The 56,018-nt window shown below is 63.5% G+C and carries 60 protein-coding genes and 1 tRNA gene (1 of these 61 running past the window's edge); 52 read left to right on the top strand and 9 right to left on the bottom strand.

Going from position 1 to position 56,018, the window contains the following annotated elements; genetic code table 11:
- The 45 genes from DK366_RS17830 to DK366_RS17610 form a co-directional block, all read left to right on the top strand.
- Positions 1-9: transfer RNA gene (locus DK366_RS17830), tRNA-Trp, on the top strand; it begins 67 nt to the left of the window's first position.
- Positions 10-90: 81 nt separating this feature from the next.
- Positions 91-486 (top strand): preprotein translocase subunit SecE, encoded by a 396-nt coding sequence (secE, locus tag DK366_RS17825; protein ID WP_109126906.1) that lies wholly within the window; start codon positions 91-93, stop codon positions 484-486.
- Between the two features lie 9 nt (positions 487-495).
- Complete coding sequence (gene nusG / locus DK366_RS17820) at positions 496-1,056, top strand: transcription termination/antitermination protein NusG (protein WP_109126905.1); 561 nt, start codon at positions 496-498, stop codon at positions 1,054-1,056.
- 325 nt (positions 1,057-1,381) lie between these two features.
- Positions 1,382-1,810: a 50S ribosomal protein L11 gene (gene rplK / locus DK366_RS17815; RefSeq protein ID WP_109126904.1), complete on the top strand. Its 429-nt coding sequence runs from the start codon at positions 1,382-1,384 to the stop codon at positions 1,808-1,810.
- Between the two features lie 3 nt (positions 1,811-1,813).
- Positions 1,814-2,521: a 50S ribosomal protein L1 gene (rplA, locus tag DK366_RS17810; RefSeq protein ID WP_109126903.1), complete on the top strand. Its 708-nt coding sequence runs from the start codon at positions 1,814-1,816 to the stop codon at positions 2,519-2,521.
- Positions 2,522-2,858: 337 nt separating this feature from the next.
- The gene (gene rplJ, locus DK366_RS17805) at positions 2,859-3,392 is read left to right on the top strand and encodes a 50S ribosomal protein L10 (RefSeq protein WP_109126902.1); all 534 of its coding nucleotides are present in this window, start codon (positions 2,859-2,861) and stop codon (positions 3,390-3,392) included.
- A 46-nt stretch (positions 3,393-3,438) separates the two neighbouring features.
- Complete coding sequence (gene rplL, locus DK366_RS17800) at positions 3,439-3,810, top strand: 50S ribosomal protein L7/L12 (protein WP_109126901.1); 372 nt, start codon at positions 3,439-3,441, stop codon at positions 3,808-3,810.
- Positions 3,811-4,017: 207 nt separating this feature from the next.
- Entirely contained in the window at positions 4,018-8,175 is a 4,158-nt protein-coding gene (gene rpoB, locus DK366_RS17795) for a DNA-directed RNA polymerase subunit beta (protein ID WP_109126900.1), read from the top strand.
- Positions 8,176-8,264: 89 nt separating this feature from the next.
- On the top strand, positions 8,265-12,479 hold the full coding sequence (gene rpoC / locus DK366_RS17790) for a DNA-directed RNA polymerase subunit beta' (protein WP_109126899.1): 4,215 nt from the start codon (positions 8,265-8,267) through the stop codon (positions 12,477-12,479).
- A gap of 178 nt (positions 12,480-12,657) precedes the next feature.
- Complete coding sequence (rpsL, locus tag DK366_RS17785) at positions 12,658-13,032, top strand: 30S ribosomal protein S12 (RefSeq protein WP_019464011.1); 375 nt, start codon at positions 12,658-12,660, stop codon at positions 13,030-13,032.
- Positions 13,033-13,048: 16 nt separating this feature from the next.
- Positions 13,049-13,516 carry a 30S ribosomal protein S7 gene (gene rpsG, locus DK366_RS17780; RefSeq protein ID WP_109126898.1) on the top strand — a complete coding sequence of 156 codons (468 nt, stop codon included), beginning with the start codon at positions 13,049-13,051 and terminating at the stop codon, positions 13,514-13,516.
- A 33-nt stretch (positions 13,517-13,549) separates the two neighbouring features.
- Positions 13,550-15,667 carry an elongation factor G gene (fusA, locus tag DK366_RS17775; protein WP_109126897.1) on the top strand — a complete coding sequence of 706 codons (2,118 nt, stop codon included), beginning with the start codon at positions 13,550-13,552 and terminating at the stop codon, positions 15,665-15,667.
- Between the two features lie 47 nt (positions 15,668-15,714).
- Positions 15,715-16,905, top strand: a complete 1,191-nt coding sequence (gene tuf / locus DK366_RS17770; RefSeq protein ID WP_109126896.1) for an elongation factor Tu — start codon at positions 15,715-15,717, stop codon at positions 16,903-16,905.
- A 568-nt stretch (positions 16,906-17,473) separates the two neighbouring features.
- Positions 17,474-17,785, top strand: coding sequence for a 30S ribosomal protein S10 (rpsJ, locus tag DK366_RS17765; protein WP_014402136.1), 312 nt, complete (start codon positions 17,474-17,476; stop codon positions 17,783-17,785).
- Positions 17,786-17,805: 20 nt separating this feature from the next.
- Positions 17,806-18,447, top strand: a complete 642-nt coding sequence (gene rplC, locus DK366_RS17760; protein WP_109126895.1) for a 50S ribosomal protein L3 — start codon at positions 17,806-17,808, stop codon at positions 18,445-18,447.
- A gap of 11 nt (positions 18,448-18,458) precedes the next feature.
- Entirely contained in the window at positions 18,459-19,061 is a 603-nt protein-coding gene (gene rplD, locus DK366_RS17755; protein WP_109126894.1) for a 50S ribosomal protein L4, read from the top strand.
- The gene (gene rplW, locus DK366_RS17750) at positions 19,058-19,351 is read left to right on the top strand and encodes a 50S ribosomal protein L23 (protein WP_109126893.1); all 294 of its coding nucleotides are present in this window, start codon (positions 19,058-19,060) and stop codon (positions 19,349-19,351) included. The genes rplD and rplW overlap by 4 nt, the downstream gene beginning before the upstream one ends.
- Before the next feature lie 18 nt (positions 19,352-19,369).
- On the top strand, positions 19,370-20,191 hold the full coding sequence (rplB, locus tag DK366_RS17745; RefSeq protein ID WP_109126892.1) for a 50S ribosomal protein L2: 822 nt from the start codon (positions 19,370-19,372) through the stop codon (positions 20,189-20,191).
- A gap of 12 nt (positions 20,192-20,203) precedes the next feature.
- Positions 20,204-20,476, top strand: a complete 273-nt coding sequence (gene rpsS, locus DK366_RS17740) for a 30S ribosomal protein S19 (protein ID WP_046972909.1) — start codon at positions 20,204-20,206, stop codon at positions 20,474-20,476.
- A complete protein-coding gene (gene rplV, locus DK366_RS17735; RefSeq protein ID WP_109126891.1) occupies positions 20,476-20,811 on the top strand; it encodes a 50S ribosomal protein L22 in 336 nt (111 codons plus the stop codon). Before rpsS ends, rplV begins: the two co-directional genes overlap by 1 nt.
- A gap of 14 nt (positions 20,812-20,825) precedes the next feature.
- Complete coding sequence (gene rpsC / locus DK366_RS17730) at positions 20,826-21,575, top strand: 30S ribosomal protein S3 (protein WP_109126890.1); 750 nt, start codon at positions 20,826-20,828, stop codon at positions 21,573-21,575.
- A 12-nt stretch (positions 21,576-21,587) separates the two neighbouring features.
- Positions 21,588-22,001 carry a 50S ribosomal protein L16 gene (rplP, locus tag DK366_RS17725; RefSeq protein ID WP_019464892.1) on the top strand — a complete coding sequence of 138 codons (414 nt, stop codon included), beginning with the start codon at positions 21,588-21,590 and terminating at the stop codon, positions 21,999-22,001.
- 1 nt (position 22,002) lies between these two features.
- Positions 22,003-22,188: a 50S ribosomal protein L29 gene (gene rpmC, locus DK366_RS17720; protein ID WP_019464891.1), complete on the top strand. Its 186-nt coding sequence runs from the start codon at positions 22,003-22,005 to the stop codon at positions 22,186-22,188.
- A 12-nt stretch (positions 22,189-22,200) separates the two neighbouring features.
- Positions 22,201-22,461 (top strand): 30S ribosomal protein S17, encoded by a 261-nt coding sequence (gene rpsQ, locus DK366_RS17715; protein WP_102303879.1) that lies wholly within the window; start codon positions 22,201-22,203, stop codon positions 22,459-22,461.
- A gap of 14 nt (positions 22,462-22,475) precedes the next feature.
- On the top strand, positions 22,476-22,844 hold the full coding sequence (gene rplN / locus DK366_RS17710; protein WP_038620422.1) for a 50S ribosomal protein L14: 369 nt from the start codon (positions 22,476-22,478) through the stop codon (positions 22,842-22,844).
- A gap of 14 nt (positions 22,845-22,858) precedes the next feature.
- A complete protein-coding gene (rplX, locus tag DK366_RS17705; protein WP_019464889.1) occupies positions 22,859-23,173 on the top strand; it encodes a 50S ribosomal protein L24 in 315 nt (104 codons plus the stop codon).
- 10 nt (positions 23,174-23,183) lie between these two features.
- Positions 23,184-23,726: a 50S ribosomal protein L5 gene (gene rplE, locus DK366_RS17700; protein WP_038620419.1), complete on the top strand. Its 543-nt coding sequence runs from the start codon at positions 23,184-23,186 to the stop codon at positions 23,724-23,726.
- 17 nt (positions 23,727-23,743) lie between these two features.
- Positions 23,744-24,049, top strand: a complete 306-nt coding sequence (gene rpsN, locus DK366_RS17695) for a 30S ribosomal protein S14 (RefSeq protein ID WP_026033858.1) — start codon at positions 23,744-23,746, stop codon at positions 24,047-24,049.
- Between the two features lie 227 nt (positions 24,050-24,276).
- Positions 24,277-24,672, top strand: coding sequence for a 30S ribosomal protein S8 (gene rpsH / locus DK366_RS17690; protein ID WP_109126889.1), 396 nt, complete (start codon positions 24,277-24,279; stop codon positions 24,670-24,672).
- Positions 24,673-24,682: 10 nt separating this feature from the next.
- Positions 24,683-25,210 (top strand): 50S ribosomal protein L6, encoded by a 528-nt coding sequence (gene rplF / locus DK366_RS17685; protein WP_109126888.1) that lies wholly within the window; start codon positions 24,683-24,685, stop codon positions 25,208-25,210.
- 29 nt (positions 25,211-25,239) lie between these two features.
- On the top strand, positions 25,240-25,593 hold the full coding sequence (gene rplR / locus DK366_RS17680) for a 50S ribosomal protein L18 (RefSeq protein WP_109126887.1): 354 nt from the start codon (positions 25,240-25,242) through the stop codon (positions 25,591-25,593).
- A gap of 119 nt (positions 25,594-25,712) precedes the next feature.
- Complete coding sequence (rpsE, locus tag DK366_RS17675; RefSeq protein ID WP_019464883.1) at positions 25,713-26,222, top strand: 30S ribosomal protein S5; 510 nt, start codon at positions 25,713-25,715, stop codon at positions 26,220-26,222.
- Entirely contained in the window at positions 26,215-26,409 is a 195-nt protein-coding gene (gene rpmD, locus DK366_RS17670) for a 50S ribosomal protein L30 (RefSeq protein WP_019464882.1), read from the top strand. Before rpsE ends, rpmD begins: the two co-directional genes overlap by 8 nt.
- A gap of 5 nt (positions 26,410-26,414) precedes the next feature.
- Positions 26,415-26,846 carry a 50S ribosomal protein L15 gene (gene rplO, locus DK366_RS17665; protein ID WP_109126886.1) on the top strand — a complete coding sequence of 144 codons (432 nt, stop codon included), beginning with the start codon at positions 26,415-26,417 and terminating at the stop codon, positions 26,844-26,846.
- A gap of 4 nt (positions 26,847-26,850) precedes the next feature.
- Entirely contained in the window at positions 26,851-28,176 is a 1,326-nt protein-coding gene (gene secY / locus DK366_RS17660; RefSeq protein WP_109126885.1) for a preprotein translocase subunit SecY, read from the top strand.
- Positions 28,177-28,312: 136 nt separating this feature from the next.
- Complete coding sequence (gene rpsM / locus DK366_RS17655) at positions 28,313-28,669, top strand: 30S ribosomal protein S13 (protein ID WP_109126884.1); 357 nt, start codon at positions 28,313-28,315, stop codon at positions 28,667-28,669.
- A 12-nt stretch (positions 28,670-28,681) separates the two neighbouring features.
- The gene (gene rpsK / locus DK366_RS17650; protein ID WP_007513384.1) at positions 28,682-29,068 is read left to right on the top strand and encodes a 30S ribosomal protein S11; all 387 of its coding nucleotides are present in this window, start codon (positions 28,682-28,684) and stop codon (positions 29,066-29,068) included.
- A gap of 11 nt (positions 29,069-29,079) precedes the next feature.
- Positions 29,080-29,706 (top strand): 30S ribosomal protein S4, encoded by a 627-nt coding sequence (gene rpsD / locus DK366_RS17645; RefSeq protein WP_109126883.1) that lies wholly within the window; start codon positions 29,080-29,082, stop codon positions 29,704-29,706.
- Positions 29,707-29,722: 16 nt separating this feature from the next.
- Complete coding sequence (gene rpoA / locus DK366_RS17640; RefSeq protein WP_026033857.1) at positions 29,723-30,721, top strand: DNA-directed RNA polymerase subunit alpha; 999 nt, start codon at positions 29,723-29,725, stop codon at positions 30,719-30,721.
- A gap of 303 nt (positions 30,722-31,024) precedes the next feature.
- Positions 31,025-31,405 (top strand): 50S ribosomal protein L17, encoded by a 381-nt coding sequence (gene rplQ / locus DK366_RS17635; RefSeq protein WP_109126882.1) that lies wholly within the window; start codon positions 31,025-31,027, stop codon positions 31,403-31,405.
- 235 nt (positions 31,406-31,640) lie between these two features.
- A complete protein-coding gene (locus tag DK366_RS17630; protein WP_109126881.1) occupies positions 31,641-32,138 on the top strand; it encodes a disulfide bond formation protein B in 498 nt (165 codons plus the stop codon).
- A 13-nt stretch (positions 32,139-32,151) separates the two neighbouring features.
- The gene (locus DK366_RS17625; RefSeq protein ID WP_198651616.1) at positions 32,152-33,537 is read left to right on the top strand and encodes a 3-deoxy-7-phosphoheptulonate synthase class II; all 1,386 of its coding nucleotides are present in this window, start codon (positions 32,152-32,154) and stop codon (positions 33,535-33,537) included.
- A 204-nt stretch (positions 33,538-33,741) separates the two neighbouring features.
- Positions 33,742-35,424, top strand: coding sequence for an MASE1 domain-containing protein (locus DK366_RS17620; protein WP_109126879.1), 1,683 nt, complete (start codon positions 33,742-33,744; stop codon positions 35,422-35,424).
- 227 nt (positions 35,425-35,651) lie between these two features.
- Complete coding sequence (locus DK366_RS17615) at positions 35,652-36,347, top strand: c-type cytochrome (RefSeq protein WP_232821104.1); 696 nt, start codon at positions 35,652-35,654, stop codon at positions 36,345-36,347.
- A complete protein-coding gene (locus DK366_RS17610; protein WP_109126877.1) occupies positions 36,344-37,627 on the top strand; it encodes a cytochrome c in 1,284 nt (427 codons plus the stop codon). The genes DK366_RS17615 and DK366_RS17610 overlap by 4 nt, the downstream gene beginning before the upstream one ends.
- Before the next feature lie 46 nt (positions 37,628-37,673).
- On the opposite strand, the gene DK366_RS17605 is transcribed toward DK366_RS17610, so the two are convergent.
- Positions 37,674-38,660 carry an NAD-dependent epimerase/dehydratase family protein gene (locus tag DK366_RS17605; RefSeq protein ID WP_109126927.1) on the bottom strand — a complete coding sequence of 329 codons (987 nt, stop codon included), beginning with the start codon at positions 38,658-38,660 and terminating at the stop codon, positions 37,674-37,676.
- Positions 38,661-38,752: 92 nt separating this feature from the next.
- Here DK366_RS17605 and DK366_RS17600 point away from each other — a divergent pair, with 92 nt between their 5' ends.
- Positions 38,753-39,646: a LysR family transcriptional regulator gene (locus DK366_RS17600; RefSeq protein WP_109126876.1), complete on the top strand. Its 894-nt coding sequence runs from the start codon at positions 38,753-38,755 to the stop codon at positions 39,644-39,646.
- Here DK366_RS17600 and DK366_RS17595 read toward each other — a convergent pair.
- Positions 39,643-40,170, bottom strand: a complete 528-nt coding sequence (locus DK366_RS17595; RefSeq protein WP_232821101.1) for a mismatch-specific DNA-glycosylase — start codon at positions 40,168-40,170, stop codon at positions 39,643-39,645. The genes DK366_RS17600 and DK366_RS17595 overlap by 4 nt on opposite strands.
- Positions 40,171-40,322: 152 nt before the next feature.
- On the opposite strand from DK366_RS17595, the gene rng reads away from it, so the two are divergent.
- Together rng and DK366_RS17585 are read left to right on the top strand one after the other, a co-directional pair.
- The gene (rng, locus tag DK366_RS17590) at positions 40,323-41,813 is read left to right on the top strand and encodes a ribonuclease G (RefSeq protein WP_109126874.1); all 1,491 of its coding nucleotides are present in this window, start codon (positions 40,323-40,325) and stop codon (positions 41,811-41,813) included.
- A gap of 35 nt (positions 41,814-41,848) precedes the next feature.
- Positions 41,849-45,754 carry a YhdP family protein gene (locus DK366_RS17585; protein ID WP_109126873.1) on the top strand — a complete coding sequence of 1,302 codons (3,906 nt, stop codon included), beginning with the start codon at positions 41,849-41,851 and terminating at the stop codon, positions 45,752-45,754.
- A 45-nt stretch (positions 45,755-45,799) separates the two neighbouring features.
- Here the strand turns inward: DK366_RS17585 and DK366_RS17580 are convergent, their stop codons facing one another.
- Entirely contained in the window at positions 45,800-47,005 is a 1,206-nt protein-coding gene (locus tag DK366_RS17580) for a sterol desaturase family protein (protein ID WP_109126872.1), read from the bottom strand.
- A 139-nt stretch (positions 47,006-47,144) separates the two neighbouring features.
- On the opposite strand from DK366_RS17580, the gene tldD reads away from it, so the two are divergent.
- Positions 47,145-48,584 (top strand): metalloprotease TldD, encoded by a 1,440-nt coding sequence (tldD, locus tag DK366_RS17575; protein WP_109126871.1) that lies wholly within the window; start codon positions 47,145-47,147, stop codon positions 48,582-48,584.
- Between the two features lie 204 nt (positions 48,585-48,788).
- Entirely contained in the window at positions 48,789-50,210 is a 1,422-nt protein-coding gene (locus DK366_RS17570; protein WP_109126870.1) for a putative sulfate exporter family transporter, read from the top strand.
- Positions 50,211-50,493: 283 nt separating this feature from the next.
- Here DK366_RS17570 and yjgA read toward each other — a convergent pair whose 3' ends face one another.
- Complete coding sequence (gene yjgA / locus DK366_RS17560) at positions 50,494-51,078, bottom strand: ribosome biogenesis factor YjgA (RefSeq protein WP_232821100.1); 585 nt, start codon at positions 51,076-51,078, stop codon at positions 50,494-50,496.
- A gap of 28 nt (positions 51,079-51,106) precedes the next feature.
- Positions 51,107-51,355, bottom strand: coding sequence for a DUF1653 domain-containing protein (locus DK366_RS17555; protein ID WP_109126867.1), 249 nt, complete (start codon positions 51,353-51,355; stop codon positions 51,107-51,109).
- A gap of 113 nt (positions 51,356-51,468) precedes the next feature.
- Between DK366_RS17555 and pmbA the strand changes: the two genes are divergently transcribed.
- Positions 51,469-52,821 (top strand): metalloprotease PmbA, encoded by a 1,353-nt coding sequence (gene pmbA / locus DK366_RS17550; RefSeq protein WP_109126866.1) that lies wholly within the window; start codon positions 51,469-51,471, stop codon positions 52,819-52,821.
- Between the two features lie 119 nt (positions 52,822-52,940).
- Complete coding sequence (locus tag DK366_RS17545; protein WP_109126865.1) at positions 52,941-53,381, top strand: DUF4870 domain-containing protein; 441 nt, start codon at positions 52,941-52,943, stop codon at positions 53,379-53,381.
- A gap of 49 nt (positions 53,382-53,430) precedes the next feature.
- Here DK366_RS17545 and DK366_RS21460 read toward each other — a convergent pair whose 3' ends face one another.
- The 4 genes from DK366_RS21460 to tilS all read right to left on the bottom strand — a co-directional run.
- Entirely contained in the window at positions 53,431-54,201 is a 771-nt protein-coding gene (locus DK366_RS21460) for a hypothetical protein (protein ID WP_198651615.1), read from the bottom strand.
- A 102-nt stretch (positions 54,202-54,303) separates the two neighbouring features.
- On the bottom strand, positions 54,304-55,227 hold the full coding sequence (locus DK366_RS17530; RefSeq protein ID WP_109126863.1) for a farnesyl diphosphate synthase: 924 nt from the start codon (positions 55,225-55,227) through the stop codon (positions 54,304-54,306).
- Complete coding sequence (locus DK366_RS17525) at positions 55,187-55,438, bottom strand: exodeoxyribonuclease VII small subunit (RefSeq protein ID WP_109126862.1); 252 nt, start codon at positions 55,436-55,438, stop codon at positions 55,187-55,189. Before DK366_RS17525 ends, DK366_RS17530 begins: the two co-directional genes overlap by 41 nt.
- A gap of 48 nt (positions 55,439-55,486) precedes the next feature.
- Positions 55,487-56,018 (bottom strand): tRNA lysidine(34) synthetase TilS (tilS, locus tag DK366_RS17520; RefSeq protein ID WP_157956604.1); only part of this gene is annotated, 532 nt, incomplete at its 5' end.

Genomic DNA, 56,018 nt, shown 5'->3' with positions numbered 1-56,018 from the left:
GGCGTGCCATCTTCCCGAGGATCCACGACGGATGGTGGATGGCATACAGACCGTAACCCGGTCGATGCCTCTCTCATCCGATCATGTCGCATGAATACGAAGGCAGAACCGACCAAGGGCGCCAATGGCGCCGACATCGCCAAGCTGGTGCTGGCCTTTATTGTGCTGGCAGCCGGCATTTTTGCGTATTCGTGGTTTGGCAGTGACGGCTCGATCCCGCAGTCGGTCCGACTGCTGGGCGTGCTGGCTGCTCTGGTCGTGGCGCTGGCCATTGGTGCGTTCACCGCGCCGGGTCGCCGCGTACGTGCCTTCCTCGGCGAATCGCAGTTCGAACTGCGCAAGGTGGTCTGGCCCACCAAGGACGAGACGCTCAAGACCACCGGCATCATCATTGTCGTGGTCATCGTGCTGTCGTTGCTCCTGGGCCTGATCGATCTGATCCTGAAGTCGGTCGTGCTCGACTGGCTGCTCAAGCTCGGTACGTGAGGTGATGGCATGAGCAAGCGTTGGTATGTGGTGCACGCCTATTCGGGCTTCGAAAACCAGGTCAAGCGTTCGCTTGACGAGCGTATTCGTCGCGCCGAGATGGAAGAGAAGTTCGGCGAAGTGCTGGTGCCGACTGAAGAAGTCATCGAGATGCGCAGCGGCCAGAAGCGTCGCAGCGAGCGCAAGTTCTTCCCGGGTTACGTTCTCGTGCAGATCGAGACGGACACCGAGGGCAAGGCGCCGCGCATCGATGACGAGTGCTGGCATCTCGTGAAGGAAACCCCGAAGGTCATGGGTTTCATCGGTGGCACGGCGGATCGCCCGCTGCCCATCCGTGATTCCGAGGCCGACGCCATTCTCAGTCGCGTCCGCGAAGGCGTGGAAAAGCCCAAGCCCAAGGTGCTGTTCGAGCCGGGCGAGATGGTTCGCGTCACCGACGGTCCGTTCAACGACTTCAACGGCGTGGTCGAGGAAGTCAATTACGAAAAGAGCCGCCTGCGCGTCGCGGTGCTCATTTTCGGCCGCTCGACCCCGGTCGAGCTGGAGTTTGGGCAGGTCGAAAAGGCTTGATAGCGGGCAAGTCGCCCACGTTGTGGGCTGCAAGTGGTGAGTGGTAAAGGGTAAAGGCCGAGCCTTCGGAGGCTGAGTCTGTCCCACTTACCCCTCGCAGGCAGCGGAGCTGCCGACTGGCAGCTCGCGCCGCGAGCGACTTACTGCCCCATGGGCACGGGGCTTGCTTAAAAACTAATCAATCTCTATAGTATGCGGTTCACGCTGGGATTTTAGCCCCGGCGTGTCCGTGTTTCTGAGGCTCGCGGGAAGGCGGGCCGTCCTCTTTCATGGACGACAACACTGCGAGGAGCCGCAAGGCGTTTGAACTCGCGAGGAAAATCCAATGGCAAAGAAAGTAACTGGTTATATCAAGCTGCAGGTCAAGGCCGGTCAGGCCAACCCGTCGCCGCCGGTGGGTCCCGCCCTCGGTCAGCGCGGCCTGAACATCATGGAATTCTGCAAGGCGTTCAATGCCGCCACGCAGAAGATGGAACCGGGCATGCCGATTCCCGTGATCATCACGGCTTATTCGGACCGTAGCTTCACCTTTATCACCAAGACCCCGCCGGCCACGATCCTGATCAAGAAGGTCACGGGCGTCGCCAAGGGCTCGTCCAAGCCGAATACCGACAAGGTCGGCAAGATCACCCGCAAGCAGCTGGAAGACGTTGCGAAGCAGAAGGAGCCGGATCTCACGGCTGCTGATCTGGACGCTGCCGTGCGCACCATCGCTGGTAGCGCGCGCAGCATGGGCTTGGTGGTGGAGGGCTAAGACATGGCAAAGATCACGAAGCGTATGAAGGCGGCCCAGGCCGCAGTGCAGCCGGGCAAGCTCTATGGCCTGGAAGAAGCCCTGAACATCGTCAAGAACAACGCCAAGGCGAAGTTCGCTGAGTCCGTGGACGTGTCCGTCCGCCTCGGCATCGACGCCAAGAAGTCCGACCAGGGCGTGCGTGGCTCGTCGCTGCTGCCGCACGGCACCGGCAAGACCGTCAAGGTCGCCGTGTTCGTGCCGGCTGGCGAGAAGGCCGAGGCCGCCAAGGCCGCCGGTGCCGACGCCGTCGGTATGGACGACCTGGCCGAGCGCATGCAGGCTGGCGATCTCGACTTCGGTCGCGTCATCGCCACGCCGGACGCCATGCGCGTTGTCGGTAAGCTCGGTCAGCTGCTCGGTCCCCGTGGCCTGATGCCGAACCCGAAGGACGGCTCGGTCACTGCCGACGTCGCCACGGCCGTCAAGAACGCCAAGGCCGGCCAGGTGAAGTTCCGTAACGACAAGGCGGGCATCATCCACGCCACCATCGGCAAGGCCAGCTTCGACGCTGCCCAGCTCGCGGACAACCTGAACGCGCTGGTCAACGACCTGCTGAAGGCCAAGCCGTCGACCGCCAAGGGTCAGTACCTGCAGAAGGTTGCGCTGTCGTCCACCATGGGCGTTGGCGTGCCGGTCGAAGTGTCGACCCTGACGGTGTCGACGAAGTAAGAAGTTCAAGCCCCGCATCGGCCATGCCGATGCGGGCACGTTTTTGAGGGCAGCCGAGGCTTTGAAGCCAACGCCGCCGTCAAAGACCGCAGGCGCGATCAGCGCGCCACGACGACGAGCAGGGAGCTCGTGTTGGCAAGGAAACGCCGTCGTGGTCAGCGGGTTCGCTTAATCGGGTTCTCACGAATCTGGCCTGCGTAGATGGTGCTGCCCCTTCTGGAATGCTGTTCTGGAAAGGCCACCACCCGGGATCGTCTGATCCCCGACGTCACGGAGGGCGTCGCTCAGGACCGCAAGCGGCAGGAGCCGTAAGCGGAATTCATAAGAGGAGTGAAAAATGGCTCTGAATCTCTCTCAGAAGCAAGAAGTAGTCGCCGAACTGGCAGAAGTTGCCGCGAAGGCTCACTCCTTGATCGCTGTCGAGTACGCGGGCACCACGGTCGAACAGATGACCGCGATGCGCAAGAAGGCCCGTGAATCGGGCGTGTTCCTGAAGGTTGTCAAGAACACGCTGGCTTCGCGCGCTGTTGCCGGTACCGAGTTCGAGGTCGTCAAGGACGCCCTGACCGGTCCGCTGCTGTACGCGTTCTCGCTTGAGGAGCCCGGCGCAGCCGGTCGCCTGATCAAGGAATTCGCCAAGGGCAACGACAAGCTGAAGGCACGCCTCGTCTCCGTGGAAGGCAAGCTTTTGCCGGCCACGCACGTCGAAGTGCTGGCGTCGCTGCCGACCCGCGAGCAGGCCCTGGCCATGCTGGCACGTGTGCTGGCCGAACCGGCCACCATGTTCGCCCGCGTCGTCAAGGCTGTGGCCGATCAGCAGGGTGGTGGCGAAGGTGCCGCCGACGCCCCGGCTGCAGCCGAGCCCGCCTAAGTTCGCTGACTATTCAATTCGAATCAATTTCCAGAGGTAAATGAAAATGTCCCTGACCAACGAACAGATCGTTGAAGCCGGCGCCGCCAAGTCGCTGATGGAAGTGATGGACCTGGGGAAGGCCATGGAAGAGAAGTGTGGCGTGACCGCCGCCGCTCCGGTGATGGTTGCCGCCGGCCCGGCCGCTGCTGGCCCGGCTGCTGAAGAGCAGACCGAGTTCGACGTGATCCTGAAGTCCGCCGGCGACAAGAAGGTCGACGTGATCAAGGCCGTCCGCGCCATCACGGGCCTGGGCCTGAAGGAAGCGAAGGACCTGACCGAGGCCGGTGGCGTCGTGAAGGAAGCCGCTTCGAAGGAAGACGCCGCGAAGTTCAAGAAGGACCTCGAGGCTGCCGGCGCCACGGTCGAACTGAAGTAATCGGCGCTCTTGCGCGCCGTCAGTTTGATCTAGCGTCAAGCCGAGCCTGGGGGCGTAAGCCCCCGGGCTTTGCCTGTTGTTAACAGGGAATGGGGAATAGGGAATTAGGGAGCAGCCCTTGAAGGTGGGTAGCTTTCGATTCTCTATTCCCGATTCTCTTATCCCGACTCCCGATTCATCGAATATACAACCGAGGCGGTACCCACCATGACCTACTCGTTTACCGAGAAGAAGCGCATCCGCAAGGATTTCGGCAAGCGTCCCCCTGTATTGGGCGTGCCGAACCTGCTGACCATCCAGACCGATTCCTATCGCGAGTTCCTGCAGGAGCACATCGCTCCCAAGGCCCGTGATGACAAGGGTCTCCACGCCGCGCTGAAGTCAGTGTTCCCGATCGTCAGTTATTCGGGCAATGCCGCGCTTGAATATGTCGACTATCGCCTGGGCGAGCCGCCGTTCGACGAGCGCGAGTGCCGCAACCGTGGCATGACCTTCGGTGCGCCGCTGCGCGTCACCGTGCGCCTGGTCATCTACGACAAGGACAGCCCGGCTTCCAAGAAGGCCGTGAAGTACGTGAAGGAGCAGGAAGTCTACATGGGCGAAATTCCGCTCATGACCGACACCGGCACCTTCATCATCAACGGCACCGAGCGCGTCATCGTCTCGCAGCTGCACCGTTCGCCGGGCGTGTTCTTCGATCACGACCGCGGCAAGACGCACAGCTCGGGCAAGCTGCTGTTCTCCGCGCGCGTCATTCCTTACCGCGGTTCGTGGCTCGACTTCGAGTTCGACCCGAAGGATGCGCTGTTCACGCGTATCGACCGTCGCCGCAAGCTGCCGGTGACCGTGCTGCTGCGCGCGCTCGGCTACAACAACCAGGAGATGCTGGGCATCTTCTTCGAGCACAACGTGTTCCACCTGGGCAAGAAGGGTGGCACCACGCTTGAGCTCGTCGCCGAGCGCCTGCGCGGTGAAACGCTGACCTTCGACCTGGCCATTGGCGACAAGGTGCTGGTGGAAGCCGGCAAGCGCATCACGGCGCGTCACGTGCGTCAGCTGGCGGCGGAAAACATCACCGCGCTGGAAGTGCCGGACGACTACCCGGTCGGCCGCATCCTGGCCATCGACATCATCGATCCGAAGACCGGCGAACTGCTGGCCCAGGCCAACGATGAAATCTCGGCCGAGCAGCTGGAAAACTTCCGCAAGGCCGGCATCGAAGTCGTGCCGACGCTGTACGTCAACGACCTGGATCGCGGTGCGTACATCTCGCACACGCTGCGCATCGACAACACCAAGACGCCGCTCGAGGCGCTGGTGGAAATCTATCGCATGATGCGTCCGGGCGAGCCGCCGACCAAGGACGCTGCGCAGAACCTGTTCTACAACCTGTTCTTCACCTTCGATCGCTACGACCTCTCGGCCGTGGGTCGCATGAAGTTCAACCGTCGCGTGGGCCGTCAGGAGATCGTCGGTCCGGGCGTGCTGTACGACAAGAAGTACTTCCAGGACCGCAAGGAAGAGGAAGCACAGTCGCTCGTGGCTTCGCAGGGTGATCGCTCCGACATCCTCGACGTGCTCAAGGTGCTCATCGACATCAAGAACGGTCATGGCACCGTCGACGATATCGATCACCTGGGCAACCGTCGCGTGCGTTCGGTCGGCGAAATGGCGGAGAACACCTTCCGCATCGGCCTGGTGCGCGTCGAGCGCGCCGTGCGTGAGCGCCTGTCGCTTGCCGAGTCCGAAGGCCTGACCCCGCAGGAACTGATCAACGCCAAGCCGGTCGCGGCGGCGGTGAAGGAGTTCTTCGGTTCGTCGCAGCTGTCGCAGTTCATGGACCAGAACAACCCGCTGTCCGAAGTGACGCACAAGCGTCGCGTCTCGGCACTGGGTCCAGGCGGCCTGACGCGCGAGCGCGCGGGCTTCGAAGTGCGCGACGTGCACCCGACCCATTACGGCCGCGTCTGCACCATCGAAACGCCGGAAGGTCCGAACATCGGCCTGATCAACTCGCTCGCCGTGTATGCGCGCACCAACCAGTACGGCTTCCTCGAGACGCCTTACCGCAAGGTCGTGGGCGGCAAGGTCACCGACCAGGTGGATTACCTGTCGGCCATCGAGGAAGGCGACCACGTCATTGCGCAGGCGAACTCGCCGCTCAAGGATGGCGCGTTCATCGAAGACTTCGTGTCCTGCCGTTTCCGCGGCGAGTCCGAGCTGCGTCCGTCCGCCGAAGTCGACTACATGGACGTTTCGCCCATGCAGACCGTGTCGGTGGCAGCCGCACTCGTGCCGTTCCTGGAGCACGATGACGCGAACCGCGCACTCATGGGCGCGAACATGCAGCGTCAGGCCGTGCCGACCCTGCGTTCGCAGACCCCGCTGGTGGGTACCGGCATCGAGCGCGCCGTGGCGCGTGACTCGGGCGTCATCGTCACCGCCAAGCGCGGCGGCGTGATCGACCAGGTCGATGCGGCCCGTATCGTGGTGCGCGTGAACGAAGAAGAAGTCGGCGACAACGATGCCGGCGTCGATATCTACACGCTGACCAAGTACACCCGCTCCAACCAGAACACCAACCTCAACCAGCGTCCGCTGGTGAACGTGGGTGACGTGGTGGCGAAGGGCGACACGCTGGCCGACGGTTCGTCGACCGACCTGGGCGAGCTCGCGCTCGGCCAGAACATGCTGATCGCCTTCATGCCGTGGAACGGCTACAACTTCGAAGACTCGATCCTGCTCTCCGAGCGCGTCGTGCAGGAAGACCGCTACACCTCGATCCACATCGAGGAGCTGTCGTGCATCGCGCGTGACACCAAGCTGGGCGCCGAGGAAATCACCGCCGACATCCCGAACGTGGGTGAGCAGGCGCTGGCTCGCCTCGACGAATCCGGCATCGTGTACATCGGTGCGGAAGTGAAGGCCGGCGACATCATGGTCGGCAAGGTCACGCCGAAGGGCGAGAGCCAGCTGACGCCGGAAGAGAAGCTGCTGCGCGCGATCTTCGGTGAGAAGGCTTCGGACGTGAAGGACAGCTCGCTGCGCGTGCCGCCGGGCATGGACGGCACCGTCATCGACGTGCAGGTCTTCACCCGCGACGGTATCGAGAAGGACAAGCGCGCTCGTCAGATCGAGGAAATGGAAATCAAGCGTATCCGCAAGGACCTTGATGACCAGTTCCGCATCCTCGAGGGCGCGATCTACAACCGTATGCGCACCCAGCTCGTCGGCAAGACCGCGATGAGCGGCCCGGGTGGCCTGAAGCGTGGCGCCGAAATCACCGACGCCTACCTCGACGGCCTCAAGCGCGACGACTGGTTCAAGATCAACGTCAAGGAAGAGGACGTCACCGAATTCCTCGAGCGCGCGGCCGACCAGGTCAAGCGTCACAAGGAAGAGTTCGACAAGCGCTTCAAGGAGAAGCAGGGCAAGATCACCCAGGGTGACGACCTTGCTCCGGGCGTGCTCAAGATGGTCAAGGTGTTCCTGGCCGTGAAGCGCCGCATCCAGCCGGGCGACAAGATGGCTGGTCGCCACGGTAACAAGGGTGTGGTGTCCAACGTGGTGCCGGTGGAGGACATGCCGTTCTCCGAAGACGGTACCTCGGTCGACATCGTGCTGAACCCGCTGGGCGTGCCGTCGCGTATGAACATCGGCCAGATTCTGGAAGTGCACCTTGGCTGGGCCGCAAAGGGCCTGGGCAAGAAGATCCAGAAGATGCTCGAAGCGCAGGCCAAGGTGGCGCAGATCCGCGAGTTCCTCGACCAGGTGTACAACCACCATGTCGCCGGTGCCGTGCAGCATGTCGACCTGAAGTCGTTGACCGACGAAGAAATCTTCGCGCTGGCCAACAACCTGCAGGAAGGCGTGCCGATGGCCACCCCGGTGTTCGACGGTGCCGAGGAAACCGAGATCAAGGCGATGCTGAAGCTCGCCGATCTGCCGGAATCGGGCCAGACCACGCTGTACGACGGCCGCACCGGCGAGGCGTTCGATCGCCCGGTCACCGTGGGCTACATGCACTACCTGAAGCTCAACCACCTGGTCGACGACAAGATGCACGCGCGTTCGACCGGTCCGTACTCGCTCGTCACGCAGCAGCCGCTGGGTGGCAAGGCGCAGTTCGGTGGTCAGCGCTTCGGTGAAATGGAAGTCTGGGCGCTGGAAGCCTACGGCGCGGCCTACACCCTGCAGGAAATGCTGACGGTGAAGTCCGACGACGTGCAGGGCCGCAACCAGATGTACAAGAACATTGTCGACGGCAACCACGAGATGGCGGCGGGCATGCCGGAATCCTTCAACGTGTTGGTGAAGGAAATCCGCTCGCTCGGTATCGATATTGATCTGGAAGAAGTGAAGTGAGTTGAGGCGGAGACGAGGCGCGAACCATCGCTCCTCGTTCTCCCGACGACCGATTCTCCATTCCCCATTCCCGATCTTCGGAGACATCCATGAAAGACTTGCTCAATCTGTTCAACCAGCAGCGCACGGCGCCTGACTTCGATGCGATCAAGATCGCCCTGGCTTCGCCAGAGCTGATCCGCTCGTGGTCGTACGGCGAAGTGAAGAAGCCGGAAACGATCAACTACCGCACCTTCAAGCCCGAGCGTGACGGCCTGTTCTGCGCCGCCATCTTCGGTCCGGTGAAGGACTACGAGTGCCTGTGCGGCAAGTACAAGCGCATGAAGCACCGCGGCGTGGTCTGCGAAAAGTGCGGCACGGAAGTGACGCTGGCCAAGGTGCGCCGCGAGCGCATGGGCCACATCGAACTGGCCAGCCCCACCGCGCACATCTGGTTCCTCAAGTCGCTGCCCTCGCGCATCGGCCTGATGCTGGACATGACCCTGCGTGACATCGAGCGCATCCTGTACTTCGAAGCCTTCGTGGTGATCGATCCAGGTCTGACCGCGCTCGAACGCGGCCAGCTGCTCAGCGAAGACCAGTACCTGGAAGCCGTGGAAGAGCACGGTGACGAATTCGACGCCCGCATGGGTGCCGAGGCCGTCTACGAACTGCTCAAGTCCCTGGACCTTCCGGGCGAAGTCGTGCGCCTCAAGGAAGAGATTGGCTCGACCAATTCCGAGACCAAGCTCAAGCGCCTCACCAAGCGCGTCAAGCTGATCGAAGCCTTCCTCGAATCCGGCAACAAGCCGGAGTGGATGGTGCTGACCGTGCTGCCGGTGCTGCCGCCGGACCTGCGCCCGCTGGTGCCGCTGGACGGTGGCCGTTTCGCCACGTCCGATCTGAATGATCTGTACCGTCGCGTCATCAACCGCAACAACCGCCTGCGCCGCCTGCTCGAACTCAATGCGCCCGACATCATCGTGCGCAATGAAAAGCGCATGCTGCAGGAATCGGTCGATGCGCTGCTGGACAACGGCCGTCGCGGTCGTGCCATCACCGGCACGAACAAGCGCGCGCTGAAGTCGCTCGCCGACATGATCAAGGGCAAGCAGGGCCGCTTCCGTCAGAACCTGCTCGGCAAGCGCGTGGACTACTCCGGTCGTTCCGTGATCGTGGTGGGCCCGACCCTGCGTCTGCACCAGTGCGGTCTGCCGAAGAAGATGGCGCTTGAGCTGTTCAAGCCCTTCATCTTCGCCAAGCTGCAGGCTCGCGGCGAAGCCACCACCATCAAGGCTGCCAAGAAGCTCGTCGAGCGCGAAGAAGGCCAGGTGTGGGACATCCTCGAAGAGGTGATCCGCGAACATCCCGTCATGCTCAACCGTGCGCCGACGCTGCACCGTCTGGGCATCCAGGCGTTCGAGCCGAAGCTCATCGAAGGCAAGGCGATCCAGCTGCATCCGCTCGTGTGTACGGCGTTCAACGCCGACTTCGACGGTGACCAGATGGCCGTGCACGTGCCGCTGTCCATCGAAGCGCAGCTCGAAGCCCGCGCCCTGATGATGGCGACCAACAACATCCTGTCGCCCGCCAACGGCGAGCCGATCATCGTGCCGACCCAGGACGTCGTCCTTGGCCTGTACTACATGACCCGCGAGCTGGTGAACGCGAAGGGCAACGGCATGGTGTTCTCGGGCATCGGCGAAGTCCGCCGCGCCTACGACAACCGCGCCGTGCAGCTGCACGCCAAGGTCAAGGTCCGCATCAACCAGGTGCAGATCGATGAAGACGGCAACCGCACCGAAACCACCCAGATCGTCGACACGACCGTGGGTCGCGCGCTGCTGCTCGAAATCATGCCGGAAGGCCTGCCGTTCGCGCTGGCCAACACCGAGCTGACCAAGAAGAACATCTCGCGCCTGATCAACCAGTGCTATCGCCGCCTGGGCCTGAAGGACACCGTGATCTTCGGCGACCAGCTGATGTACACCGGTTTCCGTTTCGCCACGCGCGCCGGTATCTCCATCGGCATCGACGACATGATCATCCCGGATCAGAAGAAGCCGATCCTGGAAGAAGCCGAAAAGGAAGTGGTCGAGATCCAGGAGCAGTACCAGTCGGGTCTCGTCACCGCCGGCGAACGCTACAACAAGGTCGTCGACATCTGGTCGCGCACCAACGAACTCGTCGCCAAGGCGATGATCGACGGTATCGGTACCGAAAAGGTGACCGATGCCGAAGGCAAGACGGTCAACCAGAAGTCCATGAACTCGCTGTACATCATGGCTGACTCGGGCGCTCGTGGTTCGGTCGCCCAGATTCGTCAGCTGGCCGGTATGCGCGGCCTGATGGCTCGCCCGGACGGCTCGATCATCGAGACGCCCATCAAGGCGAACTTCCGCGAAGGCCTGAACGTTCTGCAGTACTTCAACTCCACCCACGGTGCTCGTAAGGGTCTCGCGGATACGGCGCTGAAGACGGCGAACTCCGGTTACCTCACGCGTCGTCTCGTCGACGTGGCGCAGGACGTGGTCATCACTTCGTACGATTGCGGCACCGACGAAGGCGTCACCATGCAGCCGATCGTGGAAGGCGGCGACGTGGTCGAGCCGTTGCGCGATCGCGTGCTTGGTCGTGTGGCGCTGGAAGACGTCTACGGTCCGGGTGAAGACAACGAGCCGATCGTCACGCGCGACACGCTGCTGGACGAAGCCCTGGTCGAGAAGCTCGACAAGGCCGGCGTGCAGCTGGTCAAGGTGCGTTCGCCCATCACGTGCGCAGCCGATCATGGCGTGTGCGCACTGTGCTATGGCCGCGACCTGGCCCGCGGTCACCTGGTGAACATGGGTGAGGCCGTCGGCGTCGTCGCCGCACAGTCCATCGGTGAGCCGGGTACGCAGCTCACCATGCGTACGTTCCACATTGGTGGTGCGGCGTCTCGTGCTGCTGCCGTGGACAACGTGACGGTGAAGACCACCGGCACGCTGAAGTTCAACAACCTCAAGACCGTGCATCACAACCAGGGTCACCTGGTGGCGGTGTCGCGTTCGGGCGAAGTGAGCGTCATCGACGTGAACGGCCGCGAGCGTGAGCGCTACAAGGTGCCTTACGGCGCCACCATCGCCGTCAAGGACGGCGATTCGGTGAAGGCCGGCCAGGCCGTGGCCAACTGGGATCCGCATACCCACCCGATCGTGTCGGAAGTGGCCGGTACCGTGCGCTTCATCGACTTCATCGATGGCGTCACCGTGCAGAGCCAGACCGACGAACTGACCGGCCTGGAGTCGGCGGTGGTGACCGATCCGAAGCGCCGTGGTACGGCCGCCAAGGATCTGCGCCCGATCGTGCGTCTGGAAGACGCCAAGGGTCGCGAGCTGAAGCTGCCGGGCACCGACGTGCCGGCGCAGTACATGCTCCCGGCCGGCGCCATCGTGTCGATCCAGAACGGTGCGCAGGTGGGCGTGGGTGACGTGGTGGCACGTATCCCGCAGGAAACCTCCAAGACCCGCGACATCACGGGTGGTCTGCCCCGCGTGGCCGACTTGTTCGAAGCACGCAAGCCGAAGGAACCGGCGATTCTCGCCGAGCGTTCGGGCGTCATCAGCTTCGGCAAGGACACCAAGGGCAAGCAGCGCCTGATCATCAAGGACGTGGACGGCAACGAGCACGAAGAGCTGATTCCCAAGTGGCGTCAGGTCATCGTGTTCGAAGGCGAACACGTGGAGAAGGGCGAAACCGTGGTGGACGGCGAGCCCAGCCCGCACGACATCCTGCGCCTGCTGGGTGTCGAGCCGCTGGCCGCCTACCTGGTCAAGGAAATCCAGGACGTCTACCGCCTGCAGGGCGTGAAGATCAACGACAAGCACATCGAAGCGATCATTCGCCAGATGCTGCGCAAGGTTGAGATTTCCGACCCGGGCGAGAGCCACTACCTGCGTGGTGAGCAGGTCGAGCGCGTGCGCATCAATGGCGAGAACGAGCGTGCCGTCAAGCGCGGCGAGCGTCCGGCGGAATTCCAGTCGGTGCTGCTCGGTATCACCAAGGCCTCGCTGGCCACGGAATCCTTCATCTCGGCCGCTTCCTTCCAGGAAACGACGCGAGTGCTGACGGAAGCCGCGGTCCGCGGAACGCGTGACACCTTGCGTGGCCTGAAGGAAAATGTTATTGTCGGCCGTCTCATTCCGGCAGGTACGGGTCTGGCGTATCACGCATCGCGTCATCGCCAGGGTGGTCTGACCGCCTCGGAACTCGAAACCCTTTCTGGTTCCGCAACGCCGGCTTCCTTCGCCGAAGCCACCACCGGTAGCGACATTGGTGTGGAGTAAGCCCCTCACGGGTTCTACTCGCTGACATACGAAAAGAGGCGCAAGGAGTGCGCCTCGTGTTCGGGCCATGGCCGGCAGGGCGTCAGCTTGTCTGTGACAGGCTGCCCATGTTAAATTCCCGCTTCTTGGCAGACCGAGCCGGTTCGGTCTGCCTTTATGTTTCTCAGGAACTGCTTCAATGACGACAGTCAACCAGTTGGTTCGCAAATCCCGTAGCCCGAAGACGTACAAGAGTGCTTCGCCGGCTTTGCAGAACAGCCCGCAGCGTCGCGGCGTATGCACGCGCGTTTACACCACCACCCCGAAGAAGCCGAACTCGGCCCTTCGTAAGGTCGCCAAGGTGCGCCTGACGAACGGTTACGAAGTGATCAGCTACATCGGTGGCGAAGGTCACAACCTGCAGGAGCACTCCGTGGTCCTGATCCGTGGTGGCCGCGTCAAGGATCTTCCGGGCGTGCGTTACCACACCGTGCGCGGCAGTCTCGACTGCGCCGGCGTCACCAAGCGCCGTCAGTCGCGCTCCAAGTACGGCGCCAAGCGCCCGAAGTCCTGATCTTTAGGAATTAATTATGTCGCGTAAAGGTTCCCATCCCGCCCGTGTGATCCTGCCGGATCCCAAGCACGGCAGCCAGCTGATCGCCCGTTTCATCAACATGGTGATGAAGAGCGGCAAGAAGTCGGTCGCAGAAAGCATCGTCTACGGTGCGCTGGCCCACCTCGGCGAAAAGAATGCCGAGCCGGTGCAGCTCGTCGAGAAGGCACTGAACAACATCGCTCCGGCGGTCGAAGTGAAGTCCCGTCGTGTCGGCGGCGCCACCTACCAGGTGCCGGTCGAAGTGCGTCCGGGTCGCCGTATGGCGCTCGCCATGCGCTGGGCCATCGATTCCGCCCGCAAGCGCGGCGAGACCTCGATGCCGCGCAAGCTGGCCGCCGAGCTGCTCGAGGCTTCGGAAAATCGCGGTGGCGCGATCAAGAAGCGCGAAGAAACGCATCGCATGGCAGAGGCCAACAAGGCCTTCTCGCATTACCGCTGGTAAGCAGTACAGCTAGAACTTTCAGAGGTTAAGACCGTGGCACGCACCACTCCTATCGAGCGCTACCGCAACTTCGGCATCATGGCCCACATCGATGCCGGCAAGACCACCACCACGGAGCGCATCCTGTTCTACACCGGCGTCAGTCACAAGATTGGCGAGGTGCACGACGGTGCAGCAACGATGGACTGGATGGAGCAGGAGCAGGAGCGCGGCATCACCATTACGTCGGCGGCAACGACGGCGTTCTGGAAGGGCATGGATCGTTCCTTGCCCGAGCACCGCTTCAACATCATCGACACCCCGGGACACGTGGACTTCACCATCGAAGTGGAGCGTTCGCTCCGCGTGCTCGACGGTGCAGTGTTCGTGCTCTGTGCCGTGGGTGGTGTGCAGCCGCAGTCTGAAACCGTCTGGCGTCAGGCCAACAAGTACAAGGTGCCGCGCCTCGCGTTCGTCAACAAGATGGACCGCACTGGCGCGAACTTCTACAAGGTGGTCGACCAGCTGAAGGCTCGCCTGGGTGCCAACCCCGTCCCGATGCAGGTGCCGATCGGCGCCGAAGACAACTTCGAGGGCGTGGTCGACCTGCTCAAGATGAAGGCCATCGTGTGGGACATGGAGTCCCAGGGCATGAAGTTCGAGTACGCCGACATCCCGGCTAACCTGGCGGACAAGGCTGCTGAAGCCCGTTCGTACATGGTCGAGTCGGCTGCCGAAGCGTCCGAAGAGCTGATGAACAAGTACCTGGAAGAGGGCGACCTCACCGAGGAAGAGATCATCGGTGGTCTGCGTGCGCGCACGCTGTCCAGCGAAATCATCCCGGTCTTCTGCGGTACGGCCTTCAAGAACAAGGGCGTGCAGGCCATGCTCGACGCGGTGGTGAACCTGCTGCCGTCGCCGATCGATCGTCCGCCGGTGCAGGGCGTGGACGAAGACGAGAAGGAAGCGAGCCGCAAGGCTGACGACGCAGCTCCGTTCTCGGCGCTGGCGTTCAAGATCATGACCGACCCGTTCGTGGGTTCGCTCACGTTCTTCCGCGTCTACTCGGGCACGCTCAACGCGGGCGACCAGGTGTACAACCCGGTCAAGTCCAAGAAGGAACGCATCGGCCGCATCCTGCAGATGCACGCGAACGAGCGTCAGGAACTGAAGGAAGTCCGCGCTGGCGATATCGCTGCGGCGGTCGGCCTGAAGGACGTGACGACCGGTGACACGCTGTGCGCGCAGGATCACATCATCACTCTGGAGCGCATGACGTTCCCGGAGCCGGTGATCTCGATGGCGGTCGAGCCGAAGACCAAGTCGGACCAGGAAAAGATGGGTATCGCCCTCGGCCGTCTGGCTGCGGAAGATCCGTCGTTCCGCGTTCGTACGGACGAAGAATCGGGCCAGACGATCATCTCGGGCATGGGCGAGCTTCACCTGGACATCCTGGTGGACCGCATGAAGCGCGAGTTCAACGTCGAAGCCAACGTCGGCAAGCCGCAGGTGGCCTACCGCGAAACGATCCGTACGTCGGACGTGAAGTCGGACTACAAGCACGCCAAGCAGTCGGGTGGTAAGGGTCAGTACGGTCACGTGGTGATCGAGCTGTCGCCGATGACCGAAGAAGATCGCAAGCTCCCGACCGTCAAGGATGACTTCCTGTTCATCAATGACATCACGGGCGGCGTGATTCCGAAGGAATTCATCCCGTCGGTCGAAAAGGGCCTGCGCGAAACCATCACCAGCGGTCCGCTCGCGGGCTTCCCGGTGGTGAACGTCAAGGTCAAGCTGGTGTTCGGTTCGTACCACGACGTCGACTCGTCCGAAATGGCGTTCAAGCTCGCCGCATCGATGGCGTTCAAGCAGGGCTTCGCCAAGGCGTCGCCGGTGCTGCTCGAGCCGATCATGAAGGTCGAAGTCGTGACGCCGGAAGACTACGTCGGTGACGTCATGGGCGACCTGAGCCGTCGTCGCGGCCTGCTTCAGGGCCAGGACGACACGCCGTCGGGCAAGACCATCAATGCGATGGTTCCGCTGGGTGAGATGTTCGGTTATGCGACGACCATTCGTTCGCTGACCCAGGGTCGCGCCACCTTTACGATGGAGTTCGACCACTACGCTGAAGCGCCGAACAACATCGCTGAGCAGGTCATGAAGAAGGCCTGATAAGGCTTTCTTCCTCCAACTACCGTTCTTTTTTTGAGGTTTAAGTCATGGCAAAGGGTAAATTCGAACGCACCAAGCCGCACGTCAACGTCGGCACGATTGGTCACGTGGACCACGGCAAGACGACGCTGACGGCTGCGCTGACCAAGGTGGGTGCAGAGCGTTTCGGTGGCGAATTCAAGGCGTATGACGCGATCGACGCGGCGCCGGAAGAAAAGGCGCGTGGTATCACGATTTCGACCGCACACGTCGAATACGAATCGCCGACCCGCCACTACGCTCACGTGGACTGCCCGGGCCACGCCGACTACGTGAAGAACATGATCACGGGTGCGGCGCAGATGGACGGCGCGATCCTGGTGTGCTCGGCCGCTGACGGCCCGATGCCGCAGACGCGCGAACACATCCTGCTGTCGCGCCAGGTGGGCGTGCCGTACATCGTCGTGTTCCTGAACAAGGCCGACATGGTGGACGACGCCGAGCTGCTCGAGCTGGTCGAAATGGAAGTGCGTGAACTGCTCTCCAAGTACGACTTCCCGGGCGACGACACCCCGATCATCAAGGGTTCGGCACTGAAGGCGCTGGAAGGCGACCAGTCGGAAATCGGCGTGCCGGCGATCATCGCCCTCGTCGACGCGCTGGACAGCTACATTCCGGAGCCGATCCGTGCGATCGACAAGCCGTTCCTGATGCCGGTGGAAGACGTGTTCTCGATCTCGGGCCGCGGCACCGTGGTGACCGGTCGTATCGAGCGCGGCATCATCAAGGTCGGTGACGAAGTCGAAGTGGTCGGCATCCGCCCGACCCAGAAGACCACCGTCACGGGCGTGGAAATGTTCCGCAAGCTGCTCGACCAGGGTCAGGCAGGCGACAACGCCGGTCTGCTGCTGCGCGGCCTGAAGCGTGATGACGTGGAGCGTGGCCAGGTGCTGGCCAAGCCGGGCACGATCACCCCGCACACCGAGTTCGAAGCCGAAGTGTACGTGCTGTCGAAGGATGAAGGTGGTCGTCACACCCCGTTCTTCAAGGGCTACCGCCCGCAGTTCTACTTCCGCACGACCGACGTGACCGGCGCTTGCGAGCTGCCGGAAGGCGTGGAAATGGTCATGCCGGGCGACAACATCAAGATGGTTGTCACCCTGATCCACCCGATCGCCATGGACGAAGGTCTGCGCTTCGCGATTCGCGAAGGCGGCCGTACCGTCGGCGCCGGCGTGGTGGCCAAGGTCATCAAGTAAGTCGTAAGTGGTGAATCGCTCGCTGCTGGCGAGCTGGAAGTGGTAAAGAGCGAAGGGAAAAGGCGTCAAGCCAGCTCCCTTTACTCTTGACAGGCAGCACGGCTGCCGACTTGCAGCAAGCAAAGCGAGCGGCTTTACGAGAAAAACCGGCCTCAGTGGCCGGTTTTTTTTGGGCAATTCTTACAAAAAGAAGTATTTAGGGCTTTTCTTCTGCCCGATTCTCAGCTATAGTCGCCGTCTTGCCTGTCGCAGGACTTCGGTTCGGGCGACCTTACAGCGAAATGAGGCACAGGAAGTGCTTCGAGTTCGCTGGCCTGGATGGCCAATACGCAAGAGAGGGCTTGGACGACGAAGCGTTACGCTTTGTTGACCTGGCCATTTCGCGCGTTTTATACTTTTCCGTCTAGGTGGGCCCGTTTTGGGCCTGCCTAGACTTTTAAGGTCGATTTGGAAACGGGTTCAGGCCCTTCGAAAGCGACTGGTAGTACTGCAGTAAATGGGTTGTGCGGATGGGTGAGAAGCCCATCCGGTTCACAGAATTTGTTCTTTCGATAACAGGACACGGTTTATGGCGAACCAAAAGATTCGCATCCGGCTCAAGGCGTTCGATCATCGTCTGATCGACCGTTCGGCCAGCGAAATCGTCGAGACGGCCAAGCGCACTGGCGCTACGGTTCTCGGCCCGATTCCGCTCCCGACCAAGATCGAGCGTTACACCATTCTGGTGTCGCCGCACGTCGACAAAGATGCCCGCGACCAGTACGAGACCCGTACGCACAAGCGCGTGCTTGACATCGTCGACCCCAACGACAAAACCGTGGACGCGCTCATGAAGCTGGACCTCGCCGCTGGCGTGGACGTTCAGATCAAGCTGGGTTGAGCGAGAGACAGGATACGAAGATGAGTATCGGACTAGTTGGCCGCAAGTGCGGCATGAGCCGACTCTTCACTGAAGATGGCCGTTCGATTCCGGTGACCCTCATTGAGGCCACCCCGAATCGCGTCACGCAGCTGAAGACGGAAGATAACGATGGTTACAGCGCTGTGCAGGTCGCAGCCGGCGTCAAGCGCGCCAGCCTGCTGACGCAGCCGCTGAAGGGCCATTACGCCAAGGCGAAGGTTGAGCCGGGTCGTGGTCTCTGGGAATTCCGCGTGTCTGCCGATGACCTCGGCAAGTACAGCGTGGGCGCCGAGATCAAGGCCGACGACGTGTTCCAGGTGGGTCAGATTGTTGACGTCGCCGGCGTGTCGAAGGGCAAGGGCTTCCAGGGCACCATCAAGCGCCACAACTTCACCATGGGTGACGCTACCCACGGTAACTCGCTGTCGCATCGTGCGCCGGGTTCTATCGGTCAGCGTCAGACCCCGGGTCGCGTGTTCCCGGGCAAGAAGATGTCGGGCCACATGGGTGCGGTGAACCGCACGCAGCAGGGCCTGGAAGTGGTCAAGGTCGACGCCGAGCGCCATCTGATCGCGGTGAAGGGCGCGGTGCCGGGTGCTACCGGTGGCGACGTCGTCATCCGTCCGACGACCAAGGGCTGAGGAGAGACGCCATGGAACTCAATGTTATTGGCGCCAAGCCGCTCAACGTGTCGGACGAAGTGTTCGGCGGTGAGCTCAAGCAGGCCCTGATCCACCAGGTCGTCGTCGCCTACCAGGCCGGCGGTCGTGCAGGTACCCAGTCGCAGCTCACCCGCGGTGAACTGTCCGGTACCACCAAGAAGTTCAAGAAGCAGAAGGGCGGCGGCGCCCGTCACGGTGACTACCGTGCACCGATCTTTGTCGGTGGTGGCCGCGCTTTCGCTGCCAAGCCGCGCAGCTACGAGCAGAAGGTCAACCGCAAGGCTTATCGCGTTGCCATCCGCTCGATTCTTTCGGAACTGGTTCGCCAGGACCGTCTGAAGGTTGTCGAGAGCTTCGGCATCGATACCCCCAAGACCAAGACGATGGTTGCCAAGCTGGCCGAACTGCAGGTGTCCGGTCGCGTGCTGCTGGTGTCGGAAGACGCCAACGAAGCCACCTTCCTGGCCGCGCGCAACATCCCGTACATCCACGTGGTGGACGTGCTGGCGCTGAACCCGGTCAGCCTGGTCGGTTCGGACCACATCGTCATGACCGTCGATGCGGTGAAGAAGATCGAGGAGTGGCTGGCATGAGCAACGAACGCATTCTGAATACGCTGCGTGCGCCGCACATCTCGGAAAAGGCCGCGCGCCTCGCCGAGAAGAACCAGTACGTATTCGTGGTCGCCCCTGAGGCAACCAAGGCCGATGTCCGCGCAGCGGTGGAACAGATGTTCGACGTCAAGGTCGAGCAGGTGAACCTCGTCAATGCCAAGGGCAAGGTCAAGTCCTTCCGTTTCCGCGCTGGCAGCCGCCAGGGCAAGCGCAAGGCTTATGTCCGCCTCGCCGATGGTCAGACCATCGACGTGTCGGCCAAGGCCTGAGCCAGGAGTTGAATTGAGATGGCACTGATCACTCATAAGCCGACCTCCCCCGGACGCCGCGACGCAGTCAGCGTTCGCACCGAGGGTCTTCACAAGGGCGCGCCGTACGCGGCGTTGACCGAAGCGAAGTCCAAGAATGGCGGTCGCAATAACTACGGTCGTATCACTGTTCGCCACCAGGGTGGTGGTCACAAGCAGCGTTACCGCATCATCGACTTCAAGCGCGACAAGGAAGGCATCGCTGCCACCGTCGAGCGCATTGAATACGATCCCAACCGTACCGCGCATATCGCACTGCTGTGCTATGCCGACGGCGAGCGTCGTTACATCATCGCGCCGAAGGGCGTGCAGGCGGGCGACCGTCTGGTCTCGGGCAGCGATGCTCCGATCAAGACCGGCAACAGCCTCCCGCTGCGTGCGATTCCGGTCGGTTCGACCATCCACTGCATCGAGATGCGTCCGGGCAAGGGTGCGCAGATTGCGCGTTCCGCCGGTGCCTCGGTCCAGCTGGTCGCTCGTGAATCGGGTTACGCCACGCTGCGTCTTCGCTCCGGCGAAATGCGCCGCGTGCCGGTCGATTGCCGCGCCACCATCGGTGAAGTGGGCAACGGCGAGCACAGCCTGAAGAAGCTCGGCAAGGCTGGCGCGAAGCGCTGGCTGGGTATTCGTCCCACCGTTCGCGGTGTGGTGATGAACCCGGTCGACCATCCGCACGGCGGTGGTGAGGGCAAGACCTCTGGCGGTCGTCACCCGGTTTCTCCGTGGGGTACGCCGGCCAAGGGCTACAAGACGCGCTCGAACAAGCGCACCCAGCAGTTCATCGTGCGTCGTCGCAAGTAATAGGAAACGATCATGCCGCGCTCTCTAAAGAAAGGTCCGTTTGTCGACCTGCACCTCGTAAAGAAGGTGGAAGCCGCCGTTTCCGCCAATAACAAGCGTCCGATCAAGACCTGGTCGCGTCGCTCGATGATCCTGCCGGAGATGGTCGGTCTGACCATCGCCATCCACAACGGCCGTCAGCATGTCCCTGTGCTGGTCAACGAGAACATGGTCGGGCACAAGCTCGGCGAGTTCGCGACGACCCGCACCTTCAAGGGCCATGGCGGCGACAAGAAGGGCAAGTGATGAGCACTGAAGCCAAAGCGATCCTGCGCAGCGCCCGCATTTCGGCGCAGAAGGCACGCCTGGTAGCTGACCTGGTCCGCGGTATGCCCGTGGGCCGTGCCAGTGACGTGCTCAATTTCACCAACAAGAAGGCCGCGCACATTGTTCGCAAGGTGCTGCTGTCGGCCGTCGCCAACGCCGAGAACAACCTCGGTGCTGACGTCGACGAGCTGAAGGTCGCGCGCATCTTTGTCGACGAAGGTCCGGCAATGAAGCGCATGTATGCCCGCGCCAAGGGTCGCGGTTCCCGCATCCTGAAGCGCACGAGCCACATCACTGTGGTCGTTGGCAACTAAAGAGGACGTAGACGATGGGTCATAAAGTTCATCCCACCGGTATCCGCCTCGGCATTGCCAAGGACTGGAACTCGAAGTGGTACGCCAACAAGGGCGAATACGCCCAGTACCTCGCTGCCGACCTTAAGGTTCGCGAGATGCTGCGCAAGAAGCTGGCCCAGGCCGGTATCTCCAAGATCCTCATCGAGCGTCCGGCCAAGACCGCACGCGTGACGATCCACACCGCCCGTCCGGGCGTGGTGATCGGCAAGAAGGGCGAGGATATCGAGAAGCTGCGCAAGGAAGTCAGCGACATGATGGGCGTTCCGGCGCACATCAACGTCAGCGAAGTGCGCAAGCCCGAGCTGGACGCACAGCTGGTTGCCGAGTCGATCGCGCAGCAGCTGGAGCGTCGCATCATGTTCCGCCGCGCCATGAAGCGCTCGGTCGGCAACGCGATGCGCCTCGGCGCCCTGGGTATCAAGATCAATGTCTCTGGCCGTCTGAACGGCGCTGAGATTGCTCGTTCCGAATGGAGCCGCGAAGGTCGCGTGCCGCTGCATACGCTGCGCGCCGACATCGACTACGGCACCGCCGAAGCTCATACGACCTACGGCGTCATCGGCATCAAGGTGTGGATCTACAAGGGCGAGATCTTCGATCTGTCCCAGATCAACCAGGAGTCGAAGGAAGAGCAGTCCCAGCCGCGCCGTGAGGGTGGTGAGGGTCGTCGTGAATCGCGTCGCGAGGGCGGTGAAGGCCGTCGCGAGCGGACGGCGAAGTAAGGGAGAGTTGCCATGCTGCAACCTAAGCGAACCAAATACCGTAAGCAGTTCAAGGGCCGCAACGACGGTCTGGCTTTCTCCTCGAACCTCGTCAGCTTTGGCGAATTCGGTCTGAAGGCCACCACGTTCGGCGCGCTGACCGCACGACAGATCGAAGCCGGTCGTCGTTGCATCACCCGCTTCGTCAAGCGCGGCGGCAAGCTGTGGATCCGCGTGTACCCGGACAAGCCCATCACCAAGAAGCCCATCGAAGTTCGAATGGGTGCCGGTAAGGGTGGCGTCGAATACTGGGTCGCTCCGATCCAGCCGGGCCGCATGCTCTATGAAATCGAGGGTATCGACGAGGCTACGGCACGCGAGGCGTTCCGCCTGGCCGCTGCCAAGCTCTCGGTCCAGACCCAATTCGTGACCAGGGCGGTGATGTGATATGGCCATCAAAGATCTGACCAACAAGACGGCCGAAGAGCTGAACAAGCATTTGCTGGATCTGCGTAAAGAGCAGTTCAACCTGCGTATGCAGAAAGGCACCGGCCAGCTCAACCAGCCGCACCAGCTGCGCCGCGTTCGGCGCGACATCGCCCGCACGAAGTTCGTGCTCGGCGGCAAGAAGTAAGGGACGGCCGATATGAGCGACAACAAAAAGCAGACGCGCACCCTCGAGGGCCGCGTCATCAGCAACAAGATGGACAAGACCGTGACGGTCCTGATCGAGCGCCAGGAACAGCATCCGCTGATCGGCAAGATCATCCGCCGCTCCACGAAGCTGCATGCGCAGGACGATCTGGGTGCCAACGAGGGTGACCTCGTGCGCATCGCCGAATGCCGTCCTCTGTCCAAGACCAAGCATCACCGCGTGGTCGAAATCGTCACGCGCGCTAACGTCTAAGGGAGGGTGCAGACATGATCCAGATGCAAAGCACGCTTTCCGCGGCCGATAACAGCGGTGCCCGTGAACTGATGTGCATCAAGGTGCTCGGCGGCTCCAAGCGCCGTTACGCCGCGATCGGTGACGTTATCAAGGTCACCGTGAAAGATGCCATCCCCCGCGGCAAGGTGAAGAAGGGTGAGGTGTACAACGCCGTGGTGGTTCGTACCGCCAAGGGTGTGCGTCGTCCCGATGGCTCGCTGATCCGTTTCGACGGCAACGCAGCGGTCCTCCTCAACAACAAGCTCGAGCCGATCGGCACCCGTATCTTCGGACCGGTCACTCGCGAGCTGCGCAGCGAGAAGTTCATGAAGATCGTCTCCCTCGCGCCCGAAGTGCTCTGAGCGGAGACTAGACCATGAACCGTATCCGCAAGGGTGATCAGGTCCTCGTGATCACCGGCAAAAACAAGGGTCAGCGCGGCGACGTGCTGCGCGTTGATGGCGACCGCGTGTTCGTCTCCAACGTGAACCTGGTCAAGCGTCACACCAAGCCGAACCCCCAGGCCAACCAGGCTGGCGGCATCGTCGAGCGTGAAGCTTCGATCCATATCTCCAACGTCCAGCTGTTCAACTCCGCCACGGGCAAGGGTGAACGCGTTGGCGCCAAGACGCTCTCTGATGGGCGTAAGGTGCGCGTGTTCAAGTCCAACGGCGAAGTTGTGGACGCGTAAGGAATAAATCATGACGACGCGTCTCGAAACGTTTTACAAAGACCAGGTCATCAAGAAGCTCACCGAGCGTTTTGGTTACCAGAACGTGATGCAGGTTCCCCGCATCACCAAGATCACGCTGAACATGGGCGTGGGCGAAGCGGCGGGCAACAAGAAGGTGCTCGAGAACGCTGTGGCCGACATGGCGAAGATCTCCGGCCAGAAGCCGATCCAGACCAAGGCCCGCGTGTCGGTTGCCTCGTTCAAGATCCGCGACGGCTGGCCGATCGGTTGCAAGGTCACCCTGCGCCGTGCCCAGATGTGGGAATTCCTCGATCGCCTGATCAACATCTCGCTGCCGCGTACGCGCGACTTCCGTGGTGTCTCGGGTCGTGCCTTCGATGGCCGTGGTAACTACAACTTCGGCATCAAGGAACAGATCATCTTCCCGGAAATCGACTTCGACGCCGTCGACGCGATGCGTGGCATGGATATCTCCATCACCACCACCGCCAAGACCGACGAAGAAGCCAAGGCGCTGCTGGAAGCCTTCAGCTTCCCGTTCCGCAACTAAGAGCCGCGAGAGAAATCATGGCAAAGACCTCGATGATCAACCGCGATCTCAAGCGGACCAAGCTCGCCAAGAAGTACGCCGCCAAGCGCGCCGAACTGAAGGCGATCGTGCTGAGCCCCACCGCCTCCTACGAGGAGAAGATGGAAGCCCAGGCCAAGCTGCAGAAGCAGCCGCGTGATGCCAGCCCGGCTCGTCAGCGTACGCGCTGCGCCCTGACTGGTCGTCCGCGCGCCGTGTACCAGAAGTTCGGCCTCGGCCGTAACAAGCTGCGCGAAGCCACCATGCGTGGCGACGTTCCGGGCCTGCGCAAGGCCAGCTGGTAAGACCCCAAACTGGGCGGGGCAGGGCGCGAGCCTTGCCCTGTTCCACATGCGGCGGCAGACCCCCGGGTTTGCCGCCGTTGGTGCGATTACGCGCCGTTGTTCGCAAAGTCGGAAAAATGCTGCTATAGTCGTCGGTCTGCGTACCCGCAGGCTGGCCCTGTGCCGGCATACAACTCAAAACAGATTTCCGGTTTTTCGGATATCGGTGCACTCTGAAGGATGTTTTCATGAGCATGACTGATCCCATCGCCGATCTGTTTACGCGCATCCGCAATGCCCAGCTCACGGGCAAGCAGGCCGTAAACATGCCGTCGTCGAAGCTGAAGGTGGCCATTGCCAACCTTCTCAAGAATGAGGGCTACATCCTCGACGCCAAGGCCTCCTCCGTGGAAGGCAAGCCGGTGCTCGAGATCAAGCTCAAGTATTTCGAAGGCCGTCCGGCCATCGAGACCATCACCCGCGTCAGCCGTTCGGGTCTCCGCGTGTACCGCGGCAAGGACGAGTTGCCGAAGGTCCTGGGTGGTCTGGGTATTTCGATCATCTCGACTTCCGCCGGTTTGCTGACCGACGCGCAGGCCCGTGCTAAGGGTCTGGGCGGCGAAGTCATCGGCCAGGTCGCATAAGGAGTCGACGATGTCCCGCGTTGCCAAACAGCCGATTACCCTGCCCAAGGGCGTTGAGATCAAGACCGACGCCGCCGGCATTTCCGTCAAGGGCCCGAAGGGCACCCTGGCGATCCATAACCTCCCGGGTGCTTCCATCAACATCGACAACGGTGTTGCGAACATCGTGGTCGCCGAAGGCGCCGACGACAAGTTCGGTGGCACGCTTCGCGCGCTGCTGGCCAACATGGTCAAGGGCGTGTCCGACGGCTACGAGCGCAAGCTTGAGCTGGTCGGCGTGGGCTACCGTGCCTCCATGGCCGGCAAGTCGTTGAACATTGCCCTCGGCTTCTCGCATCCGGTCGTGTTCGATGCGCCGGAAGGCATCACCATCGAAACCCCGACGCAGACCGAAATCCTCATCAAGGGTTCGGACAAGCAGCGCGTGGGTGAAGTGGCCGCCAAGATCCGCGCGTTCCGTCCGCCGGAGCCCTACAAGGGCAAGGGCGTGCGCTACTCCGGCGAGAAGATCACCCTGAAGGAAGCCAAGAAGGCTTAATCGCCTATCCGCTTCCTGGAGAGAACACGATGAACAAGAACGAATCCCGCCTGCGTCGCGCCAAGGCCACTCGCGCCCACATCCGCAAGCTCGCTGTCGCCCGTCTGTCGGTGCATCGCACCGGTCAGCACCTGTACGCACAGGTGTTCGCGGCCGACGGTCAGACGGTGGTGGCTGCTGCTTCTACGGTGCAGAAGTCGGTTGCCGAAGGCCTGAAGGGCACGAAGAACCTGACCGCCGCCGCCGCTGTGGGCAAGGCTGTCGCTGAGCGTGCCAAGGCTGCCGGTATCGAGTCCGTGGCGTTCGATCGCTCGGGCTTCCGCTACCACGGTCGCATCAAGGCGCTGGCCGACGCGGCCCGCGAAGCTGGCCTGAAGTTCTAAGCCAGTCCGGATTCAAGTGTCGGATTCGTCCGGCACTTGAACCCGACCAGAAGTACCTACAACTCCAAGCGGCTTAGCCGCAAGCAAAGTCCCGGTTCGCCGGGCATACGGAAAAGAACATGTCTTCTACCGATCGCGAAAATTCGGACGGCCTGCTCGAGAAGCTGATTGCCGTCAACCGCGTGGCCAAGACCGTCAAGGGTGGCCGCCAGATGAGCTTCACCGCACTGACCGTGGTCGGCGACGGCGAAGGTCGCGTGGGCTTCGGCTATGGCAAGGCGCGTGAAGTGCCCGTCGCCATCTCGAAGGCCATGGATCGCGCCCGCCGCAACATGGTGAGCATCGATCTGAACAACGGCACCCTGTGGTACGCCATCAAGGCCAACCACGGCGCAGCCCGCGTGTTCATGCAGCCGGCCTCCGAAGGTACCGGCGTGATCGCCGGCGGTGCCATGCGCGCCGTGCTGGAAGTGGTGGGCGTCAAGAACGTGCTGGCCAAGGCCGTCGGTTCGCGCAACCCGATCAACCTGGTCCGCGCGACCATCAAGGGCCTGCAGGCCGTTGCCTCGCCGAAGCAGATCGCTGCCAAGCGCGGCAAGACCATTGAAGAGGTGCTGGGCAATGGCTAAGAACGAAACCGCCGCCACCGTGCGCGTGCGCCTGGTCAAGGGCCTGCGCGGTGTGCAGAGCCGTCACCGCCTGAGCGTCAAGGCGCTCGGCCTGAACAAGCTCAATGACGTCCGTGAACTGAAGGACAGCCCGCAGGTTCGCGGCCTGATCAACACGGTCTATTACCTCGTGCGGGTTGAGGAGTAATTACCATGCGTCTTAACGACATCAAGCCGGCCGCCGGTTCCCGCAAGACCCGCCTTCGCGTGGGTCGCGGTATCGGTTCGGGCCTGGGCAAGACCGCCGGTCGCGGTCACAAGGGTCAGCACGCTCGGGCGGGCGGTACCCACAAGTACGGTTTCGAAGGCGGCCAGATGCCGCTGCAGCGTCGCTTGCCGAAGGTCGGCTTCCGCTCGCTGAAGAAGGCCGAAAGCCAGGAAGTGTTCCTGTATCAGCTCGCCACCCTGAAGGCCGACGTGATCGACGTGATCGCTCTGCACCAGGCTGGTCTGATCAGCAGCCACGCCAAGAAGGTCAAGGTTGTCGCCAAGGGCGAAATCGGCCGCGCGGTGAAGCTGTCGGGCGTGCTCGCCACGGCCGGCGCCAAGGCAGCGATCGAAGCTGCCGGCGGCAGCGTGGAGTAATCACGTGGCGTCAGCCCAGGGCACATCGCTCGGATCGCTCGGCAAGCTGACGGAACTGCGTCAGCGCATCTTCTTCGTGATTGGTGCGCTGATCGTCTTCCGTCTTGGTTCCTTCATCCCGGTTCCGGGCGTCAACCCGGAGGCCATGACGAACCTGATCGAGCAGGGCGGCGGCCTGATGAACATGTTCAACATGTTCTCGGGTGGCTCGCTGGCACGTTTCTCGGTGTTCGCGCTTGGCGTGGTGCCTTACATCTCTGCATCCATCGTGGTGCAGATGATGGGTTCGGTGATCCCGAGCCTGCAGGCGCTGCGCAAGGAAGGTGAGGCGGGTCGTCGCAAGATGACTACCTACACCCGCTTCGGCACGGTCGGTCTGGCGGCATTCCAGGCGTTTGGCATCGCGGTGGCCCTGCAGAAGCAGGTGGCATCGGGTGGCGCGCCGGTGGTGTACACGCCGGGCATGGGCTTCATCCTGGCATCGATCGTCGGCCTTACCGCCGGCACCATGTTCCTGATGTGGCTGGGTGAGCAGATCACCGAGCGCGGTATCGGCAACGGTATTTCGCTGCTGATCTTCGCCGGTATCGTCGCTGGTCTGCCGGGCGCGGTAGCGCACACGCTGACCATGGCGAGCAACGGCGAGCTGTCGGTGATCAAGATGATCCTGGTGGTGCTGGTGATTCTGGGTGTGACGGCGTTCGTGGTGTTCATGGAGCGCGCTCAGCGTCGCATCACCGTGAACTATGCACGCCGCTCCGGTGGGCAGCGCGCCTACATGAACCAGACATCGCACCTGCCGCTGAAGATCAACATGGCGGGCGTCATTCCGCCGATCTTCGCCTCGAGCCTGCTGATGTTCCCGGCCACGGCCGCCACCTGGTTCGGCCAGGGTCACCAGTCGCGCTGGCTGACCGAGCTGACCCAGGCGCTGACCCCGGGCGAGCCCCTGTACGACATCGTCTTCGCGGTGCTGGTGATCACTTTCGCCTTCTTCTATACGGCGATCGTGTTCAACTCCCAGGAGACGGCGGACAACCTCAAGCGCTCCGGCGCCTTGATTCCGGGCATCCGCCCGGGCCGTTCCACGGCTGACTACATCGACAACGTGATGACCCGACTCACCGGCGTTGGCGCGTTGTACCTGGTGCTGGTCTGCCTGGTCCCATCGTTTTTGCAAAAAGCGTGGCACGTCCCCTTCTACTTCGGCGGCACCTCTCTGCTGATCGTGGTTGTTGTGGTGATGGATTTCACTGCTCAGGTGCAGGCGCACTTGGTCAGTCACCAGTACGAAAGTCTGCTCAAGAAGGCCAACCTCCGCCGCAACTGATGGCTGCTGGGGTGGTAAGGAAGTTGGTCATGTCGGAGGGCGGCGGCACCCCTGGTGCCGCGGGGCTTTCCTGTTGGATTGTTTACAGTTAGAATTGCGCGTTTACCGCGCACGAAACGCATCGGAGAGATACATCATGGCGCGCATCGCGGGTGTCAATTTGCCGGTCCAGAAGCATGTCTGGGTTGGCCTGCAGAGCATTTATGGGATCGGCCGCAGCCGGGCCAAGAAGGTCTGCGTGGACGCAGGCGTGGTTCCCACCACGCAGATCAAGTCCCTGAGTGAAGGTGAAGTGGAAAAGCTTCGCCACGAAATCGGCAAGTACGTTGTCGAAGGCGATCTTCGTCGCGAGGTGGGTATTGCCATCAAGCGTCTGATGGATCTGGGTTGCTACCGCGGTCTGCGTCACCGCCGTGGTCTGCCGGTGCGCGGCCAGCGCACGCGTACCAATGCGCGCACCCGTAAGGGCCCGCGTCGCGCCATCAAGAAGTAACGGATCCCGAACATGGCTAAGCCTGTCAAGACCAAGAAGAAGATCAAGCGCGTTGTCACGGATGCCGTGGCCCACGTGCAGGCCTCCTTCAACAACACCATCGTCACGATCACCGATCGCCAGGGCAATGCCCTGTCGTGGGCGACTGCCGGCGGCGCGGGTTTCCGCGGCTCGCGCAAGTCGACCCCGTTCGCAGCCCAGGTTGCCGCCGAAAAGGCCGGCCGTGCTGCTGGCGACTACGGCGTGAAGACCGTGGAAGTCCGCATCAAGGGCCCGGGTCCGGGTCGTGAGTCCGCCGTGCGTTCGCTGAACGCGCTGGGCTACAAGGTGCTCAACATCATTGACGTCACGCCGATTCCGCATAACGGCTGCCGTCCCCCCAAGAAGCGTCGAGTCTAAGGAGCATACCCATGGCACGTTATCGTGGAGCTACCTGCAAGCTCGCCCGCCGCGAGGGTGCAGATCTCAGCCTGAAGAGTCCGGCTCGCGCCATCGACTCCAAGTGCAAGCTGGAAAACAAGCCCGGCCAGCATGGCGCCAACAAGCGCATGCGCATGTCGGACTACGCGCTGCAGCTGCGTGAAAAGCAGAAGGTCAAGCGCATCTACGGTGTGCTCGAGCGTCAGTTCAGCAACTACTACTCCAAGGCGTCGACCCTCAAGGGCAACACCGGCGAGAACCTGCTGCGCCTGCTCGAAAGCCGTCTGGACAACGTTGTTTACCGCATGGGCTTCGCGGTCACCCGCGCCCAGGCTCGTCAGCTGGTCAGCCACAAGGCTGTGCTGGTCAACGGCAAGAAGGTGAACATTCCGTCGTACCAGGTTCGTTCGGGCGACATCGTGGCCCTGACCGAGCGCGCCCGCACCCAGCTGCGCGTGCAGGAAGCGGCGACTGTGTTCGACACCATGGACCTGCGTCCGCAGTGGGTCGAAGTCGACAGCAAGAAGTTCGAAGGTACGTTCAAGTCGATGCCGGACCGCGGCGATCTGCCGTCCGATATCAATGAGAGCCTGATCGTCGAGCTCTACTCGAAGTAATCAACCGGAGCCCTGCATGGCAGTTTCGTCAACTAGCGTGCTGCGGCCTCGCGGCCTCAGCGTCGAGCAGCTCGGAGCCAACCGCGCCAAGGTGGTGGTGGAGCCGCTCGAGCGTGGTTTCGGCCACACCCTGGGCAACGCGCTGCGTCGCGTGCTGCTCTCCTCGATCCCTGGCTCTGCCATCGTCGAGGTTGAAATTGATGGCGTGCTGCACGAATACACCACGCTGGAAGGTCTGCAGGAGGACGTGATCGAAGTCCTGCTGAACCTCAAGGACGTGGCCATTCGCCAGCATTCGGGTGATGAAGTCACCCTGACCTTGTCCAAGAAGGGCAAGGGCGTGGTCACCGCCGGCGACATCGCCGTCGACCACTCGGTGGAAATCATCAACCCCGAGCACGTGATCTGCCACCTGACCAAGGACATCGCCCTCAACATGCGCCTGAAGGTGCGTCGCGGCGTCGGCTACCAGCCGGCCAGCGCGCGCCAGCATCCGGATGATGAAGCGCGTCCGATCGGTCGCCTGCAGTTGGATGCCTCGTTCGCGCCGGTGCTGCGCGTGGCTTACGAAGTGGACGCCGCTCGCGTTGAGCAGCGCACCAACCTCGACAAGCTCGTGCTGGACATCGAGACGAACGGCACCATCGGTGCGGAAGACGCGGTCCGCAAGGCCGCTGAAATCCTCAACGACCAGCTGTCGGTGTTCGGTGACTTCTCGCGTCGCGAGAGCGCCACGGACAAGGCGGAGAAGGGCGGTTTCGATCCGCTGCTGCTCCGTCCGATCGACGACCTTGAGTTGACCGTTCGTTCGGCCAACTGCCTCAAGGCCGAGAGCATCTACTACATCGGCGATCTGGTTCAGAAGACCGAAGTGGAGCTGCTCAAGACCCCGAACCTGGGCAAGAAGTCCCTGACCGAAATCAAGGACGTGCTGGGTGGTCGTGGTCTGGCACTGGGCATGAAGCTGGAAAACTGGCCGCCGCCGGGCCTCTCGCACGGCATGCAGCTGGGTTAAGAAACAAGGCGGCCGTTCGCGGCCGCCCGTGGTAAGGCAAGCTGGCGAGCGCACTCCATGTGCTCGCCAGTTTTCCAAAGCGGCCACCGAGCCGCATTGTTTTTCGGGTGACCCCCTTGGTCGCTTGGTCTTGGCAGCCTGACGAGTGTTCAACCCTCGGATTTTGCAGGCGCCTTCAACGATCGACTTCGATCGTTCTGCTCAACAAGAGCCCGTTCCACGAAGGGCTTCATCAGCGGGAAACCGCGGGAAGTCGGACATAACCGCCGGCTTTTCATAACAACAGACATAGAGAGTATTGCCATGCGCCACCAGAAATCCGGTCGCAAGCTCAACCGCACGAGCAGCCACCGCGAAGCCATGTTCAAGAACATGGCCGCGTCGCTGATCAAGCACGAGCTGATCCGCACCACCCTTCCCAAGGCCAAGGAACTCCGTCGCGTCGCCGAGCCGCTCATCACGCTCGCCAAGACCGATGGCGTTGCCAACCGTCGTCTCGCCTTTGCGCGCCTGCGCGACAAGGAAGCTGTCGGCAAGCTGTTCGTCGAGCTTGGCCCGCGTTACCAGACCCGTCCCGGCGGCTACCTGCGCATCCTCAAGTGCGGTTTCCGCGCTGGCGATAACGCGCCGATGGCTTACGTCGAACTGGTCGATCGTCCGAGCACCGGCGAATCCGCCGAGTAATCGGTCGAACGCGAAGCGATCTGCAAAGCCCTGGCGGGGTGACCTGCCGGGGCTTTGTCTTTCTGGGGGATGAAAAGCGGCTGGGTCAAAGCCGGATTTTCGTGGTGACATCAAGGGCGCCGCGGAAGCGCATTTGCCCGGAAGTTCCCGCACCGTTGCTGGGCATTCCGGCAGGGCTGACAGGGACGGGGCGAGCGGGTAATGTCCCGTTCTCGCAACGCAACAAAGCCACCTCATGAATCCTTTCCGCTGGTCGTACCGCACCACCTATCTCGCCGGTTTCGTCGTGTGCGTGGCCTTGCTGGGTTTTGCGCTCTACGCCGAACACGTGCTCAACATGATTCCGTGCCCGCTGTGTATCTTCCAGCGCATCGCGTTCATGGTGATGGGGGTCTTTTTCCTGATCGGCGGCTTGCATGCGCCGCGTGGTGGTGCCCGCTGGGTGTACGCGGGCGGCGTGGTACTGGGTGCCATCGGTGGTATCGCCACGGCGGGTCGCCATCTGTGGTTGCAGACCCTGCCGGCCGACGAGATTCCGGCCTGCGGTCCGAACCTTGGCTACATGATGGATACGTTCCCGTTCGCCAAGGTGCTGAAAATGGTGTTCACCGGTTCGGGTGAATGCGCCAAGCTGGAGCCGGTGCTTGGCCTGCCGATGCCGGCATGGACGCTGATGTGGTATCTGCTGCTGGTAGTGGCGGCGGTTTACGCCGCGTCGCGCAAGCGCGTCTGATCAGGTGTCATCCATGTCGCAGTCCACGCCAGTAACGCCGTCAACCATGCACCAGGCCGAAGGCTGGTCGCCACGCAGCTGGCAGGACCGGCAGGCGTTGCAGCAGCCGCTGTACGAAGACGCTGTTGAGCTTGCCCGTGCGACGGAACAACTCTCCACGCTGCCGCCGCTGGTGACGTCGTGGGAAGTGCTGTCGCTGAAGAAGGCGCTGGCCGAGGCCCAGGAAGGCGAGCGGTTCCTGCTGCAGGGCGGCGACTGTGCCGAGAGCTTTGCCGACTGCACCAGCCCCATCATTTCCAACCGGCTCAAGGTGCTCCTGCAGATGAGCCTGGTGCTGGTGCACGGGCTGCAAAAGCCCGTGTTGCGCGTCGGACGTTTTGCCGGGCAGTACGCCAAGCCGCGTTCGGCCGATACCGAGACACGCGATGGCGTGACGCTGCCGAGTTTTCGCGGCGACGTGGTGAACGCCCCTGATTTCACGCCCGAAGCACGGCGGCCCGATCCGCAGCGTTTGATCCAGGCGCATGCGCATTCAGCACTCACCATGAATTTCGTGCGCGCGCTGATCGATGGCGGATTCGCGGATCTCCATCATCCGGAATACTGGGATCTTGCCTGGGTCGAGCACTCGCCGTTGGCGGCGGAATATCGCCGCATGGTGACGGCCATTGGCGATTCCCTGCGTTTCATGGAGACGCTGGCCGGACCCATCGCGGGTTTTTCGCGCGTGGATTTCTTCACTTCGCATGAAGCCTTGCTGCTGCACTACGAGCAGGCGCTTACGCGCCGCGTGCCGCGTCACCAGGGCTGGTTCAACCTCTCTACCCATTTCCCGTGGATCGGCATGCGCACGGCGGCGCTCGATGGCGCACACGTGGAGTACTTCCGCGGCATCCGCAATCCCATCGCGGTGAAGATTGGTCCGTCGGTGACGCCGGATCAGCTGTTGCCCCTGATCGAGGCGCTCAATCCCGAGGATGAGCCGGGCCGGCTTACCTTGATTCACCGCATGGGCAATGGAGGCATTGCCCGCGCCTTGCCGCCGCTGCTGGATGCGGTGAAGCGTGAAGGGCGGCGGGTGCTCTGGGTGGCCGATCCCATGCACGGCAATACGGAAACGACATCCAACGGTTACAAGACCCGTCGCTTCGACAACATTCGCGGTGAGCTGGACCAGGCGTTCGATATTCACGCTGCTGCCGGCACGCGCCTTGGCGGTGTTCATCTTGAACTGACGGGCGAAGACGTTACTGAATGCATGGGCGGTGCCCGCGATCTCAACGAGGCTGATTTGGATCGTGCCTACAAGTCGATGGTCGACCCACGGCTCAATTACGAGCAGTCGCTGGAGCTGGCCATGCTGATCGTGCGCAAATCCGTAGGCACGCCAACGCGATAAAAAAATTCTGTTCAAAGTTGAAAGCCCGGCCTCGCCGGGCTTTCTTTTTGCATGGAGAAACACGTAGGTCGGTCGAGTGACGCATCGCAGCGAGTTACGTAGGCATTTTCCTGCGACAATCGTCACAACGCCGCCGGTTCACCTTCAGGTCATCTTCAGAGGGCCTGCAGAGCGACGTTCAATAACAGGGGTTGGCACGACGCGATGGTCACGGCAACGAAAGGGAAGCAGGGCGCAAGGACACACAGCGCGTTCCAGGCAGCGGTCAGGCAGCTGTGCGTGGTGTTGGCTTATGCGGTTGCCTACCCGGTACTGAGAGAGTTTTCTGTCTCGCATTGGAATCTCAATGCGGGTCTGCGCGTGCTCTGCCTGCTGCTGGTGCCGCCGCGTTACTGGTTGGCGTTGGCCGTGGGCGAGGCCATTCCCCTTGCCTGGCTGGGATGGTCAAGTCATGACCGTTTTGGAACGCTTTGGGCCGTGTTCGTCACGGTGCCGCCGATTCTGCTGAGTGCGCCGGTCTTCGTGTGGTATCGCCGCCGCGTCACCGTGTTCAGGGAGGGCGTGGTCAATGTCGGCGCCCTGATGAGCAGTGTGTTCGTGGGCAGCACGATTAGCGCACTCGTGAACACCGCAACGTTGGCCGTGCTGACGCTGCCGCCGGGCGAGACGCCGCCGGCCATCACCACGCATGTGTTACTGGAGTACTTCCTGGGCAGCTACCTCGGTGCGCTCACGCTGGTACCGGCCGTGTTTGCGTGGATGAGCTGGTCGTCGCGCTGGCAGCCTGCCGGAGCACCGTCGCCCAAGTGGGCTGTCGCCATGGACTGCATCAAGGGTGTCGTGCCGCCGCTGGCCTTGCTGGTGTGGCTGGCATCGGCGAGTCATGGCGAAGAGGTCGTCGAAGTGGCGCGTCTGGCCATGTTCCTTCCGGTGGCCTGGCTGACCATGCGGTGGGGTTGGCAAGGTGCCTCGGTGGGTGGCCTGCTTGCCAGCGTGGCCATCCAGTTGACGATGACGGTAGTGCGCGACCCGGCCGTGATCCAGGCGCAGGCGCTCATTGCTTTCGCCGTATCCAGCCTTGTGATGCTGGGTGCGCGCCTGTCGCCGAAATCGGGGACGGCGGCCATGGGCGAAGCGTCGGGTGACGACAGGCTGCGCGGTTTCCTGCTCGCGCAACAAGGTCTCTATCAGGAGGAACTGCGACTTCGTCATGTGGCCGAGTCGCTGGATCGACTGGGGCAATCCATGCGGGATGGCCAGCGCCGGATGATGGACCGGCTGCGTCCCGTCTTGCCCGCCAACATGGAACAGAGCTACGCGCGGCACCTGGACCTGACGCAGATGGAAATGCAGCGTCTTTCCGACGCCTTGCATCCGCGCGCGTGGCGTGAGCACGGTTTGGCGGCCACGTTCCAGAACGGCCCGCTGTCGAAGGCGGCGTCGTTGGTGGGCGCGCGCTATCACTGCACGCTCACCGGTGACGGGCTCAATTTGTTGGCGCCCGACGTGCACATGATGCTGTATCGGCAAGCGTGCGAAGTGTTGGTCTACATGCTGGCTCGCGAGCCCATGAAGCGGATTCGCGTGCATATCCGCGGCGGCTGCACCCACGGCCGCCGCTGGGTCGTGCTGCGCATGACCGGCGCACGCGCTGCACCCGCCTTGCGCGGACGTCCCGTGCCTGAGTGGCGCCAGATGGTGTCGCTGCTCGGCACCAACGGCCAGGGCATGACAACCGTGCGGGAGCGTGCGCTGATCTATGGCGGCGTGGTGCATGAGCGCGAGAGCGAAGACGTCCTCGGTGTCACCCTGCTGCTGCACGATGCCCTGCGCGTCGATGTTCGTGACACCGTGGATGTTCCGTTGGCGCGTCCCGTATCGGCGTGAAGCATTGAGTCGTGAGGTACGCCTGCCTCGTGCGGCATGGTGTCGCTGCGCTCTTTGACCTCGTCGCTTGACGACGCAGCGTGGAAGGCCTGCGCCTATAATCAGGCCTTCATTCCGGCGCGCTTCAGTCGTGGTGCCGCGCCCTCATGCGCAGGTCGGGGAACATGAAGAGCCTATCAGCGAAGTGGTCGCGGAACTGGCGCGTCATCAGCGCATGGATGGTGCTGATGTTGCTGCTGCATGCTCATGCAGCGCGGGCACAAGATGCACCGCATCCCGCCATTCCCGACACCTTGCAGCAACGCATCGCTGCATGCATCGCATGTCACGGCACTCATGGTGAAGGCACGCCGGAGAGCGGCTTCTTTCCGCGCCTTGCGGGCAAGCCGGCAGGTTATCTTGCGCGGCAGTTGAAAGACTTCCAGGACGGCCTGCGCAAGTACGGGCCCATGGAATACACCGTGCGCCAGCTCAGTCCCGCCTACATGGAGGAGATTGCGGCGTATTTCGCTGCGCAAGAGGTGCCTTACGAGCGATCGCCGGTGCCGGACGTGTCGGCGGAAACGCTCCAGCGCGGAGAGACCCTGGTGACGCACGGTGATGCGGCACGGCAGATTCCGCCTTGCACCGCATGCCATGGCAGCCAGCTCACCGGCGTGCAGCCGAACATTCCCGGCCTTGTCGGGTTGCCTTATGACTACATCAGTTCGCAGCTGGGTTCCTGGCGAACGAAAACCCGCGCGACGGTCGCACCCGATTGCATGGCGGATATGGCCAACCGCCTGAGCGATTCGGACATCACGGCCGTGTCGGCGTGGCTCGCCAGTCGTACGCTGCCCGCGGACATGCATGCGCAAGCGGCGGGCAGCGTGACGCCGCCGTTGCATTGTGGCGTGCTGGGCGACAAGGGAGACGGCGCATGAAACGCATCGTGATCGTTGTTGTCCTGCTTCTGCTGGCAGCGGGCGGATGGTGGTTGTTCCGCAGCGAGTCGCGGCCCTCCGCGCCCACGTCGGCGAGCACCGTGGATGCCGCCACGCTGAAAGATCCCGCGCTGATCGCCCAAGGCGAATACCTGGCCACCGTGGGTGATTGCGCGTCGTGCCACACCAGGCAGGGCGGTGCGCTCTATGCCGGTGGTCGCGTGCTGCCGACGCCGTTCGGCAATATCCCGTCGCCCAACATCACGCCTGACCGCGACACGGGTCTGGGCGAGTGGAGCTTCGAGGATTTCTGGCAAGCGTTGCACAGCGGCAAGGGTCGCCACGGCGAACTGTTGTATCCCGTGTTTTCGTATACGTCGTTCACGAAGGTGTCGCGCGACGACGCGCTCGCCATGTTCGCGTATCTGCAATCGCTGGCACCGGTGCACGCGCCCGCGCAACCGGCCACGCTTTCGTTTCCCTACAGCGTGCGCAACAGCCTGAAGGCGTGGCGCGCGCTGTACTTCAAGGAGGGTGAATTCCAGCGTGATCCGTCGAAGTCCGACGCCTGGAATCGTGGTGCCTACCTGGTTCAGGGACTGGGTCACTGCAACGAGTGCCACGCGCCGCGCGATTCGCTGGGCGGCCAGCAGGGCAACGCGTCGTTGGCCGGTGGACAGATTCCTTCGCAGAACTGGTACGCACCCGATCTCAGCACGCAAACCAATGGCGGCCTTGCGGGCTGGAGCGAGCAGGACATCGTCGATCTGCTGAAGACGGGACAATCCGCACGCGGCACGGCGTTTGGTCCGATGGCCGAAGTGGTTGCGCGCAGCACGCAGCACATGCACGACGATGACCTGCATGCGATGGCAACGTACCTGCAGTCGCTGCCGCCACGCGCAGCATCCGTGTCCGGGAAAACGCAGCTCGATACGCGCGCCATCATGCAGCATGGCGCGAAGATCTATGCCGAGCGTTGCGCCGACTGCCACGGCAAGGACGGCGGTGGCGTGGCTGGCGTGTATCCGCCGCTGAACGGCAATTCCTCCGTGAACGAACCCACCGGCATCAACGCGATGCGCGTGGTGTTGCTGGGCGGTTTTGCGCCGGTGACGCAAGGCAACCCGCGGCCGTATTCCATGCCGCCCTTCGCGCAGCAACTCAGCGATGCCGACGTTGCCGCGGTGGTGACTTACATTCGCCAGTCGTGGTCGAACACGGCGTCGGTGGTGCTGGAGCGCGATGTCGTGAAGTATCGCCACACGCCGATCGACTGATCAGCGTTGCACGGTTCGCGGCAGTCGTCGCGAACCGTGCAACGCTTCATGCATCGACATGCGACGGCGTGTTGATGGAAGCATCCTGGCGAATGGCTCCGTTCGCGACGAGCGTCGCGTGAACCGCGTCGTCCAACGGCGAATACAGATGGCCGCCGAGAAAGGCCGCGAGCCTGGCGTCATCGAGTTGAACCGGCTCGCGCCACAGGTAACGCATTTTGCAGAGCTCGCGCATCGTCTCGTGGAACGGCGAAGCAAGTCGTGCCAGCCACCAGGGAAAGCGTGCTGCCTTGATGCGGTCGTTGCCTGCGGCGCGACGCACGGCGGCGAGCATGGCGTGACCGTCCAGCCAATGGCCGCCGAAGTGGAAGCGTTCGAACGCATCGAGTTCGTCTTCGCGATCAAGCAGGCGTGCGAGGGTTTGCGCCACGTCGGGAAGATAGGCCCAGCTGTGGCTCACGGCGTAATCACCGGGATAGGTCAGTCGCGTCACAGGCTTGCCTGGTTGCATCAAGCCTTGTGCGAACCAGTTGTTGCCGGCGCGCGGGCCGAAGAAATCGCCGCAGCGAAGGATGAGCACGCGCGCGCCCGATCGCGAGGCCGCTTCCAGTCGGCGTTCCATGTCGACGCGAATCTCGCCTTTGCGGGTGAGCGGATGCTGCGGCGAGTCCTCTTTCAACAACGGAAACGCATCGGGACCGTAGTTATAGATGGTGCCGGGCAACACGATGCGCGCGCCCTGGGCACGCGCGGCGGCGATAGTGTTGTCCAGCATGGGTAGCACCAGCCGATCCCAGCCCTTGTAGCCCGGCGGATTCACCGCGTGGACGATCACATCCACGCCCGCGGCCGCGGCAAGTACGTCGGCCCGGTTCATGGCGTCACCGGTATGCCATTCCACGGGGCCACGAGCATCGGGCGCGGTGCGCACAAGCGCGCGCACTCGCCAGCCGTGCTTCAGCAGGGCCTGGCAGGTTTGCTGTCCGATACCACCGTTGGCGCCGATGACCAAAGCCGTTCGCTGCGTCTGCATGAGGTTGTCCTCGTCGGGAAGTGGTTCCAGCTTGGGCGTTTGGCTGAGCAAAGAAAATTGCCTAATGAAGAAGGTCTGCTATACAAATATGCATGGCCGACCTCGAACCCGCCTGGGAGCTCTACCGTTCGTTCCTCGCCGTGATGCGGGAGGGCAGCCTGTCCGGTGCCGCCCGGACATTGGGCATGACGCAGCCCAGCCTGGGGCGGCATATGCGCGAATTGGAGTCCGCCCTCGGGGCGCCCCTGTTCGCCCGCTCGCCGCAAGGGTTGGTGCCCACCGATCTGGCACGGGAACTGGTGCCCCACGCGCAGGCCATGGCATCGGCTTCCGCCGCCTTGCGCCGAACGGCCTCCGCGGGCAAGGGCGAGGTAAGCGGCACGGTGCGCGTCACGGCCAGCGAGGTGATGGGGGCCGAGGTGCTGCCGGCCATGCTGGCGGCGTTCCGCGAACGGCATCCGGACATCGTGATCGAGCTGGTGCTCTCCAACGGCACGGCCGACCTTCTACGGCGCGATGCGGACCTCGCCGTGCGCATGGTCCAGCCCACCCAGGACGCCTTGGTGGCGCGACACGTGGGGCGCGTGGAGCTGGGCCTGTTCGCGCACCAGCGCTACCTGGATACCCATGGCCATCCGCAGCACCCGGACGACTTGAGTGGCCATGCCTTGGTCGGTTTCGACACCGAGACACCGTACATTCGCCGCATGCGCCCGCCGGGCGTGCCCTATACGCGGGAACACTTCGCGTTGCGCACGGACAGCGATCTGGCCGCGCTGGCGGCCATCCGCGCCGGCTTCGGCATCGGCTTTGCGCAGGTGAGCCTGATGCGCCGCGATGCACAGCTGGTTCGACTGATGGCGACGGAGCTGTCGTTTCCCATGGACACCTGGGTCGTCATGCACGAAGACCTGCGCTCCAGCCTGCGCGTTCGCCGGTTGTTCGATCACCTGGCGACCGCGTTGGAAAGTTACGCGCGCGGCTAGCGCGGTTGCCTGGCCAATGCCGCCAGTGCCTGCCACGGCGCGAGATCCCAATGCCCGCGAGCCTGGCCGGAAGGCGAGGGCAGCACGAACAACTGCGTTGATCCGAAGCATGCTTCCTGCAGTCCATAGTCGGTCGCGCGCCCCAGGGCCGCTCGCGCGGCAGCCTTGCTGGTGAAGGCCAGCAGGCGAGGTGCGAAATGCGCGATGCGTTCCCGCAGCGCCACGACATCGAAGGCGTCACGGGGCAGCTCGTCATCGTTGCCCATGTGATGCTTGGCCAGGTCGGTCAGGCCGATGCCCAGTGCAGGCAGCAGCGGAAACTCGGCAGGCGCGAACAGCCGCGGGGTCAGCTGCACCGCGTGCAGCGTGCGCCAGAAGAGGTTGCCGGGATGGGCGTAGTACGCCTTCTCCCGCGCCGAGCGGCGCCCGGCGGCGGTGCCGCAGAACACCAGGTCCAGTCCGGGCTGGAGCAGGTCGGGGAGAATCGGGGCACGCATCCGCTGCAGCATAACGGGCGGCTTCATGCGAAACGAATGGAACACTCGCCGGTACACGAAATCCCGTGATCTGAGCGCCAGTTGGCGACGTTGCCAACCGTGGGTACGGAGTACGCCGACACGCATCGACAGTGTGAGCGTCCTCCCGCTATAAAGCTTGCTGAGCAAGGGAGCACCCGGTGAGCGAAGAAATCCTGATCAACGTGACCCCACGCGAGACACGCGTCGGCGTGGTCGAGAACGGCATGTTGCAGGAGGTGCACGTAGAGCGGGCGTCCCGGCGCGGCTATGTCGGCAACGTCTACAAGGGTCGCGTGCAGCGGGTCATGCCCGGCATGCAGGCCGTGTTCGTGGATATCGGGCTGGAGCGTGCCGCTTTCCTGCACGCCTCGGACATCGTGCGGCCGTCGCTTCCGCCCGGCGCCGAGGGTGGCGAACCGGCAAGCAATGGCGGCAACGGTCATACGCCCTCCATCAGCGAGCTGGTGCACGAAGGCCAGGAGATCGTGGTGCAGGTGGTCAAGGACCCCATCGGCACCAAGGGCGCGCGGCTGTCCACGCATTTGTCGATTCCTTCACGCTACCTGGTGCTGCTGCCGCATGCGCGCACGCTGGGCATTTCCGCCCGCATCGAAGAAGAACCCGAACGCCAGCGCCTGAAAGAAGTGCTCAACTCGCTGATCGGCGAGAACCCGCTGGGTTACATCGTGCGTACCAACGCCGAAGGACAGACGGCCGAATCGCTGGCCTTCGACGTCACCTACCTCGGCAAGGTGTGGCGCGTGGTGCAGGAGAACATCGCCAAGTCCAAGGTCGGCGAGCGCGTTTACGAGGAACTTTCGCTGCCACTGCGCAGCCTGCGCGACATGCTCAACGACGACATCGAGAAGGTGCGCGTGGACTCACGCGAAACCTTCGAGAAGGTCGTGAAGTTCGTGCACAAGTTCATGCCGCACCTGGATGATCGCATCGAGCACTACGCTGGCGAGCGTCCCATCTTCGACCTGTACGGCGTGGAGGACGAAATCCAGCGCGCCCTGAAGAAGGAAGTGCCGCTCAAGTCCGGTGGCTACCTCATCGTCGACCAGACCGAGGCGATGACCACCATCGACGTCAACACCGGTGGTTACGTCGGTACGCGAAATCTCGAGGAAACCGTTTACCGGACGAATCTCGAGGCCGCGCAGGCGGCGGCACGCCAGCTGCGGCTGCGCAACCTGGGCGGCATCATCATCATCGACTTCATCGACATGACGGACGAGGAACACCGGCGCCAGGTGCTGCGCATGCTCGAAAAGGGCCTGCTGCGCGACCACGCCAAGACCACGGTGTACCCCATGTCCGCCCTGGGCCTGGTGGAAATGACGCGCAAGCGCACCACCGAAAGCCTGGAACGCCAGCTCTGCGAGCCGTGTCCCGCATGTAGCGGGCGCGGCACCTTGAAGACCGCCGAAACGGTGACCTACGAAATCTTCCGCGAGATCACCCGCGCGGTGCGCCAGTTCAACACCGAAAAACTACTGGTCATGGCCAGCCCCAAAGTGGTCGGCCGCATCCTGGAAGAAGAGTCCGCCGCGGTGGCCGAACTGGAAGAGTTCATCTCCAAAAGCATACGCTTTCAGGCCGAAGAGCATTATTCGCAGGAACAGTTCGATGTGGTTCTGCTGTAAGGCGCGGCGCCCGGGCCTCGCGTCGTGAGTCAGTCGTGAGCGCGCCCTGGCTGAAACGTACCCATTTCTGCGCCCGGGCCCTGGCCTGGGTCGGCGGCGTGGGCGTGATTTCGCTGGCCGTGCTGATGGGGCTTGCCCAGCTGGTGCTGCCGCTGCTGGCGCGCCATCCGGATTGGGTGCAGGCACAGCTGACGGCCAAGCTGCAGCGCCCGGGCACGTTCCAGTCGATGGAAGGACGCTGGCAGCCGTCGGGTCCGCTGTTCGTCATGCGCGGCGTGAGCATTGGTGCATCCGATGGCGGCACGCCCATGCAGCTTCCCGAGGCCGAACTCAAGCTCGATCCCGGCGGCTGGCTGATCCCTTCGCGGCATGTGGTGAACCTGCAGGCGCGCGGCCTGCAGTTCGACATTACCCGCGATGCCGACGGTACGTGGCACGTGAACGGCATTGGCCTGGCGGGTGGTGAAGAACAGCAGAAGCCGGGCTTCACGCAGTTGTCCGTCGGTTTGCTGCTGACCGACACGCGGCTGGACATCACCGACAACCGCATCAATCGACACTTCACGGTGCTGGCCGACCAGCTGCGCCTGAGCCGGCAGGGCCGGCGCATCCGCGTGGGTGCGTTGTTGCGCCGCGAGGGTACAACCGGGGATCTGCGCGGCGCGGGCAACTTCAGCGACGACGGTACCGACGGCAAGCTGTGGATCAGTGGCAACAACCTTGATATCCACGCCATGTCGACCGGCGTGGATATGGCCGGCTATACGGCTGACAGCGGCACCGGTTCGTTCGAAAGCTGGCTTGACTGGCGTGACAAGAAAGTCGTGCGCAGCCTCACGCGCTTTCATCTTCGCGATTTGAAGATCGGTAACCCCGATGGCGCGACCGCGACGGCGGAAGCCCTCGATGGCATGGCCGAGCTGGCCATCGGCAAGGACAGCTACCAACTTCGCTGGGCTGCCGACGATGGTGGCGCGGCCGTGGTACGGCTGAAGGCCATGGGCACCGATCAGGCCAGCGTGGATGTGTCCGCGCGAGATCTGCAGCTGGGGCCGCTGGTGCCGTGGCTGGCGCTCAAGCCGCAGTTGTCATCCGGTCTGGCGCAATGGGTGGGAACCGGCAAGCCGCGTGGTCAGATCACGCGCGCGTGGCTCGCCTGGAATCATGCCGACGGCCTGTATGCACTCGACGCGGCCTTCGGCAACGTGGCGATCAATCCGGTCGGCAAGCTTCCCGGCATCGATGGGTTGCAAGGCGAGTTGCGCGGCGATGCACAGGCGATGTCGGTGTCGTTGCCGGTGCAATCGACGGTGCTGCGGTTCCCACACACCTTCCGCGAGCCGTTCAACATGTCGCGACTCGCGGGCGACGTGACGTTCTGGCATGACGAGGACGCCTGGCACATCGGCACCGATGCCTTCGATTTCGAAGGCGCAGGCTTTGGTGGCCAGGCGCGCGGCGAGGTGGCGTTGCCCGATGCGGGCGGACGGCCTTTCATGGACCTCTACGCAGTGCTTTCGCATGCGGACGTCCAGGCGGCCAAACTGTTCTGGCCCATCGACTCCATGTCGCCGGCCGCCGTGCAGTGGCTGGACGATGCGCTGGTGGCCGGCAAGATCGATCATGGTGACGTGCTGGTTCGCGGCGACCTGAAAGACTGGCCGTTCCATCACAACGAAGGCCGCGTTGAAGCGCGCGCCGAAATCAGCGGGCTGGAACTCAATTACGGTCGCGACTGGCCGCACGCGCAGAACGTTACGGCGGTGGCCAACTTCATCAATGGTGGCATGTTCGTCGAGGCCAGCCAGGGCGAATCGCTGGGCAACAAGGTGGATCGCGCCGTAGCGCTGATTCCCGAACTCGGCCACACCGTGCTCGACCTCAACGTGTACGGCAATGGCACCGGCGCCAGCATGCTCGATTTCGTGCAGCGCAGCCCGATCGGCATGCACCACACGGATATCCTCTCGAAGTTGAAGCTGGGCGGTACGGGCGCCTTCGATTTCCACCTGTCCTTGCCGGTGGCCGATGCGAGCAACCTGATTCTCGATGGTCGCGCGCAGTTGAAGGGCATGGATTTCGATGCGCCGGAATGGAATCTCAAGCTCGACAAGCTCACCGGCCCGGCCACGTTCGACAAGACGGGATTCCATGCGGGGCCGCTGGACACCAGCTTCCGCGGTCAGCCGTCCAAACTCGATCTCGCCATTGCCGGTGCTACGGGGCAGCCCAACACCGTGCTGGCAGCCAAGCTGGCCGGCCGTTTCAGCATGGCCGAGCTCACGCAGGGCTACAAGCAACTGGACTGGCTCAACCAGGTGGCTGACGGACGCAGCGATTTCACCGTAGGTTTCACCATTGCCAATGCACCGGGCTCCGCGGTCACCACGCAGCAGTTGAGCGTGGATTCCGTGCTCAATGGCATGACGCTCGACTTCCCTGCGCCGCTGAAGAAGTCTGCCGATGGCAGCTTGCCCCTGCACGTGGACATGAACCTGCCGATGCAGGGCAGCGACGTGCAACTCAGCGTGGGGCAGATTGTGCGTGCCCGCCTGCGCATTCCACAGACCGACAACCAGCCGCTGGCAGCCACGTTTGCCTTCGGCACCAAGGCGCCGGACACGGTGCCGGAGAAAGGCTTCCGCATCCGCGGACGCCCCGCCACGCTCGACGTCACCGGTTGGACGCAGTACGCCGCAGCGGGCAGCAGCGGCAATGGACCGGGGCTGGAAAGCATCGACGTGAACGCCGGCCAGGCGATGGTGTTTGGCCATCCCTTTGCCGACATGCATCTGCTTGCCACGTCGCAGCCTGACGGGTTGGTGGTGGATGTCGATAGCGCAGGCCTCGCCGGGCGTTTCAACATCCCGCTCGCCGACCTGACGCGTCGTGGTGTCACGGCGCGCCTGCAGCGCCTGTATTGGCCGAAGGATGTGGTGGCGCCGAAGAAGGCCGCTGGTGGCGCTGCTGACGTCGCGACGGCGCAGGGGGCGGCGGCACAACCTGCGGCAGCCGTCGCCACGCCACCGCCGAACCCTGCGGTCACGGGCATCACGCCTTCCGCCTTGCCGCCGTTCCATCTGTGGGTGAGCGATTTGCGCTTCGGCGATTCCAAGCTGGGCGATGCGCGACTGGAAACCTGGCCGACCGATCGCGGAATGCACATCGATCAGCTGCGCACGACCTCGCGTGGTGTGCAGATCAACGGTACGGGCGACTGGAACGGCACGCCCAACGACAGCCACTCGCACATGCGCATCGACTTCGCTGCCGACAACCTGGGCGACATGCTGGGTGCGTTCGGCTACGAAGGCCTGCTCGCCGGCGGCAAGGTGCGTTCGCAGCTCGATGCCACGTGGCCGGGCGCGCCGTCGGCCATGGAGCTGGGCAACATGGATGGCAAGCTGAGCATCAACATTACCGACGGCCGCATGCCGGAAGTGACGCCCGGTGTGGCGCGGTTGTTCGGCCTGGTATCCGTACTCGAATTGCCGCGTCGCCTGTCGTTCGACTTCGGCGACGTCTTTGGCAAGGGCCTGGCCTTCGATGCCATCGTCGGTGATTTCAAGCTGGGCGATGGCAACGCGAATACCGACAACCTGCAGATTCGCAGCCCGGCGGCGGAGATTTCCATCCAGGGCCGCACCGGCGTACGCGCGAAGGATTACGACTTGCAGGTGCTCGCCATTCCTCATGCCGGCAACAGCCTGCCGGTGGTGGGCGCGTTCGTGGGCGGCCCCATTGGCATCGCAGCGGGTTTCGTCGCGCAGGGCTTGCTGGGCCACGGCATCAACCGCGCCGCCAGCGCGCGCTACAAGGTTACCGGCAGCTGGGACAAGCCGACGATTACGCTGACCGAGAAGAAGGACATGCCGGTACAGCCCACGGTGGAGCCGGCCACCGGATCAGCACCGGCGCCGGCGAGCAGCACGGCGCGCTAAGTGAAGGGGGCGCCGTGCGCGCTCCCTTCGTCAATGAGCGTTGGGTCAGGTCTGCGGGTCGCGCGGCCTGGTGCTGCCACGGAACGGGAAGAGTTGCTGGCGCACGAAGCCGTCCGGCATGTAATCGCCCACGACACCGTAGTGCTCGGGAAACTTCTTCGTCGACTTCACCGCGGTGCCGAACAGGTAGTCGAGAAACGCGTAGTGCGCGGCGTAGTTCTTGTCGATGGCCTCATCGTCGGAGGCGTGGTGCCAGTGATGGAAATCCGGCGTCACCATCACGTACTTCAGCGGACCCCACGGCAGATGCACATTGGCGTGGTTGAACACGGCCTGGAAGCCGACCACGATGATGTACGCATTCATCACGCCCTCGCTGAAACCGAGGATGTAGAGCGGCGCCAGTACCGCCACGCGGGTGACGATCAGCTCCAGCATGTGCTGGCGCGAGCCGGCCAGCCAGTCCATGGTTTTCACCGAGTGATGCACGGCGTGGAAACGCCACAGGAACGGTACTTCGTGATACGCGCGATGCGTCCAGTACTGCGCCATATCCGCCACGAGGATGCAAAGCAGCAGCTGCGGCACGAACGCGATGTGCTGTACGAACTGCTGAAAATCGCTGCGCACCAGCCAGCCGAACAGGTGGTGCAGCAGGAAGTTCACCACCAGCAGCGCCAGGCCGACGATGAAGTGATTCACCGCGAAATGCTTGAGGTCGGTCTGCCATTCCTTGCGGAACAGCGTCTGACCCTTGTACAGCGGGAACAGCTTTTCGATCACCACGAAGATCAGCGTCGAGCCGAGCAGGTCGAGGATGAACCAGTCCAGGCCGATATACGGCGTGTGATCCGGGAAATTGCCCACGGGGACGCGTGAGCCGCCCAGCACCGTCGCTGCGATCACCAGCGCGAACGCGACCATGCTCAGCCGTCGCGCGCGTCCCAGGATGATGTTCGCCAGCGACATGCCGCCCGCGATCAGCAGGGCGGCCAGCAGCAGCTGGCGGAGCACATCCACCGAATACTTGTGGCGCAGGTCCGGCGTGGTCAGGTATTCGGGAAAGTGGAAGGCCAGCACCGCCAGCAGGCTCAGGAAGCCCAGCGACAGCGCGATGACGCTGCTGACCATGCCGAGTCCCGGCTTCAGTTCACCGTCCTTGTGCAGCAGCTCGCGAGTTTCCTCGATGGGCGCCTTGATGGCGCGGTCGATCACTTTCCTGGCCATCGGCCGGTGGGGCGTGTCGCTCATACGGTCCTTCACATGTGCGTCATAAATGGTGGCGGCATCCTACCGGCTGGCCGGCCGGGGCTCCATCGGCCAGGGTTTAAAGCCCGACCGGCGGCCCCCAACTTGGTAAAGTCCCCTTTTTGCATACGGCACCGACTTCATGGATTCCCTGATCGCGCAGGCAGAACGCCGCCTGCTGTCGCCGGGCGGCCTGGCCGCCTCCGACCTCGACCGCGTCTTCAACCAGTTGATGGGCCCCTCCATCGACGCCGCTGACCTCTATTTCCAGCATTCGCGCAGCGAGTCCTGGGTGCTGGAAGAGGGCATCGTCAAGGACGGCAGCCACTCCATCGAGCAGGGCGTGGGCGTGCGCGCCATCAGCGGCGAAAAGACCGGCTTCGCCTATTCCGACGAAATCGTCATGCCGCAGCTGCTGGACGCCTCCAAGGCAGCCCGTGCCATCGCACATGGCGGCAACGGCGCCGGCAAGCCGCTGGCGCTCAACGGCGCAAAGCAGCTCTACCCGGCCATCGATCCGGTCGAGAGCCTGCCCAACCCCGAGAAAATCGCATTGCTGCGCGAAGTCGACGCCTATGCCCGCTCGCGCGACCCGCGCGTCAAGCAGGTGATCGTGAGTCTCGCCGCCACCATGGATACCGTGCTGGTAGCCGCCTCCGACGGCACGCTGGCGGCCGACGTTCGCCCGCTGGTGCGCCTGAACGTCACCGTCATCGCCGAGCAGAATGGCCGCCGCGAGCAGGGCAGTGCAGGCGGCGGTGGCCGTTATGGCTACGGCGAGCTGATCGACAACGGCCGCGGCATGGCCTTTGCCGATGAAGCCGTGCGCCAGGCACTGGTCAACCTGGACGCCGTGGATGCGCCCGCCGGCAGCATGCCGGTGGTGCTTGGCCCGGGCTGGCCGGGCGTGCTGCTGCACGAAGCCATTGGCCACGGCCTGGAAGGCGACTTCAACCGCAAGGGCAGCTCGGCCTTCGCCGGCCGCATCGGCCAGCGCGTCGCCGCCCCGGGCGTCACCGTGGTGGACGACGGCACGCTGGCCGGTCGCCGCGGTTCGCTCAGCGTGGACGACGAAGGCACGCCCACCGAGTGCACCACGCTCATCGAGGACGGCATCCTCAAGGGCTACATGCAGGACAAGCTCAACGCACGCCTGATGGGCATGGCCCCCACCGGCAACGGCCGCCGCGAGTCGTTCGCGCAGCTGCCCATGCCGCGCATGACCAATACCTACATGCTCGCCGGCCAGCACGATCCGCAGGAGATCATCCGTTCGGTGAAGAAGGGCCTGTACGCCGTGAACTTCGGCGGCGGCCAGGTCGACATCACCAACGGCAAGTTCGTGTTCTCCGCCAGTGAGGCCTACCTGATCGAAGACGGCAAGATCACGCGTCCGGTGAAGGGCGCCACGCTGATCGGTGCCGGCCCCGAGGTGCTCAACCGCGTCTCCATGATCGGCAACGACCTGGCGTTGGACGAAGGCGTGGGCGTGTGCGGCAAGGATGGCCAGAGCGTGCCCGTGGGCGTGGGCCAGCCGACGCTCAAGGTGGATGCGATGACGGTGGGTGGCACGGCTTCCTGATGTCATCGTTTGCCGCCCGGGAAGGGCGCCGAACGCTCCGATGTAAAGAAGCACGCCGGGCCCTGCGCCCGGCGTGGCTATATCCATAGAACGAAACCTCATTTCGCTTTGACGCGCCGCCGCCGGACAGTGTCCGCTGCGGCCTCTCCCGTTGGCCGCCCGGACGTCTAGACGTCCGGTTAAACTTTTGGCGAGGGGCCAGCAATGAGCGACGCGACACATGTCCTGCCGGGCAAGGCCCGTGCCCAAGGCGCCCCCGCCGTGCGAACGGCGCGATGGGGCGTGTTCTCCAACGAGGACTGGTGGTCGGTGTGGATCGGCCTGCTGGTGATCGTGGCGGCCTGGGCATTGTTTGCCAACGGCAGCAGCCTGAAGTGGCTGGCGACAGCGCCAACGAAGTGGAAGACCCTGGCCGAGGCCGGGCAGGGGCTGGTGGCCCACTGGCCCAACTATCTCGCCTTGTTCGCGGCGTTCGCCTTGCTGTTCGGAACGGGGCTGGCCGTGCTTGGGCATTCGCTTGCGCGCTTCCTGCCGGCATTCGCGGTGCTTTTCGTGGTGTCGTTGCTGATCTTCACGGCGTCGGCGTGGGCGGAAGCCTCGCGCTACAACCTTGAATCTCCGTTGCTGGCATTGGCGTTGGGATTGCTGGTATCCAACACGGTGCGCTTGCCCGAATGGTTCCAGTCGGGCCTGCGCGTGGAGTTCTACATCAAGGTAGGCATCGTGCTGCTCGGTGCCACGCTGCCGCTGACGTTGCTGTTCTGGGCGGGCCCGGTGGCGGTGGGGCAGGCGACCATCGTGTCGCTGGCCACGTTCTTCACCATTTTCCTGGTGGGCAAGGCGTTGGGCCTGGACAAGCGTTTTGCGGCGGTGCTTGGCGTGGGCGGTGCGGTGTGCGGTGTATCGGCGGCCATTGCCAGTGGCGGTGCGGTGCGTGCGCGTCGTGAAGATACGTCGATGGCGATCACGCTGGTGGTGGTGTGGGCCATAGTGATGATCTTCGTGCTGCCGTTTGCGTCGCGCGCGCTGGGTTTATCCACGCCAGTGGCTGGCGCATGGATCGGTACATCGGAATTCGCGGATGCGGCGGGTGTGGCGGCGGCACAGGCTTATGGCGATGCGGCCCGCCATTCGGACGGTGCCATTGCAGGCGCTCCTGACGCCGCGGTGCAGGCGTTCACGCTGATGAAGGTAGTCGGGCGCGATATCTGGATCGGCATCTGGGCGTTCGTGCTCGCCTGGGTGGCCTCCACGCGCTGGAACACGACGGAGGATGGCGTGCGCGCCAAAGCCGACGTGCGTGAGATCTGGGCGCGTTTTCCGAAATTCGTGTTCGGCTTCGTGCTGGCGTCGGCGTTGGTAACGTGGATCGCCAGCCACTACTCGCTCGCCGACTACCGCAAGGTGGTGACGCCCGACCTGGTCGCGCCCATCAGCACGCTGCGCACGTGGGCATTCACGTTCTGCTTCCTCAGCATTGGTCTCACCACGCGGCTGCGCTCGCTCACGGCCACGGGCTGGCGCCCGCTGGCGGCATTCACGGCAGGCGTCGTGGTGAACGTGATCATCGGCTACGTGCTGTCGGTGCACGTGTTTGCCAATTACTGGAACGGGCTGGGCGGATGAGTGTTGCCGCCGCCACGCTGGAAGCGCGATGTGAGCATTGCCGCTTTCGTCGCGATGACCCGCGCGAAACGGAGCGGCGCATGCCCGGTTTGACGTCGTTCGGTTCGGCACAAGGCGCAAGCATGGCGGCGAGTGCGTTATGCGAGGTGCACGATTGTTTCGTGTCGCCGGGTGATTCGTGCAGGCGCTTTAGTCCCGCAGAACGTTGAGCTGGTCGCGCACAAGTGCGCTCCTACCTGGCAATCATCTGTAGGAGCGCACTTGTGCGCGACACCAGCCAACCTCAGTCCTCGTTTTCTTCCTGCACGTCGATGTCCTCGACGGACTCGTCGACATCCGCATCGGCAGCGCCGCTCGCCAGGTCCTTCAGCAACTGGTAGATCTCGCGATAGGCGCGCGGCGGCTTGTTGCCGTCCTTCTCGATCTTCGCCTGTCGTACCAGCGAACGCAGGTGCTGGCGATCGACGTTCGGATACTTGGCAATCAGGTCGCCCATCGCGTTGTCGGGATCGGCGATCAGGCGGTCGCGCGTGGCTTCCAGGCGATGCATGGCAGCCGTTTCCTGGCGCTGGCGGTCGCGGTTTTCACCCAGTGCGGCGCGCACACCGTCGAACACGCTGTTGTCGTGGCGACGCATGACCTTGGCGAGGAACTGCAACTGGCGTTTGCGCGCGATGTGCGCGGTGATGCGGCGCGTGTTGGCGATTTCGCGCAGCACGTCTTCCGGCAGCTCCAGCTTGGCCAGCTTGCTCTGCGGCAGCTCGGCCAATTGATTGGCGAGCGCCAGCACGGCAAGTGCATCGCGGCGCTGCTGGGTGCGGGTCGGGCCGTAGTCGTGGTCCGGGTCGTCGGTGTAAGTGCGATTCACAAGGTTCTTCCAGCAGTGAAGCAGAGGCTCAGGGTGTGGCAACCACGCCGTCGAGCAGGTCGGGTTCGGCCTGTTCCAGCGCGAAGCGGGGAATGGGCTCGCCATCCAGTTCCACCGTCTCGCAGAACATCACGGCGGGGCGCACCCACAGCCCGTATTCGCCGTAGAGCGCCTGGTAAACCACGACTTCTTCCATGGTTTCGCTATGCCGGGCGGTGCCCAGTACGCGGTAACGCTGGCCTTTGTAGTGGCGGTAAATGCCGGCAGTCAGGGGCATGGTTGGGCTCCGCGACGCTCTTTGCTTTCGATGGGGCAACCCCCATGTTGGGAGGCTGCGCGGGTAGGACCGCGTATTCTACCCGTTCCCCGCCAGCCTGCAGGAACACCCGCGTGACCCAGCTCAATCCCGCCCATGACCGCAGCAACGACGAACTCGACCGACTGGCCCAACTGGCCGAGGACGTGATTCGCCGTGCCCGTGCCGCGGGTGCCAGCCAGGCCGAGGTGGCCGCCAGCGTCGATACGGGCCTGAACGTGAATGTGCGGCTGGGCGAGGTCGAAACCGTGGAGCACACGCGGGACCGCGGGTTCGGGCTTACCGTGTACTTCGGTCAGCGCAAGGGCTCGGCCAGCACGGCGGACCTCAACCCCGATTCCATCCAGGCCACGCTGGAGCAGGCCTGCGCCATCGCCCGTTACACCGAGGAAGATCCGGCCGCCGGCCTGGGCGAGGCCTCGCGCATGGCCACCCAGTTTCCGGATCTGGACCTGTGGCACCCCTGGCGGGTCGACACCGAGCAGGCCATTGCGCTGGGCAAGCAGATCGAGGACGCCGGTCGTGCTCACGCCGGCATCACCAATTCCGACGGCGCCAGCGTGCAGATGGGCGAAAGCCTGGCGGTTTACGCCAATTCGCATGGCTTCCTGGGGCGCGAGCGCGGCACCCGGCATTCGTTGTCGGTGGCGCTGATCGCCGGCGACGATGAAGGCATGCAGCGCGATTACTGGTACGACAGCGTGCGCTCGGCCGACGATTTCATGAGTGCCCAGGCGCTTGGCGACAAGGCCGCGCAGCGCACCCTGGCGCGCATGGGCGCGCGCAGCCTTTCCACGCGCCAGGCGCCGGTGTTGTTCACGCCCGATGTGGCGCGGGGATTGATTGGCCACCTGATCGGTGCGGTGAGCGGTGGCGCGCTGTATCGCCGGGCCAGTTTCCTGCTGGATCACGCGGGCAAGCAGGTGATGCCGTCGTGGATGAACATCGTGGAGCGTCCGTTCCTGATGCGAGGCCAGGGCTCGGGGGCGTTCGACGCCGAAGGCGTGGCGACGCGCGACAGCTCGCTGATCGAAAACGGCGTGCTGTCCCGCTACGTGCTCGGCAGTTATTCGGCGCGCAAGCTCGGGCTGGAATCCACCGGCAACGCGGGCGGCATCCACAACATGATCGTGGAGCCGGGCAAGGACGACTTCGCGGCGATGCTCAAGCGCATGGGCACCGGCCTGATCGTGACCGAGGTGATGGGTCAGGGCGTCTCCACCATCACGGGCGACTACTCGCGTGGCGCGGCCGGTTTCTGGGTGGAAAACGGCGAAATCGCCTATCCCGTGGAAGAAATCACCATCGCGGCGAACCTTCGCGACATGTACGCCAACATCGTGGCGGTGGGCTCGGATGTGGATCACCGTTCGCACCTGTTGACCGGCTCGATCCTGCTGGAGCAGATGACCATCGCCGGTGAGTGACCAGACCATCGCGGGTTAATGACTACATGCACCGGTAACCAAGCCGACACTTTGCTAGGATCAAGGCCGTCAGTGGAAACTGACAGCAATCAGGCCTTTACGACCCAGGAGAAGTGCGCATGAGCGTTCCGCCCGAGTCTGTCGTACCGCCGCCGTCGCACGGCTCCGCCGTGCCGCCGACCGATGTCCCTTCCGCCCAGGAGCGCCAGTGGGCAATGTTCGCCCACCTTTCGTCCTTGCTGGGGCTGATCCTCACCGGCCACTGGTTTGGCTGGGGCTGCTTCCTCGGCCCGCTGATCATCTGGCTGGTGAAGAAGGATTCCATGCCCTTCGTGAATGACCAGGGCAAGGAGGCGCTGAACTTCAACATCACCGTGGCCATCGTGGTCTTCGCGCTGTTCGGGCTCACGCTGATCACCCTGGGCCTTGGCGTGTTGATCGCCGTGCCGGTGGGCATCGTGGTGGGCGTGGCGTGGCTGGTGTTCACCATCGTCGCTGCCATTCGCGCGAACGAGGGCGTGCGCTATCGCTACCCGTTCACCTTGCGGCTGATTGGATAGGCGCTGGAGGTTTCGATGAAAAAGGCGGCCCAGGGCCGCCTTTTTCGTTTCAGTGCAAGCCGACGTAAGTGCGCTTGAAGGTGACCGGCTGTTCCAGCGTTGGCACTTTCCACGCGCCAGTGACAATCATCTGGGAGCCATCCGCCGTCATCGCCCAGGTCTGGTCAAGCTGGGTGCCGTCCGCGTAGCGGATGTTCACTACGAGCTGACCGTTCTCCACGTGCCCTTTCACCATGGCGTTGCCGTTGAGCGTCTGGCGCGCCACGCCATCCAGCTTGCCGGTGAGCTGGTCGCCATTGTTCAGGCGCACCTGGAAGGTTTTCTCGTCCTGCTGGACGAGCAGCACGGAGTCCGTCTGCAGCGTCGGGGGCATCGGGTAGGTTGCGGTGGCGATCGGGTCCTTGTCGCCCGTGGAAGGCTTGCTGGAGTCGCTGTTGTCACCGTGGCGACCGGGGCCGCCGCCACCGCCCATGCCACCTCCGCCACCGTGGCCACCACCCATGCCACCGCTGCCGGCGCCGCCCATGCCACCACCACCCATGCCACCGCCATGACGACCGCCACCACCGTGGTTGCCGGCAGGTGTCGCGCTGGAGGATGAGGACGCGGGTGCCGACTGCTGGCTGGCCAACTCCTTGCGCGCCTCGATGCGCATCGCGCCGGTGAGCGCGTCGGGGCTGTCGCTGTTGCGGTCATCGAGACGCCAGGCACCGGAGAAATCCTGGGGCTGCGTTGCGCTGGCGACACCAGCAAGCATCAGGGCGATGAACGCGCCGGCCGAGGCCACGCGCAAGCGGGAGATGGGGCGGGGGAAAGCCATCACGAAGACATGCTCAAGGGGTGTACCGCCCTCAAACGCTTCAGTGCAACCGGTGTTGACGCGGTATCAGTCGCTGGACGCGACCCAGGCCCGTCGCGCGCCTCAGCGCAAGCGGGCAGCGGCGTAGCGGGCGAGTTCTTCCAGCAGCGCGGCACGAGCGCCAAACGGGGCGATCGCATCCAGTGCGTCCTGCGTGAGCCGGGCCAGGTGTTCGCGGGATGCATCCATGCCGATGATGGACGGGAAGGTGGGCTTGTCGGCTGCCGCATCCTTGCCAGCGGTCTTGCCGAGCACCGCCGATTCGCCTTCGACGTCCAGGATGTCGTCACGCACCTGGAAGGCCAGGCCTACGGCATGGGCGTAGCGGTCAAGCGCGGCGAGGTCGTCCGGCGTGGCGCCGGCAGCCAGGCCGCCCAGCTGCACGGCGGCACGGATCAGCGCGCCGGTCTTGCAGGCGTGCATGAACTCCAGTTCCTCGAACGTGAGCTTGCGACCCACGGCCGCGAGGTCCAGTGCCTGCCCGCCTGCCATGCCGTCGGCACCGCAGGCGCGACCCAGGACACGCAGCATTTCCACGCAACGCGTGGGCGACACGCCCAGGTCCACGTCATGGGCGAGCAGTTCGAAGGCCAGTGCCTGCAACGCATCGCCGGCCAGGATCGCCATGGCTTCGCCAAACACGATGTGGCAGGTGGGACGGCCGCGACGCATGGCGTCGTCGTCCATGGCCGGCAGGTCGTCGTGCACCAGCGAATAGGCGTGGATCAGCTCCACGGCGACGGCGGGTGCATCCAGCCGCGTCCCGGTTTCTCCCAGTGCGTGGCCCGCCGCATAAACCAGCAGCGGGCGCAGCCGCTTGCCGCCGCCCAGCACGGCGTAACGCATCGCGCGGTGCAGTTCGACCGGTGCGGTGTCTTCGGGCGGCAGGGAGCGGACGAGCGCGTCTTCGGCTCGGGTAATCAGCGACTTGAGCTGGGAGCCAAGCTCAGAGCTCGGGCTGGTAAGGTTCGGCTGTGTCTGGGGCATCGGGGTCGAGCAGCATTCGCACGCGCAACTCGGCATTTTCCAATGCCTGCTGGCAATGGCGATAGAGGCCGATGCCGCGTTCGAAGGAGGACAGGGATTCGTCCAGGCTCAACTCGCCGCCTTCCATGCGCGCAACCAACTGCTCGAGTTCGTCCAGCGAGTGTTCGAAATCGGCGGCGGGAGCGGCGGGGGCGGAAGCAGACTTGGCCATGGCCCGCAAAACTAGCGCAGGGGCGGTGCGGAATCAATCGGGACGGTGTCAGCAGGCCGGCTGCCAAAGCGGCCGCGCCGGGGAAAACAGCGATTTCCCGCGGGCACTGAGCCAGCGATCACCCACGCCAACCAGCTCGTCCCCCAGCCACAGCAAGGGGCAGGCGAGCCGTCGCCATGGCGGCATGCCGCCCTGCTGGAACAGGTCGCGCAATTCGCGCGTATGAGGGTCGCCGTCGGGACGCAGCTGCTCGCCGCCGCGACGCAGGCGAACGGTGACGGGCGACGAAAGCTCGCCGGCCGGGTCCAGCGTGAGGCTGCCGCCGTCGGGCAGCGCCAGTGGCTCACCGCGCCAGGTGGCGTGCCATTGCGCATCGATGGGGCGCTGCGGCGGCAACGCCCAGAGACGGCCGCGCCAGATGTGCACTTCGGTGCCGCTCCAGCGAATGCAGGGCAATTGCCCGTCGCGCGCGGCGCATTGCCGTTCGATCTGCTCGCGTTGGGCCGTGGTGGGCGCGGTGAGCCCGCGGGCATGCAGCCAGTCGTCCAGCAGCTGTCTCGTAGACACCTCTGACGCTGCC

Source organism: Dyella sp. C11 (assembly GCF_003121485.1).
Lineage (GTDB): Bacteria > Pseudomonadota > Gammaproteobacteria > Xanthomonadales > Rhodanobacteraceae > Dyella.
The sequence above is the reverse complement of the archived record's forward strand: the minus strand, read 5'-3'. Positions and strand labels throughout refer to the sequence as shown.

Coding starts and splice junctions, on each gene's coding strand:
- rpmD (WP_019464882.1), top strand. CDS start 26,215: ATGGCTAAGAACGAAACCGCCGCCACCGTGCGCGTGCGCCTGGTCAAG.
- rplQ (WP_109126882.1), top strand. CDS start 31,025: ATGCGCCACCAGAAATCCGGTCGCAAGCTCAACCGCACGAGCAGCCAC.
- rplD (WP_109126894.1), top strand. CDS start 18,459: ATGGAACTCAATGTTATTGGCGCCAAGCCGCTCAACGTGTCGGACGAA.
- rplW (WP_109126893.1), top strand. CDS start 19,058: ATGAGCAACGAACGCATTCTGAATACGCTGCGTGCGCCGCACATCTCG.
- DK366_RS17570 (WP_109126870.1), top strand. CDS start 48,789: ATGAGCGACGCGACACATGTCCTGCCGGGCAAGGCCCGTGCCCAAGGC.
- rpmC (WP_019464891.1), top strand. CDS start 22,003: ATGGCCATCAAAGATCTGACCAACAAGACGGCCGAAGAGCTGAACAAG.
- rplV (WP_109126891.1), top strand. CDS start 20,476: ATGAGCACTGAAGCCAAAGCGATCCTGCGCAGCGCCCGCATTTCGGCG.
- DK366_RS17595 (WP_232821101.1), bottom strand. CDS start 40,170: ATGAAGCCGCCCGTTATGCTGCAGCGGATGCGTGCCCCGATTCTCCCC.
- rpsD (WP_109126883.1), top strand. CDS start 29,080: ATGGCACGTTATCGTGGAGCTACCTGCAAGCTCGCCCGCCGCGAGGGT.
- DK366_RS21460 (WP_198651615.1), bottom strand. CDS start 54,201: ATGGCTTTCCCCCGCCCCATCTCCCGCTTGCGCGTGGCCTCGGCCGGC.
- rplO (WP_109126886.1), top strand. CDS start 26,415: ATGCGTCTTAACGACATCAAGCCGGCCGCCGGTTCCCGCAAGACCCGC.
- DK366_RS17530 (WP_109126863.1), bottom strand. CDS start 55,227: ATGCCCCAGACACAGCCGAACCTTACCAGCCCGAGCTCTGAGCTTGGC.
- rpsS (WP_046972909.1), top strand. CDS start 20,204: ATGCCGCGCTCTCTAAAGAAAGGTCCGTTTGTCGACCTGCACCTCGTA.
- rpoC (WP_109126899.1), top strand. CDS start 8,265: ATGAAAGACTTGCTCAATCTGTTCAACCAGCAGCGCACGGCGCCTGAC.
- rpsN (WP_026033858.1), top strand. CDS start 23,744: ATGGCAAAGACCTCGATGATCAACCGCGATCTCAAGCGGACCAAGCTC.
- rpoB (WP_109126900.1), top strand. CDS start 4,018: ATGACCTACTCGTTTACCGAGAAGAAGCGCATCCGCAAGGATTTCGGC.
- DK366_RS17610 (WP_109126877.1), top strand. CDS start 36,344: ATGAAACGCATCGTGATCGTTGTTGTCCTGCTTCTGCTGGCAGCGGGC.
- rplK (WP_109126904.1), top strand. CDS start 1,382: ATGGCAAAGAAAGTAACTGGTTATATCAAGCTGCAGGTCAAGGCCGGT.
- rpsM (WP_109126884.1), top strand. CDS start 28,313: ATGGCGCGCATCGCGGGTGTCAATTTGCCGGTCCAGAAGCATGTCTGG.
- DK366_RS17615 (WP_232821104.1), top strand. CDS start 35,652: ATGTTGCTGCTGCATGCTCATGCAGCGCGGGCACAAGATGCACCGCAT.
- DK366_RS17600 (WP_109126876.1), top strand. CDS start 38,753: ATGGCCGACCTCGAACCCGCCTGGGAGCTCTACCGTTCGTTCCTCGCC.
- rpsC (WP_109126890.1), top strand. CDS start 20,826: ATGGGTCATAAAGTTCATCCCACCGGTATCCGCCTCGGCATTGCCAAG.
- nusG (WP_109126905.1), top strand. CDS start 496: ATGAGCAAGCGTTGGTATGTGGTGCACGCCTATTCGGGCTTCGAAAAC.
- tuf (WP_109126896.1), top strand. CDS start 15,715: ATGGCAAAGGGTAAATTCGAACGCACCAAGCCGCACGTCAACGTCGGC.
- rplL (WP_109126901.1), top strand. CDS start 3,439: ATGTCCCTGACCAACGAACAGATCGTTGAAGCCGGCGCCGCCAAGTCG.
- secE (WP_109126906.1), top strand. CDS start 91: ATGAATACGAAGGCAGAACCGACCAAGGGCGCCAATGGCGCCGACATC.
- rplJ (WP_109126902.1), top strand. CDS start 2,859: ATGGCTCTGAATCTCTCTCAGAAGCAAGAAGTAGTCGCCGAACTGGCA.
- DK366_RS17580 (WP_109126872.1), bottom strand. CDS start 47,005: ATGAGCGACACGCCCCACCGGCCGATGGCCAGGAAAGTGATCGACCGC.
- rplC (WP_109126895.1), top strand. CDS start 17,806: ATGAGTATCGGACTAGTTGGCCGCAAGTGCGGCATGAGCCGACTCTTC.
- DK366_RS17525 (WP_109126862.1), bottom strand. CDS start 55,438: ATGGCCAAGTCTGCTTCCGCCCCCGCCGCTCCCGCCGCCGATTTCGAA.
- DK366_RS17620 (WP_109126879.1), top strand. CDS start 33,742: ATGGTCACGGCAACGAAAGGGAAGCAGGGCGCAAGGACACACAGCGCG.
- rplF (WP_109126888.1), top strand. CDS start 24,683: ATGTCCCGCGTTGCCAAACAGCCGATTACCCTGCCCAAGGGCGTTGAG.
- DK366_RS17555 (WP_109126867.1), bottom strand. CDS start 51,355: ATGCCCCTGACTGCCGGCATTTACCGCCACTACAAAGGCCAGCGTTAC.
- rpsK (WP_007513384.1), top strand. CDS start 28,682: ATGGCTAAGCCTGTCAAGACCAAGAAGAAGATCAAGCGCGTTGTCACG.
- DK366_RS17605 (WP_109126927.1), bottom strand. CDS start 38,660: ATGCAGACGCAGCGAACGGCTTTGGTCATCGGCGCCAACGGTGGTATC.
- rplR (WP_109126887.1), top strand. CDS start 25,240: ATGAACAAGAACGAATCCCGCCTGCGTCGCGCCAAGGCCACTCGCGCC.
- rplB (WP_109126892.1), top strand. CDS start 19,370: ATGGCACTGATCACTCATAAGCCGACCTCCCCCGGACGCCGCGACGCA.
- tldD (WP_109126871.1), top strand. CDS start 47,145: ATGGATTCCCTGATCGCGCAGGCAGAACGCCGCCTGCTGTCGCCGGGC.
- rplA (WP_109126903.1), top strand. CDS start 1,814: ATGGCAAAGATCACGAAGCGTATGAAGGCGGCCCAGGCCGCAGTGCAG.
- rpsQ (WP_102303879.1), top strand. CDS start 22,201: ATGAGCGACAACAAAAAGCAGACGCGCACCCTCGAGGGCCGCGTCATC.
- rpsE (WP_019464883.1), top strand. CDS start 25,713: ATGTCTTCTACCGATCGCGAAAATTCGGACGGCCTGCTCGAGAAGCTG.
- rplE (WP_038620419.1), top strand. CDS start 23,184: ATGACGACGCGTCTCGAAACGTTTTACAAAGACCAGGTCATCAAGAAG.
- rpsG (WP_109126898.1), top strand. CDS start 13,049: ATGTCGCGTAAAGGTTCCCATCCCGCCCGTGTGATCCTGCCGGATCCC.
- rplX (WP_019464889.1), top strand. CDS start 22,859: ATGAACCGTATCCGCAAGGGTGATCAGGTCCTCGTGATCACCGGCAAA.
- rpsL (WP_019464011.1), top strand. CDS start 12,658: ATGACGACAGTCAACCAGTTGGTTCGCAAATCCCGTAGCCCGAAGACG.
- rplP (WP_019464892.1), top strand. CDS start 21,588: ATGCTGCAACCTAAGCGAACCAAATACCGTAAGCAGTTCAAGGGCCGC.
- DK366_RS17630 (WP_109126881.1), top strand. CDS start 31,641: ATGAATCCTTTCCGCTGGTCGTACCGCACCACCTATCTCGCCGGTTTC.
- DK366_RS17545 (WP_109126865.1), top strand. CDS start 52,941: ATGAGCGTTCCGCCCGAGTCTGTCGTACCGCCGCCGTCGCACGGCTCC.
- rpsH (WP_109126889.1), top strand. CDS start 24,277: ATGAGCATGACTGATCCCATCGCCGATCTGTTTACGCGCATCCGCAAT.
- rpoA (WP_026033857.1), top strand. CDS start 29,723: ATGGCAGTTTCGTCAACTAGCGTGCTGCGGCCTCGCGGCCTCAGCGTC.
- rplN (WP_038620422.1), top strand. CDS start 22,476: ATGATCCAGATGCAAAGCACGCTTTCCGCGGCCGATAACAGCGGTGCC.
- DK366_RS17625 (WP_198651616.1), top strand. CDS start 32,152: ATGTCGCAGTCCACGCCAGTAACGCCGTCAACCATGCACCAGGCCGAA.
- rpsJ (WP_014402136.1), top strand. CDS start 17,474: ATGGCGAACCAAAAGATTCGCATCCGGCTCAAGGCGTTCGATCATCGT.